This window comes from Corynebacterium lujinxingii, assembly GCF_014490555.1.
Taxonomy (GTDB): Bacteria; Actinomycetota; Actinomycetes; order Mycobacteriales; family Mycobacteriaceae; genus Corynebacterium; species Corynebacterium lujinxingii.
In genome coordinates this window covers 2,213,877-2,269,211 of sequence record NZ_CP061032.1, presented here as the reverse complement: position 1 = coordinate 2,269,211, position 55,335 = coordinate 2,213,877, and the positions used below count along the sequence as shown (strand labels likewise).

Annotated in this window: 57 protein-coding genes and 3 rRNA genes (2 of these 60 running past the window's edge); 39 read left to right on the top strand and 21 right to left on the bottom strand. The window is 63.9% G+C overall.

Going from position 1 to position 55,335, the window contains the following annotated elements:
• Together IAU68_RS11100 and IAU68_RS11095 are read right to left on the bottom strand one after the other, a co-directional pair.
• A protein-coding gene (locus IAU68_RS11100) for a response regulator (RefSeq protein WP_171194596.1) crosses the window boundary here: on the bottom strand, window positions 1-247 show its 5' portion. Its footprint begins 356 nt before the window's first position; 247 of the gene's 603 nt are visible here — the first part of the coding sequence; it begins with the start codon at window positions 245-247; its stop codon lies off the left edge, out of view.
• A complete protein-coding gene (locus tag IAU68_RS11095) occupies window positions 244-1,404 on the bottom strand; it encodes a sensor histidine kinase (RefSeq protein ID WP_171194595.1) in 1,161 nt (386 codons plus the stop codon). The genes IAU68_RS11100 and IAU68_RS11095 overlap by 4 nt, the downstream gene beginning before the upstream one ends.
• A gap of 91 nt (window positions 1,405-1,495) precedes the next feature.
• Between IAU68_RS11095 and IAU68_RS11090 the strand changes: the two genes are divergently transcribed.
• The 3 genes from IAU68_RS11090 to IAU68_RS11080 are packed head-to-tail and all read left to right on the top strand — an operon-like array spanning window position 1,496 to window position 3,631.
• On the top strand, window positions 1,496-2,473 hold the full coding sequence (locus IAU68_RS11090; protein WP_171194594.1) for an ABC transporter permease: 978 nt from the start codon (window positions 1,496-1,498) through the stop codon (window positions 2,471-2,473).
• The gene (locus tag IAU68_RS11085; protein ID WP_171194593.1) at window positions 2,473-3,114 is read left to right on the top strand and encodes an ABC transporter ATP-binding protein; all 642 of its coding nucleotides are present in this window, start codon (window positions 2,473-2,475) and stop codon (window positions 3,112-3,114) included. Before IAU68_RS11090 ends, IAU68_RS11085 begins: the two co-directional genes overlap by 1 nt.
• 10 nt (window positions 3,115-3,124) lie before the next feature.
• A complete protein-coding gene (locus IAU68_RS11080; protein WP_171194592.1) occupies window positions 3,125-3,631 on the top strand; it encodes a hypothetical protein in 507 nt (168 codons plus the stop codon).
• Here the strand turns inward: IAU68_RS11080 and IAU68_RS11075 are convergent.
• The 4 genes from IAU68_RS11075 to IAU68_RS11060 all read right to left on the bottom strand — a co-directional run bounded on the left by IAU68_RS11075 (window position 3,541) and on the right by IAU68_RS11060 (window position 8,553).
• A complete protein-coding gene (locus tag IAU68_RS11075) occupies window positions 3,541-4,704 on the bottom strand; it encodes an MFS transporter (RefSeq protein WP_231699154.1) in 1,164 nt (387 codons plus the stop codon). The genes IAU68_RS11080 and IAU68_RS11075 overlap by 91 nt on opposite strands.
• Window positions 4,705-4,725: 21 nt before the next feature.
• On the bottom strand, window positions 4,726-5,694 hold the full coding sequence (locus IAU68_RS11070) for a hypothetical protein (RefSeq protein WP_171194590.1): 969 nt from the start codon (window positions 5,692-5,694) through the stop codon (window positions 4,726-4,728).
• Window positions 5,695-5,924: 230 nt separating this feature from the next.
• Window positions 5,925-6,875, bottom strand: coding sequence for an NAD(P)-binding domain-containing protein (locus IAU68_RS11065; RefSeq protein ID WP_171194589.1), 951 nt, complete (start codon window positions 6,873-6,875; stop codon window positions 5,925-5,927).
• Window positions 6,868-8,553: an NAD(P)H-hydrate epimerase gene (locus IAU68_RS11060; RefSeq protein WP_328700699.1), complete on the bottom strand. Its 1,686-nt coding sequence runs from the start codon at window positions 8,551-8,553 to the stop codon at window positions 6,868-6,870. Before IAU68_RS11060 ends, IAU68_RS11065 begins: the two co-directional genes overlap by 8 nt.
• Between IAU68_RS11060 and IAU68_RS11055 the strand changes: the two genes are divergently transcribed.
• Genes IAU68_RS11055 through trhO form a run of 3 tightly spaced genes read left to right on the top strand, consistent with a single transcriptional unit; the run spans window position 8,552 to window position 11,367 of the window.
• Window positions 8,552-10,045 (top strand): DUF1846 domain-containing protein, encoded by a 1,494-nt coding sequence (locus IAU68_RS11055; RefSeq protein ID WP_171194588.1) that lies wholly within the window; start codon window positions 8,552-8,554, stop codon window positions 10,043-10,045. The genes IAU68_RS11060 and IAU68_RS11055 overlap by 2 nt on opposite strands.
• A 55-nt stretch (window positions 10,046-10,100) precedes the next feature.
• On the top strand, window positions 10,101-10,436 hold the full coding sequence (locus IAU68_RS11050; RefSeq protein ID WP_171194587.1) for a helix-turn-helix domain-containing protein: 336 nt from the start codon (window positions 10,101-10,103) through the stop codon (window positions 10,434-10,436).
• A gap of 16 nt (window positions 10,437-10,452) precedes the next feature.
• On the top strand, window positions 10,453-11,367 hold the full coding sequence (gene trhO / locus IAU68_RS11045) for an oxygen-dependent tRNA uridine(34) hydroxylase TrhO (protein ID WP_171194586.1): 915 nt from the start codon (window positions 10,453-10,455) through the stop codon (window positions 11,365-11,367).
• Here trhO and IAU68_RS11040 read toward each other — a convergent pair.
• Together IAU68_RS11040 and IAU68_RS11035 are read right to left on the bottom strand one after the other, a co-directional pair.
• On the bottom strand, window positions 11,342-11,806 hold the full coding sequence (locus IAU68_RS11040) for a hypothetical protein (RefSeq protein WP_171194585.1): 465 nt from the start codon (window positions 11,804-11,806) through the stop codon (window positions 11,342-11,344). The genes trhO and IAU68_RS11040 overlap by 26 nt on opposite strands.
• A gap of 10 nt (window positions 11,807-11,816) precedes the next feature.
• Window positions 11,817-12,779: a universal stress protein gene (locus tag IAU68_RS11035; protein ID WP_231699035.1), complete on the bottom strand. Its 963-nt coding sequence runs from the start codon at window positions 12,777-12,779 to the stop codon at window positions 11,817-11,819.
• Window positions 12,780-12,868: 89 nt separating this feature from the next.
• Between IAU68_RS11035 and IAU68_RS11030 the strand changes: the two genes are divergently transcribed.
• From IAU68_RS11030 to IAU68_RS10970, 13 genes are all read left to right on the top strand, one after another.
• On the top strand, window positions 12,869-13,231 hold the full coding sequence (locus tag IAU68_RS11030) for a DUF5318 family protein (RefSeq protein WP_171194584.1): 363 nt from the start codon (window positions 12,869-12,871) through the stop codon (window positions 13,229-13,231).
• Between the two features lie 102 nt (window positions 13,232-13,333).
• The gene (locus IAU68_RS11025; protein WP_407928713.1) at window positions 13,334-15,634 is read left to right on the top strand and encodes a transglycosylase domain-containing protein; all 2,301 of its coding nucleotides are present in this window, start codon (window positions 13,334-13,336) and stop codon (window positions 15,632-15,634) included.
• A 3-nt stretch (window positions 15,635-15,637) separates the two neighbouring features.
• Window positions 15,638-17,179 (top strand): glycosyltransferase family 87 protein, encoded by a 1,542-nt coding sequence (locus IAU68_RS11020; protein WP_171194583.1) that lies wholly within the window; start codon window positions 15,638-15,640, stop codon window positions 17,177-17,179.
• A 2-nt stretch (window positions 17,180-17,181) separates the two neighbouring features.
• On the top strand, window positions 17,182-17,370 hold the full coding sequence (locus IAU68_RS11015; protein WP_171194582.1) for a hypothetical protein: 189 nt from the start codon (window positions 17,182-17,184) through the stop codon (window positions 17,368-17,370).
• A gap of 22 nt (window positions 17,371-17,392) precedes the next feature.
• Window positions 17,393-17,836: a hypothetical protein gene (locus tag IAU68_RS11010; RefSeq protein ID WP_171194581.1), complete on the top strand. Its 444-nt coding sequence runs from the start codon at window positions 17,393-17,395 to the stop codon at window positions 17,834-17,836.
• 110 nt (window positions 17,837-17,946) lie between these two features.
• Entirely contained in the window at window positions 17,947-18,243 is a 297-nt protein-coding gene (gene rpsF, locus IAU68_RS11005; protein WP_063937112.1) for a 30S ribosomal protein S6, read from the top strand.
• Between the two features lie 52 nt (window positions 18,244-18,295).
• Complete coding sequence (locus tag IAU68_RS11000; protein ID WP_171194580.1) at window positions 18,296-18,925, top strand: single-stranded DNA-binding protein; 630 nt, start codon at window positions 18,296-18,298, stop codon at window positions 18,923-18,925.
• Window positions 18,926-18,973: 48 nt separating this feature from the next.
• Entirely contained in the window at window positions 18,974-19,426 is a 453-nt protein-coding gene (rplI, locus tag IAU68_RS10995) for a 50S ribosomal protein L9 (RefSeq protein WP_171194579.1), read from the top strand.
• Between the two features lie 136 nt (window positions 19,427-19,562).
• Complete coding sequence (locus IAU68_RS10990) at window positions 19,563-20,327, top strand: chymotrypsin family serine protease (RefSeq protein ID WP_171194578.1); 765 nt, start codon at window positions 19,563-19,565, stop codon at window positions 20,325-20,327.
• A 65-nt stretch (window positions 20,328-20,392) separates the two neighbouring features.
• A complete protein-coding gene (locus IAU68_RS11635) occupies window positions 20,393-20,680 on the top strand; it encodes an antitoxin (RefSeq protein WP_171194577.1) in 288 nt (95 codons plus the stop codon).
• Window positions 20,681-20,694: 14 nt separating this feature from the next.
• Window positions 20,695-21,093 (top strand): type II toxin-antitoxin system VapC family toxin, encoded by a 399-nt coding sequence (locus IAU68_RS10980; RefSeq protein ID WP_171194576.1) that lies wholly within the window; start codon window positions 20,695-20,697, stop codon window positions 21,091-21,093.
• Between the two features lie 5 nt (window positions 21,094-21,098).
• Complete coding sequence (locus IAU68_RS10975) at window positions 21,099-21,785, top strand: AAA family ATPase (protein WP_171194575.1); 687 nt, start codon at window positions 21,099-21,101, stop codon at window positions 21,783-21,785.
• A complete protein-coding gene (locus tag IAU68_RS10970; protein ID WP_171194574.1) occupies window positions 21,782-22,459 on the top strand; it encodes an AAA family ATPase in 678 nt (225 codons plus the stop codon). Before IAU68_RS10975 ends, IAU68_RS10970 begins: the two co-directional genes overlap by 4 nt.
• On the opposite strand, the gene IAU68_RS11525 is transcribed toward IAU68_RS10970, so the two are convergent.
• Window positions 22,456-22,833, bottom strand: coding sequence for a type II toxin-antitoxin system death-on-curing family toxin (locus IAU68_RS11525; RefSeq protein WP_171194573.1), 378 nt, complete (start codon window positions 22,831-22,833; stop codon window positions 22,456-22,458). The two genes, IAU68_RS10970 and IAU68_RS11525, sit on opposite strands and share 4 nt — an antisense overlap.
• Before the next feature lie 319 nt (window positions 22,834-23,152).
• Here IAU68_RS11525 and IAU68_RS10960 point away from each other — a divergent pair, with 319 nt between their 5' ends.
• The 3 genes from IAU68_RS10960 (at window position 23,153) to dnaB (ending at window position 27,876) form a co-directional block, all read left to right on the top strand.
• Window positions 23,153-23,893: a chymotrypsin family serine protease gene (locus IAU68_RS10960; RefSeq protein WP_187767826.1), complete on the top strand. Its 741-nt coding sequence runs from the start codon at window positions 23,153-23,155 to the stop codon at window positions 23,891-23,893.
• A gap of 50 nt (window positions 23,894-23,943) precedes the next feature.
• Window positions 23,944-26,004, top strand: a complete 2,061-nt coding sequence (locus tag IAU68_RS10955) for a RecQ family ATP-dependent DNA helicase (protein ID WP_171194571.1) — start codon at window positions 23,944-23,946, stop codon at window positions 26,002-26,004.
• Between the two features lie 366 nt (window positions 26,005-26,370).
• Window positions 26,371-27,876 (top strand): replicative DNA helicase, encoded by a 1,506-nt coding sequence (gene dnaB / locus IAU68_RS10950; protein WP_171194570.1) that lies wholly within the window; start codon window positions 26,371-26,373, stop codon window positions 27,874-27,876.
• 11 nt (window positions 27,877-27,887) lie between these two features.
• Here dnaB and IAU68_RS10945 read toward each other — a convergent pair whose 3' ends face one another.
• The 5 genes from IAU68_RS10945 to IAU68_RS10925 form a co-directional block, all read right to left on the bottom strand.
• The gene (locus IAU68_RS10945) at window positions 27,888-28,457 is read right to left on the bottom strand and encodes a hypothetical protein (RefSeq protein WP_171194569.1); all 570 of its coding nucleotides are present in this window, start codon (window positions 28,455-28,457) and stop codon (window positions 27,888-27,890) included.
• 54 nt (window positions 28,458-28,511) lie between these two features.
• Complete coding sequence (locus IAU68_RS10940) at window positions 28,512-29,825, bottom strand: MFS transporter (RefSeq protein ID WP_171194568.1); 1,314 nt, start codon at window positions 29,823-29,825, stop codon at window positions 28,512-28,514.
• Window positions 29,826-30,032: 207 nt separating this feature from the next.
• Window positions 30,033-32,228, bottom strand: coding sequence for a heavy metal translocating P-type ATPase (locus IAU68_RS10935; protein WP_171194567.1), 2,196 nt, complete (start codon window positions 32,226-32,228; stop codon window positions 30,033-30,035).
• A gap of 30 nt (window positions 32,229-32,258) precedes the next feature.
• Entirely contained in the window at window positions 32,259-32,462 is a 204-nt protein-coding gene (locus tag IAU68_RS10930; RefSeq protein WP_171194566.1) for a heavy-metal-associated domain-containing protein, read from the bottom strand.
• A 17-nt stretch (window positions 32,463-32,479) separates the two neighbouring features.
• Window positions 32,480-32,680: a transporter gene (locus IAU68_RS10925; protein ID WP_171194565.1), complete on the bottom strand. Its 201-nt coding sequence runs from the start codon at window positions 32,678-32,680 to the stop codon at window positions 32,480-32,482.
• A gap of 118 nt (window positions 32,681-32,798) precedes the next feature.
• On the opposite strand from IAU68_RS10925, the gene trxA reads away from it, so the two are divergent.
• On the top strand, window positions 32,799-33,170 hold the full coding sequence (gene trxA / locus IAU68_RS10920) for a thioredoxin (protein WP_171194564.1): 372 nt from the start codon (window positions 32,799-32,801) through the stop codon (window positions 33,168-33,170).
• A gap of 89 nt (window positions 33,171-33,259) precedes the next feature.
• On the top strand, window positions 33,260-34,108 hold the full coding sequence (locus IAU68_RS10915) for a PspA/IM30 family protein (protein WP_171194563.1): 849 nt from the start codon (window positions 33,260-33,262) through the stop codon (window positions 34,106-34,108).
• 168 nt (window positions 34,109-34,276) lie between these two features.
• Here the strand turns inward: IAU68_RS10915 and IAU68_RS10910 are convergent, their stop codons facing one another.
• Entirely contained in the window at window positions 34,277-35,590 is a 1,314-nt protein-coding gene (locus IAU68_RS10910; RefSeq protein WP_186337549.1) for an NYN domain-containing protein, read from the bottom strand.
• Between the two features lie 160 nt (window positions 35,591-35,750).
• On the opposite strand from IAU68_RS10910, the gene IAU68_RS10905 reads away from it, so the two are divergent.
• The 6 genes from IAU68_RS10905 to rrf all read left to right on the top strand — a co-directional run bounded on the left by IAU68_RS10905 (window position 35,751) and on the right by rrf (window position 43,756).
• Complete coding sequence (locus IAU68_RS10905) at window positions 35,751-36,125, top strand: GntR family transcriptional regulator (protein ID WP_171194561.1); 375 nt, start codon at window positions 35,751-35,753, stop codon at window positions 36,123-36,125.
• Window positions 36,122-36,880 (top strand): ATP-binding cassette domain-containing protein, encoded by a 759-nt coding sequence (locus IAU68_RS10900; protein ID WP_171194560.1) that lies wholly within the window; start codon window positions 36,122-36,124, stop codon window positions 36,878-36,880. The genes IAU68_RS10905 and IAU68_RS10900 overlap by 4 nt, the downstream gene beginning before the upstream one ends.
• Window positions 36,881-37,879, top strand: a complete 999-nt coding sequence (locus IAU68_RS10895) for a hypothetical protein (protein ID WP_171194558.1) — start codon at window positions 36,881-36,883, stop codon at window positions 37,877-37,879. It abuts the gene before it with no gap.
• A 567-nt stretch (window positions 37,880-38,446) separates the two neighbouring features.
• Window positions 38,447-39,962 (top strand): 16S ribosomal RNA (locus IAU68_RS10890).
• 436 nt (window positions 39,963-40,398) lie between these two features.
• Window positions 40,399-43,482, top strand: a 23S ribosomal RNA gene (locus IAU68_RS10885).
• A 156-nt stretch (window positions 43,483-43,638) separates the two neighbouring features.
• Window positions 43,639-43,756, top strand: a 5S ribosomal RNA gene (gene rrf, locus IAU68_RS10880).
• Together the 16S, 23S and 5S rRNA genes form the textbook arrangement of a ribosomal RNA operon.
• A gap of 441 nt (window positions 43,757-44,197) precedes the next feature.
• Here the strand turns inward: rrf and IAU68_RS10875 are convergent.
• Window positions 44,198-45,244 (bottom strand): pseudouridine synthase, encoded by a 1,047-nt coding sequence (locus tag IAU68_RS10875; RefSeq protein ID WP_231699151.1) that lies wholly within the window; start codon window positions 45,242-45,244, stop codon window positions 44,198-44,200.
• Here IAU68_RS10875 and IAU68_RS10870 point away from each other — a divergent pair.
• From IAU68_RS10870 to IAU68_RS10845, 6 genes are all read left to right on the top strand, one after another.
• On the top strand, window positions 45,180-45,326 hold the full coding sequence (locus tag IAU68_RS10870) for a hypothetical protein (RefSeq protein ID WP_171193898.1): 147 nt from the start codon (window positions 45,180-45,182) through the stop codon (window positions 45,324-45,326). The two genes, IAU68_RS10875 and IAU68_RS10870, sit on opposite strands and share 65 nt — an antisense overlap.
• A gap of 62 nt (window positions 45,327-45,388) precedes the next feature.
• Window positions 45,389-46,291, top strand: a complete 903-nt coding sequence (locus IAU68_RS10865; RefSeq protein WP_171193897.1) for a universal stress protein — start codon at window positions 45,389-45,391, stop codon at window positions 46,289-46,291.
• 105 nt (window positions 46,292-46,396) lie between these two features.
• Window positions 46,397-46,666, top strand: coding sequence for a GlsB/YeaQ/YmgE family stress response membrane protein (locus IAU68_RS10860; protein WP_171193896.1), 270 nt, complete (start codon window positions 46,397-46,399; stop codon window positions 46,664-46,666).
• A 116-nt stretch (window positions 46,667-46,782) separates the two neighbouring features.
• The gene (locus IAU68_RS10855; RefSeq protein WP_171193895.1) at window positions 46,783-47,412 is read left to right on the top strand and encodes a TetR/AcrR family transcriptional regulator; all 630 of its coding nucleotides are present in this window, start codon (window positions 46,783-46,785) and stop codon (window positions 47,410-47,412) included.
• 2 nt (window positions 47,413-47,414) lie between these two features.
• Entirely contained in the window at window positions 47,415-48,191 is a 777-nt protein-coding gene (locus IAU68_RS10850; protein WP_171193894.1) for a class E sortase, read from the top strand.
• Between the two features lie 3 nt (window positions 48,192-48,194).
• Window positions 48,195-48,347, top strand: a complete 153-nt coding sequence (locus tag IAU68_RS10845) for a hypothetical protein (RefSeq protein WP_171193893.1) — start codon at window positions 48,195-48,197, stop codon at window positions 48,345-48,347.
• Here the strand turns inward: IAU68_RS10845 and IAU68_RS10840 are convergent, their stop codons facing one another.
• Together IAU68_RS10840 and IAU68_RS10835 are read right to left on the bottom strand one after the other, a co-directional pair.
• Entirely contained in the window at window positions 48,348-49,295 is a 948-nt protein-coding gene (locus IAU68_RS10840; RefSeq protein ID WP_171193892.1) for a TIGR00730 family Rossman fold protein, read from the bottom strand. It lies immediately after the preceding gene.
• Complete coding sequence (locus tag IAU68_RS10835; RefSeq protein ID WP_171193891.1) at window positions 49,295-49,846, bottom strand: DUF2020 domain-containing protein; 552 nt, start codon at window positions 49,844-49,846, stop codon at window positions 49,295-49,297. The genes IAU68_RS10840 and IAU68_RS10835 overlap by 1 nt, the downstream gene beginning before the upstream one ends.
• On the opposite strand from IAU68_RS10835, the gene IAU68_RS10830 reads away from it, so the two are divergent.
• Window positions 49,845-51,092: a sensor histidine kinase gene (locus IAU68_RS10830; RefSeq protein ID WP_171193890.1), complete on the top strand. Its 1,248-nt coding sequence runs from the start codon at window positions 49,845-49,847 to the stop codon at window positions 51,090-51,092. The genes IAU68_RS10835 and IAU68_RS10830 overlap by 2 nt on opposite strands.
• Window positions 51,085-51,723 carry a LuxR C-terminal-related transcriptional regulator gene (locus IAU68_RS10825; protein WP_171193889.1) on the top strand — a complete coding sequence of 213 codons (639 nt, stop codon included), beginning with the start codon at window positions 51,085-51,087 and terminating at the stop codon, window positions 51,721-51,723. The genes IAU68_RS10830 and IAU68_RS10825 overlap by 8 nt, the downstream gene beginning before the upstream one ends.
• Here the strand turns inward: IAU68_RS10825 and IAU68_RS10820 are convergent, their stop codons facing one another.
• Window positions 51,724-52,362, bottom strand: a complete 639-nt coding sequence (locus IAU68_RS10820; protein ID WP_171193888.1) for a DUF6474 family protein — start codon at window positions 52,360-52,362, stop codon at window positions 51,724-51,726.
• 92 nt (window positions 52,363-52,454) lie between these two features.
• On the opposite strand from IAU68_RS10820, the gene IAU68_RS10815 reads away from it, so the two are divergent.
• A complete protein-coding gene (locus IAU68_RS10815; protein WP_171193887.1) occupies window positions 52,455-53,954 on the top strand; it encodes a TM0106 family RecB-like putative nuclease in 1,500 nt (499 codons plus the stop codon).
• Between the two features lie 132 nt (window positions 53,955-54,086).
• On the opposite strand, the gene IAU68_RS10810 is transcribed toward IAU68_RS10815, so the two are convergent.
• Window positions 54,087-55,262, bottom strand: coding sequence for an MFS transporter (locus IAU68_RS10810; RefSeq protein WP_231699150.1), 1,176 nt, complete (start codon window positions 55,260-55,262; stop codon window positions 54,087-54,089).
• 71 nt (window positions 55,263-55,333) lie between these two features.
• On the bottom strand, window positions 55,334-55,335 hold a 2-nt sliver of the coding sequence (locus IAU68_RS10805) for a superoxide dismutase (RefSeq protein ID WP_171193886.1). Its footprint extends 601 nt past the window's final position; only 2 of the gene's 603 nt are visible here; its start codon lies beyond the right edge, outside the window — the gene reads right to left on this strand; the stop codon is cut by the window's right edge — 2 of its three bases fall inside, at window positions 55,334-55,335.

Sequence of the window (55,335 nt, the reverse complement as noted above, 5' to 3'; positions counted from 1 at the left end):
GGGTGTCGTAGGTGGTCAGAATCAGCACCGGCGGGCCGCCCGCGGCGACCAGGCGGCGGGTGAGGTCGATGCCGGACGCGCCGGGCATCTGGATGTCTGAGACCACCACATCTACCCCGTCCGGCACTTCAGCGTTGCCGTCGGCGGCCTCGGCGACGACCTCCATGTCGTCAAAGGAGTTCAGCACGGCGCGAAGGCCGGCGCGGACGACGGGGTGGTCGTCGATAAGCATTACGCGCAGGGTCATTGGTCCTCCACAGGCAGGGTTGCGGCGAGGACATTGCCCTCCACCGAAAGTTCGCCGCCGATCTCCTCGACGCGGGCGCGCAGGCCCTTGATGCCGTAGCCCTCCTTGCCGGTGATGCCGCGACCGTTGTCGAAGACGTCGACGGTTCCAGTGGCACCCACCCTATCTACTGTGATCACCGCCTTCGACGCGCCTGCGTGGCGAACGATGTTGCTCAGCCCCTCGCGCACGATGCGCTCCACCACCGACGCGGCCGGTTCCGGCAGGTCCACGGCGTCGATACGGACCTTAAGCACGTCGCCGAGCGCGCGCTGGCGGTCTTCCGCCGCCGTGGCGAGGCGTTCCAGACGCTCCGGCAGCGGGCGGCGCGTCGGGCTTGTCGAGGCTGCGGCCTCGTTCTCGGCCGTGTTCGCGGAGTTCTCGGCGACGAAGCGGCGCGCCTCGTCCAGATTGTCGGAGGCGGTGGTGCGGATAACGTCCAAGGTCTCGCGCGCCGGGTCGCCTGCCGCGAGCTGTTTGTCCATCGCGCGGCCGAGCAGCACGATCGAGCTCAACCCCTGCGCCATGGTGTCGTGCACCTCACGAGCCAGGCGTGCGCGCTCGTCGGCAACACCTGCGGCATGCTCCGCCTTCGCCGCCTCACGCTGCGCGGCGCCTAAGTCCTCGGCCATCTGCTTGTAGTGGTCGGCCTCCGCGCGCAGAGCCCGGTACGCGTGCACGATGAACACGGCCAGCACCGTGCCGATAGTCGGCCCGATGATCGCCACCGCGCCCGACGCCGGATCCGCCGCCGAGAGCGTCACGCTCAACAGCGCGACCGTGGCGACGAGCTCCCACCACCCCGGCAACACCACACAAGCCAACATGACCAGCGGGAACTCGAGCCACATGAAGTCGGAGGAGACCACCACAAGGCACACCCACAGCACACAGACCACGCCCAGCCAGGCCACCTCCGCCCACTGCGGGTGCGGCTTGCCCTCGTTGTGCCACACGGTGCCCACCAGGTAGACGGCGGCGAAGCAGGCGGTGAGGACGAGGCCGGTTACGGGGTCGTCGTCACGCAACTGCCCCGCGACGCCGACAGTGAGCAACACCGCGACAAGCACGTGCAGGCTCACGCGTAAAAAGGCGAGGATCCGAGAGGTGGACAGCATGGCTCAAAGCGTAGATCAACCGATCGGTTGACCGGGATTTCAACCGCCCGCCCGATGTGGAACACCCCAGGTCAACGTCATGATTGGAACCATGTTCGTAGGACTGAGAGAAATTACGTCAGCCAAGGGGCGTTTCGGGCTGATCGCAGGCACCGTGGCGTTGATTACGCTGCTGGTTGTCGTGCTGACGGGCCTGACCGCCGGCTTGGGTAAGCAAAACACCGCCGCGCTCGAGGCGCTCGACCCGGAATCTGTGGTGTTCCAGGATCCGGGCGATCCGTCGTTCACCACCTCGCGTATCGACGCCCGCGACGGCATGACCCCGCTGGGCACCAGCCAGATGCTGTTGACCAAGGCGGACGGCACCGACGCCGCCGTGTCCGTCCTCTCCCTGCCGGAAGGCACCGAGCTGCCCGGCGGTGAGACCCTGGGCACCGAGGCCGTCGCAGCGCCGGGCCTTGAGATTCAGGCGGGCGACGAGGTCACCGTCGGCGGCAACCCGATCACCGTCGGTGCGATCGGCGAGGACCTCGCGTTCTCCCACTCCCCTGTCCTGTGGGTGCCCACCGATTTCTGGAAGGAAGTCATGCACACCGACGCCGACGGCACAGTGCTGCTTGCCGACGACAAGGTGGACGGTGGCGTCTCCCTCAAGGACTCGTTTGCCGGCCTGCCGGCCTACTCCTCGGAGCAGGGCTCGCTGAAGCTTATCCAGGGCTTCCTCTACGCCATCGCCGCGCTGGTGATCATTGCCTTCCTCACTGTGTGGACGATGCAGCGCACCCGCGACCTGGCCATCCTCAAGGCCATCGGCGCATCGAACACATACCTGCTCAAAGATGCGCTCGGCCAGTCTGCGGTGCTGCTCGCGGCGGGCGCGCTCATCGGCGGCGTGATCGCCTTCGGCCTCGGCCTGTGGATGCAGGGCGGCGCGCCGTTCGCCCTGACCGCGGCGACCGCCATCGCTCCCCCGGTCGCCATCTGGGCGCTCGGCATGGTCGGCGCTTTGATCGCTACCCGCTCCATCGTGAAAGTTAACCCCCAGGCGGCTCTCGGAGGTGTCGCATAATGCTCGAACTCAACGACGTCACCGTCTCCTTCAAAGACGGCCAAGAAATGCGCACGGTGCTCGACCACCTCGAGTTCACCGCCAAACCGGGCGAGATGACCTTCATCATCGGCGAGTCCGGCTCCGGCAAGTCCACCCTGCTGTCCGTGGCAGCGGGTCTGATCAAACCCGTTTCCGGCACCGCGAAGCTCAACGGCGTGGAGGTGGACAACGAGGTGCGCCGCGACAAGATCGGCATGATCTTCCAGCAGGCCAACCTCATCGCCGCGCTGAATGTGCGCGACCAATTGCTGGTCACCGACCACATTCGAGGTGTGAAGCCGCGCCGCGACCGCGCCGAGGAGCTCCTCGCCACCGTCGGCCTCGAGGGCCTGGGTGACCGCCGCATCGGCGAGATGTCCGGCGGCCAGCGCCAGCGCGTCGGCATCGCGCGCGCACTCATGGGTGAGCCGGAGCTGTTGCTTGCCGACGAACCCACCGCCTCCCTCGACGCCGACCGCTCCCAGGAGATCGTGGCGCTCCTGCGCGACCTCGCCACCGAGCGCGACATCGCTTGCGGGTTTGTCACCCACGACCGCTCGCTGATCGAAAGCAGCGACGAGGTCTTCGAGATGGGAGTTTCCGCCCCCGCCTACGCTTAAACTTGCCGGCATGTTCTACATCGCCGCCGGCCCCGCCCCGCTCGACCCCGGGCTGCTGTCCCGAGAGATCGCGCGCCGCGCGGGGCTTTCATCGTGCGGCCCGCAGGTAACAAGCCTTCCGCATGTGCTTGACGACGACATTTGCACCGGCGACGGCTACCTCCTGGCGGGACGCGGGTTCGTCGACAAGCTACGCGCCGTGGACACCAATGTAGTGGCGTACGAGGTCGACGGCACCTACATCGTCACATCGGTGCAGGAGATGGGCTCGAGCATGCTGCGCGGGCGCGACCTGGTGCGCGTGCCCCACGGGATCTTCCGCGTGCCCGAGTGGGGCCAGCGCACCTACGTCGCCGGTGCGACAGCGGAGTTCCTCGCCGGCTACGTCGATCTGGTCCCGGCGGGGCAGTTTGTGGAGCCGCGCCGCTACCGCAGAAGGGTGCGCGACCAAAGTGCCAGCACCGCAAACGCCAGCGCGCCGAGCACACCGGTCAACGCAAGCGTGCCGGAGAGGTAGCCAGCATCCACCGCGGCCGCGCCGAGGGCCGAACCGGAGGCGATGCCGACCTGGAACGTGACCACGTAGACCGAACTCGCTAGGTCCTGGTTGCGCTGGCCGGCGTGCAGGAAGATCGTGGTCGCCACCGTGGGCAACGCACCCGCGGCCATGCCGAAAATCGCGATGACGACAAACATGCCGACGCCTGCGCCGGAACTCAACGCCGCCAAACCCGCAATGGCGGAGACGACCAGCGTGGCCGCCGCGACCGCGTTGAGACGGATCATGCGCCGGTCCACGCGGCGGCCGACAAACGTGATGCCCACAAGACCCGCGAAGCCGTACAGAGAGACGCCGTAGGGCACGAAGCGGTGGCCTGCCGTGGCCTCCACCAGCAGGGCGAGGTACGTGAAGGTGGCGAAAATCGAGGTGACAGCGAGCAGGACGTACACCACCAGCGATGGGATCGCCGACTTCGTGTTCTTGGCCTTCGCGGCGCTTGCCGTTCGGGTGGCGGGCATGGACGGCAGGGAGGTAAACAGCATGGCCAGGGATGCGATCGTCGCTACGCCAAGCACCCACGTGGACGCGCGCCACCCGATCGCCGCGCCGAGAGCGGTGGTCAGCGGCGAGCCGAGTACCAGTGACAGCGTAGAACCGATCGACACCGCGGCGACCGCTTTCCCGGTCTGGCCCGGCGGGGCGAGGCGCGACGCCATCGGGTTGACCAACGACCAGAACACGCCGTGGGTGAAGGCCGCGGTCACGCGCCCGGCGACGAGCATCCAGTAGTTCGCCGCGGTGGCCTGCAGAACGATGCCGGCGAGCAGGAACACCAGCGTCGCAATGAGCAACGGGCGCCTGTTGACGTTTCTGGTGACGTGGATCAGCGGGATAGTCACCACCGCGACCAAGCCCGCATAGACGCTCATAAGCAGGCCGATCTGACCTTCGGACACACCGAGGTCGCGCGCCATCGGCGAGATGAGCCCGACGGCGAACATCTCGAAGGTGACGTACACAAAGGCGGCAAAACTCATCGCCGCCAACGGCACGACAGGAAACTGGTTGTGAGCAGTACGGGTGTTCAGCACCCGGCCAAAATACGGCTGCTACCCGCCCATCGCAAATGCGGCAGCTGCGCCGCCACCGAGGATGACCAGCAGCGCAACCACAATGCCGATGACCGCACCGGTGCTGGAGCCAGACTGAGCCTGCGTGTTCTTCGACGCCGAGTCAGCCTTGTTCACGGTCGTGGAGACCGAGATGCTGACTTCCTTGTGCGTATTCTTCGGGCCGCCGTTCTGGGTCGGGGCCGTGGATGTCGGGGTGATGGTTGCGACCTTGTCTGCGTCCGGGTTCGCACCGTCCGTCGGCAGCAGGACAGCGCCACCACCGTTTGCGCAGGTGTCACGCGCATCGATGAATCCGTCGCGGAACTTGGCCACGCGGTCGGCGTCGATGACCCCCTGGGACGCCTTGTAGGCGGCAACCCACTTGTCCTTCTGCGCCTTCGACATCGCGGACTGCGCGTCAGTGACCTTCTTGTTCGTCGTCAGCTCGAACTTTTGGTAAGGCTCCTGGCCGGTCAGGCCAGCGATCTCGCCGCTGGTCATCGCCTTATCCACGTCTGCCCAAAAGGCGGTCATGTCCATGCCAGTGTGGTCGGACAACGCCTTCGAGTTCCACAGTTGCACGAAGTACCAGCGGGCGGCCGGCTCGTCGATGCCCGCGGCGACGTAGCGCTGGGTCCAACGGTCGATGTTGTTTTCCAGGTCGTTGTTGAAGACCTCGACGTAGCTGCCCTGGAACAGATCCAGGAACTCCTGGCTGATCGGCTGGGTCTGCGGGAAGGCGGTCTCAAATGCATCAAGCCAGTGCTGCACGTCCTGGACTGGGCCGGGGCTCAACGTTCGCGGCAGGGAAGAGACAAAGTCCTTCTCCGCAGCGTTCATCGTGAACGTGCACACGCCGTCTTTAGGTTCGCCGACGGTCGTCGCACCTGCGGAGGGCACGCTGAGGGCGGCCGCAGCAGTAGCGGCCGTAAGGGCAAGCGCGGTAATTCTCCGATTGTTCAACACATGGTTCAGCGTAGCGCAGTCGTTCAAAAATATTGCACTCCGTGCTGCGGTGACGTGAGTCTCATAACCGGCCGTTTCCGTACTAAAAGACTATACCTGCAGGTTACGCCCAGCTTAATTTATGCTTCTCAGCTAAATAAAAGACAAAGAATAGGTAGTACGAGGGGGTAATTTGCCTATTTGCGCCCGTAAAGGGGGAAATTACATGCCTGTGATTCGCTTAAAGAGGCTTACCTTTTCGCAATTTCGCGCGCGATCTCCCGCGCAAACGGGCTCACTCCCCCGATCGTCCCGGCGCCCGGGCCGTTCAACCCGTCGAAGCCGAGGACATATAGTCCCGGGGTCTCACGTTCGAGGCCGCGAATCGGACCCAGCGCCGGGCGGAAGCCGGTGGCCCAGATGATCACGTCCGCGGCAACATCATCCAGTGACGTAAACATCGGCTGGGCGCTGAGCAATCCGGCATCTCGTGCGCGTCGCACGTCTGGCACGACCACGATATCGCCGCCGAAGTCCGCCCCGCCCGGATCCGGCTTTCCCTTGGCGATGGCGTTAAAGCGTTCCCGGTTGCGCCGGAACAACTGCTCGCCGTCTACGTCGTCCGGCATGAACGCGGGATCGCGGCGGGTAAACCACTGGGTGTCCACCCCGGCGAGCGCTAAATCAGCGACGATCTGCGCTGCTGAGTTGCCTCCGCCGACGACGGCCACACGCTGGCCGGCGAAGTCGGCCGGTGCGGTGTACGTGGCGGAATGCATCTGCGTGCCCGCGAAACTTCCACGCACATGCGGAACGAACGGAGCCGACCAGATGCCAGTGGCTACCACCACGTTGCGGGTGGAGAGCTGTTGCGGGTGGATGTCGAAGTGGTGGTCGTCGTAAAGCACACGCTCCACGCGCTCGCCACGGCGGATCGGCAGGTCGTAGCGCTTCTCGTAGCGGGTGAAGTAGTCGATCACGTGGTCGCGCGGCGGGTAGCCGTCGAATGGGGGCATCGGCCAGCCGGGGAGGTTGGAAACCTCCGCGCGGGAAAACAGCGTCAGCGCGTCCCAGTAGTGCGGCCAAGCGCCGCCGGGGGCCTCGGCCGCGTCCAAAACGACAAAGTCTGCGCGGTATTTGCGCAGGTAGTATGAGACGGCGAGCCCGGACTGGCCGCCGCCGATCACAACAGCATCAAACATGGTAAGCCTCCGCAGTAGCTGGACGGATGTGCTCGGCGATGCGGCTCGCCGGAGCGGTGGCGTCGCCGAACGCAGTGGCGGCCGCTAGTTGCGCAGCGATCGCGTGCACCGTAACTGCGCCGGAAAGCGCGGCCTCCTCCCCTAGCGACCTCGCGTGCATCAGCGCCAAGTGCGCACCCATGACGCCGGAGAGTACGTCGCCGGAGCCGGGGGTGGCCGCCCAGGAGTTGCCGGCGTCCACGGCGTAGACCGAGTGCGGGTCGTCCTCGTGCGCGATGACGGTCGCGCGTCCCTTGCGCACCACCGTGGCCTGCAGCGCCTGAGCCAGCGCGATCGTCTCTGTCATCCGGTCGCTCTCCCCCACCCCGGCGACCTCGCGCAGCCGGGCGAACTCACCGTCGTGCGGGGTGAGCACGGTCGGCTGTTCGCGGTTCGCGACCAGGGCACGCAGGTCGGGGTGTTCGGTGAGCAGGGTGAGCCCGTCGGCGTCGACAAGAACGGGCACGTCTTGCTCCAGGACCCACTGCAACTCCCGTGCGGCGTCGTCGCCTGTGCCCGCGCCCGGGCCGAACACCCACGCCTGCACCCGGCCGGCGTCCTCGAGCGTGTGCGTGACCACGACCTCCGGATGCGCCCGCACCACCTCCGCCGCCTGGGGGCCTGCGTAGCGCACCATTGCCGGCGTGGCGTTGACGGCGCCGGCGACGCTGAGCACCGCTGCGCCCGGGTAGCCGTCGCTGCCGGCGCGGATGCCGACCACCCCGCCGGAGTACTTGTCATCGGCTGCGCCCGGCGCGATATCCAGCACCGGGGCCTGCCGCAGGGGGTACAGGTCCTCCGGCCAGAAGCGCTCGGGTATCACCGCGCGGTTGGCCAGCAGCAGCGGCGGGCCGTCGCCGGCCCACTCGGGGATCTGGTCGCCGAGCGTTTCGTACAGGCGTTTTCCGGGCAGGCCGATGTCGGCGAGCAATTGGACACCGCAGGCCGGGGCGAGCACGTGGGCGCGGCGCCAACCGCCGAAGGTGACCGTGACATCCGCCTTGATGTGGCTCTTCGCTGCCGTGCCGGTGTCGGCCTCCACGCCGGTGGGTACGTCCACTGCCAGGACCTTGGCGCTCGACCTGTTGGTGAACTCGATGGCCGGCCGCAGACTGTCGCGCGGCTCGCCGGTCGCGCCGATACCCGTCATTGCGTCGATGACCAGGCCGTACTCTTTTTCGGGCAGTTCGTCGAGGACGTTTCCGCCGGCGGCGGTGAACGCCTTTAACGCCCGCTCGTGGGCTTTGCCGGCCGGCAGGTGGGCTTCCACCCGGTGGCCTGCCAGCAGCAGTTCGGCGCCGGCATAGAGGCCATCTCCCCCGTTGCCGCCCGGACCGGCCAGCACTAGCACGCGTCCGTTGTCCAGCATGGTTGCGGCTATCTCCGCCACCGCGTGGGCCGCGGACTGCATCAGCTGGTCGTCGAACTCTTGCGCCGCAAGCAGCGGGGCTTCGGCGGCGCGGATCTGGTCTGCGGTGAACGTGGACGCAAACATGCCAGCCACGGTAGTCGATAGCTGGAAGCGGCCCTCCCGAAAAGAGACGACCTGGGGTTTCTTGACCGTCCGCGAGTTAGATCCAGCTATTGGGTGCGAGGCGGGGTGCGGGGTGCCGTCGATAAGCAATAGAATTGCGCGCATGCCGTACACGACCGGGTTCGACCGCGAGAAATACATCCAGATGCAGTCCGAGCACATCCAGGCACGGCGTGCCGAGGTGGGCGGCAAGTTGTACCTCGAGATGGGCGGCAAGCTTTTCGACGACAACCACGCCTCCCGCGTCCTGCCCGGTTTCACCCCCGACAACAAGATCGCCATGCTCGACCACATCAAGGACGAGGTGGAGATCGTCATCTGCTTCAACGCGGGCGACGTCGTGCGCCAGAAAGTGCGCGCCGACCTGGGCATCACGTACGAGGACGACGTGCTGCGCCTGGTGGACGTGTTCCGTGACCGCGGCTTCCTGGTCGAAAACGTGGTGTGCACGCAACTCGAGGGCAATAACCAGAACGTCGAGGCGTTTTTGGAGCGGCTCGAGCGCGTGGGGCTGAAGGTCTCGCGCCACTACATGATCGCGGGCTACCCGCACGACACCGCGAAGGTGGTCAGCGCCGAGGGCTTTGGCAAAAACGACTACGTGGAAACCTCCCGCGACGTGATTGTGATGACCGCGCCGGGCCCGGGTTCCGGCAAGTTGGCCACCTGCCTCAGCCAGGTATACCACGAGCACCAACGGGGCATTGCCGCAGGTTATGCCAAGTTTGAGACATTCCCGATCTGGAATCTGCTGCTCGCCCACCCGGTGAATCTGGCCTATGAGGCGGCGACTGCGGATCTGGACGACGTCAACGTCATCGACCCGTACCACCTGGAGGCCTACGGCGAGAAGGTCACCTCGTACAACCGCGACATCGAGGTCTTCCCGCTGCTGAAGACGCTGCTGCGCGAGGTCACCGGCGCCGAGCCGTACCAGTCCCCGACCGACATGGGCGTCAACATGGCGGGCCACTGCATTTCCGACGACGCCGCCTGCCGCCACGCCGCAGAGCAGGAGATCATTCGCCGCTACTACGCGGCGCTTGTCGACGAACGCCGCGCCGACGCCGACTCCGCCATCTCCGATCGCATCATGAACGTCATGCGCAAAGCGGACCTTTCCTCCACCGACCGCGCCGTGGTCGCCCCAGCGCTCGAGGTGGCGGAGCGCACCGGCAAGCCGGGGGCGGCACTCGAGCTGCCGGACGGGCGCATCGTCACCGGCAAGACCTCGGACCTGCTCGGGCCGTCGGCCGCGGTGCTGCTCAACGCGTTGAAGCTGCTGGCCGGCATCGACGACGAGGTGCACCTGCTCTCCCCCGACTCCATCGAGCCGATCCAGACGCTGAAGACCCGCCACTTGGGTTCGGTCAACCCGCGTCTGCACACCGATGAGGTGCTCATCGCGCTATCCGTGTCGGCGTCCGCGAACCCGGACGCGGCGCTCGCGATCGACCATCTGCGCAGCCTGCGGGGTTGCGACGCGCACATCACGGCGATCTTAGGCTCGGTGGACGAGGGCATCTTCCGCAACCTGGGCGTGCTGGCCACGTCCGAACCGCAGTATTGGCGTAAGGGTTTGTATCACAAACGTTAAGGTTTCTTTGAAGAAACTATTGCGCTGGTTTCGGATGTGGTTTATGGTCAGATGTATGCCACATCAATTGTCCCCGGTAGAGGCAGCGCTGGCCGAACTTAACGGCAACCTCGCGGTTGCCCGCGCGCAGTCCGAAGACCATGTCTACCTGCCCAAACAGACCGCTGTTTGGGTGCGTGACCTGCTGGAAGACTACGCGGAGGGCCGCTTGGTCCATCCGCCGGAACCGGACGACGAAATGACCACCCAGCAGGTGGCCAACCTGCTCGGCGTCTCGCGCCCGTTCGTGGTCAAACTCATCGACGAAGGCAAACTCGAAGGGCACAAGGTGGGCACCCACCGCCGCGTGTACACGCGCGACGCCCACGCTTATAAGCAGAAGATGGGGTAGCCGTAGACTGCCAAGCATGACCAGCAAGATCCTGCTCTACTACAAGTTCCAACCCATCGCTGACCCGGACGCGGTGCGCCTGTGGCAGCGCGACCTGTGCGAAGGACTCGGGCTGACCGGCAGGATCATCGTTTCCAAAGACGGCATCAACGGCACCGTCGGCGGCGACATCCGCGCTTGCAAGACCTACGCCAAAAAGACTAAGGAATACTTCAAGGGCATCGAGTTCAAATGGTCCGAAGGCGGGGCGGAAGACTTCCCGAAACTGAGCGTCAAGGCGCGCGAGGAGATCGTCTCTTTCGGCGCGCCGGGCGAGCTCAAAGTTGATGAAAACGGTGTCGTCGGCGGAGGCACGCACCTGACACCGCAGCAGGTCAACGAGTTCGTCGAGGCGAATCCGGACGTGGTCTTCTTCGATGGCCGAAACGCCCGCGAGGCGGAAATCGGCCGGTTCAAAAACGCGGTGGTGCCGGATGTGGAGACCACCCACGACTTCATCAAAGAGCTCGACTCCGGCAAGTACGACTGGATGAAAGACAAGCCAGTCATCTCGTACTGCACAGGCGGCATCCGCTGCGAAGTGCTGTCCAGCATGATGAAAAACCGCGGGTTCGAGGAGGTCTACCAGATCGACGGCGGCATCGTCCGCTACGGCGAGGCCTACGGCAACTCCGGGCTGTGGGAAGGCTCCCTTTACGTGTTCGACGACCGCATGCACACCGAGTTCGGCGCGCCCGACGACCCGGACTACGTGCAACTGGGCCACTGCGTGCACTGCAGCGAGCCCACGAACCAGTTCTACAACTGCGCCAACGAACCTGAATGCCGCCAGCAGTACTTAAGTTGCGAGGCGTGCCGGGAGAAAAACCCGTACTGCGCGACGTGCACCGCGGAACACAAGGCGGCTACAGCGTCGCCAACATCCCGATAGTCAGAATCAGCCAGCCCATGGTGAACGGCACGAGCGGGATCCAAAACACGCCCATCCACGGGATCCACCGCTCGTAGTTGTTCAGTTTGCGCACCATGATCACCGCGCAGCTGAGCAGGCCAGCGACCGGCGGCAGGGAAGTGGCAAGCGCCCACCACTTGCGCCAGCCGGTGGTGCACAGCCAGGTCGCGCCGGAGTCGTCGCAAAGCGGACCGCCCTGCAGGCGCGCCACCGTGCCCAGCACAAGGGCTGTGAGCAGGGTGATGGCGACGGTGCCCGCCGCCCACACAATTGCGTCGCGGGTCGAGCGCCTGTTGCGGCGGTCCACCTCGAGCGGGTCCGGCTGATCCGCTAGGTCGTCGAACGTCTCGGGCTCGGGACGGTAGCGGGAAAACCGGTCGTTGGCCGAGTGCAGGTCGTTTTCCGGGTGGTCGCGCATGGGCCCCAACCTACTTATCCGCTTCCGGGCAGATGATCACAGGCACGGTGGCGTAGCGGATGAACTCGCCTTCGCGCGTGCCCACGAACACACTGCGCAACTGCGGCGCCGGCTGCGAACCCAAACACATCAGGTCGCCCTTCTTCCACTTCACCGAGTCGATCGAGCGCTTCCAGCTCTTGCCGGTGGAAATCGAGCTGGTCACGTCGAAGTGCTCGATGCGTTCCGGTGAGATCTCGGTGGCGTACGCCCAGGCCCGGTCGCGGGCGTGGTCGAGCATGCCGAGGGTTTCTTCGTACCAGTGCGGCTCGTGGTCGTCGTAACGCGTCGGCGAAAACGCGATGATGCGCAGCGGCAGCTCCAGGGTGCAGGCGAGCGCGGTGGCGTAGTCCAGGCCGGAGAAGTTCGGCTCCGCCGGGTCGTCGGTTTGCACGATGGCGTAGGTGATCCGGGTCAAGCCCTTCTTGGACAGCTTCACCCCGCGCGGCGCGAGACCGAGCGGAACGGGGGAGGAGTACAGCATCTCGTCGGCGATGGAGGAGGGGCGGAAGCGGCCCTTCGGCGTCTTCGCGCGCGAGCCCATGACAATAAGGTCCGCGCCGAAGTCGGAGGCGGTGCCGTAGAGCGCCTGCAGGGTGTCCTTGCTGTCCACCAGTTCCGTGACCGCGGCCGCCCATTGACCGCGCGGCAGTTGCCCATCGAGTTCTTTGGTCACGCGTTTGCGAAACGCCGTGTCCATCTCTTTGAGCCGCTTCTTGCGGTTTTTCGCCGAGCTGGTCAGCGCCTGGATGCGGGGCAAGCGTGCCGACGACACCACCTTCACGCACACCGGCAGCGACCGGCCAAGCCACGCCGCGAAATCGACAGCCTCGGAGCCGGCCATGTCCCAGCCGACGACGACACGCAAGGGGGAGTCCGCGTCCGCGGTGCTCGGCAGCCTGGCGGACTCGGGCGAAATGGCGGGATCGCCCACGTCGCTCCTCCTCGGCTCGGTATTTATTCGGTTGTCCACATCATAAATGCCCTACCAGCCACATAAAAACAGGCGTTACCATCTATCCCGTGTTCGTGTATCAGGGTGAGGTTTCGCATGAGTGGCGTCGTCGTCACGCAATCCGCGAGCTCAAGGCGGGGCGTTTGCTTTACGACGACGTCTGCGACGCCGACTTCATCCTCCGCACCGCAGCCGAACACCACGGCATTGACGCGGAGCGGGACTGCCCGGTGTGCGGGGAGGCGTTGCGCGAGGTCAAGTGGGTCTACAGCGAAAAACTCGGCCGCCGCACCGGCACGGCGCGCAGCGCCGACGAGATCGACCGGATGGTCCAAGAGGTCGGGCCGGTGACGGTGCACTTCGTCGAGGTCTGTCACAGTTGCAAATGGAACCATCTGTTGAAAGAAGTCACTGCTGTACCAGTAGTGTGATTTCGCCTTGGCCGGGTAGGGTGTCCGGTAGGAATCGAGTAGGTAGCTCGTGGTGTTGCCCTTCCCGCGGGCGCCGCGGGTCGAATTGTGCAGGGAAAACGAGTGACAGAAAACGCGAAGCGCCGCGACTCGGTGGCGGATAAGGAACGCGAAACCGCGTCGGATAAAGCCGGCACGTCGAAGAAAAGTGGCGGCTCCACGAAGGTGAAAAAGAAGAAGAAATCGCGCGTGTGGCAATGGATCGTCGCGGTCCTTCTCTTCCTCCTCATGCTCGCCGCCATCCCGGCGAGCTGGTTCTTCTTCAACTACGCCAAGGCAGTTGTGCCCGAGCCGGGGGAGATCGAGACCGCCCAGATCTCCAACATCTTCTACAGCGACAACCAAAAAGAGCTCGCGCGCATCGTCCCGCCGGAGGGCAACCGTAAGCAGATCCCGCTGGACCAGGTGCCCGAGGACGTGCAAAACGCCGTGCTAGCCGCCGAGGACCGCGACTTCTGGACCAACTCCGGCTTCTCCCCGTCCGGCTTCGCCCGCGCGGCGATCGGCCAGTTGACCGGCAACGCCTCCGCCGGCGGCGGCTCGACGATCACCCAGCAGTACGTGAAAAACGCGCTGGTGGGCAACGAGCACTCCTACGAGCGCAAGGCCAAGGAGCTCGTCTACTCGGTCAAGATGACCAACCAGTGGGAAAAGGCGGACATCCTGCGCGCCTACCTCAACACCGTCTACTTCGGACGCAACGCATACGGGGTGGAAGCCGCCGCACACGCCTACTTCGATAAACCTGCCTCCCAGCTCACCCTGGAGGAAGGCGCGGTGCTCGCCGCGTCCATCCAGCTACCCAGCCAGCTCGATCCGTGGACCAACCGCGAGGCCGCCGAAGCGCGCTGGAACTACGTCATGGACGGCATGGTGGAAACCGGCTCCATCACCCCGGAGCAGCGCGCCAACGCCCGCTACCCGGAAACCCGCGACCCGGCGACCTACTCCGCCTACACCGAGGCCACCGGCGCGAACGGCCTGATCAAAAACCAGGTCGTCGCGGAGCTGGCCACCATCGGCATCACTGAGGACGACCTGACCAACCGCGGCCTGCAGATCACCACCACGATCAATGCGGCAACCCAGGACAACGTGGAAAACATCACCCGCGAGCGCCTGTCCGCCCTGCAGGACGACGCCCGTTCCGCAGTCGTCGCCATCGACCCGCGCAGCGGCGCCGTGCGCGCCTACTACGGCGGCGAGGAAGCCAGCGGCTGGGACTACGCCAACGCTGGCCTGCAGACCGGCTCCACGTTCAAGATCTTCGCGCTCGCGGCCGCCCTGCAGCAGGGCATCCCGCTGACGTCCATGTTCGATTCTTCCCCGGTGACCCTGCCGGGCAACCACGTCGTGACCAACTGGGACGGTGGTGGCGGCGGCATGCTGTCGATGAAGGAAGCTACCCGGACATCGTCGAACACTGCCTACATGCGCATCCAGGACGAGCTGGACAACGGCACCCAGGACACCGCAGATATGGCGCACGCGCTCGGCGTGGCCCGCTCGATTCCGGGCATCCCGGTCACGCTGCGTGAAAACGGCGGCCAGCCGTATGAAGGCATCGTGCTGGGCCAGTACCAATCCCGCGTGCTGGATATGGCTACTGCCGTGTCCACGCTGACCAACCGCGGCGCGATGCACCCGACCCACTTTGTGGAAAAGGTCGTCGACGCCAACGGCGAGGTCCTCTACGAAAACGACAACGAGTACACCGAGCGCCGCGTCTCCGAGCAGGTGGCGGACAACGTCCTCGACGCGATGCAGACCGTGCCGGGCTACTCCAACGCCGTGTTGGCCGGTGGCCGCCCGGCGGCAGCGAAGACCGGCACCGCCCAAATGGGCGACACCGGCAACAACAAGGACGCTTGGATGGTCGGCTCCACCCCGCAGCTCGCAGTGGCCGTGTGGGTGGGCACCGCCGACAACACCTCCCCGATCTTCAACGAGTGGGGCGGCATCATGTACGGCTCCAACACCCCGTCCCAGATCTGGAAGCAGTTCCTGGACACCGAGTTGGAGGGCCAGGAGTTTGAGTACTTTGAACCGGCTAACCCGGTGTACTGGGGTGTCAACGCCTACAACGGCGGCACCGGACTCGGTGGCTACTACTCGGCGCCGACCAACCAGTGGGGCGGCGGCACCGGGTACTACCAGCCAGCGCCGGCCGCCCCCGCGGCGGAGACGCTGGGCGAGCCGTCCGGGGAACAGCCGCCGGCCCCCGCACCGGCACCCGCCCCGGCCCCCGCCCCCGCACCGGCGCCAGCCCCGGCACCGGCACCGGCACCGGCACCGGCCCCCGCGCCGGATCTGCGCGACACAGTCAACGACGTCATCGGACAAGTCCAGGAAGCATTCCAGTAGAGCATGGCTAACACCGAGCAACCAACGATTACGTGGCCGGATCCGGCCGACCGCGTCCAGCCGGGTCTGACCGAGCCGGCCGCCCGCGGCTGGGTGAACTACCTCGGCGGGCCGATGGGGCGCTTCGCCCAAATCGGCCGTGCCCGGTTCTGGACCCCGCTGCGCACCATCATCGCGGTGGCCTACATCTTTTTGTCCTTCGGCGTGCTGCAGAAGTCGCACTGCGCCGGCGGCAAAGCCGACGACAACGGCATCATCCAGCTCAACTGGGACGGCAACCGCCAGTACACCGCGGCCTGTTACAACGACATCATCCCGCTCTACGGCGCCCGCGGGCTCGACCAGCCCGGTTTCGTCTACGACTACTCGTGGGTGGAGGACGGCCTGACCCGCTACATGGAATACCCGGTGCTTGCCGGTCTGTTCCAGCAGCTCTCGGCGTGGATCTCGCGCGGCACGTACGGGCTCGTCGATAGCTTCCTGCCCGATTCGGGCTGGTACTTCTACATCACCGCGCTGCTGATGTCGATCATCTGGGTCATCACCATCCGCATGGTGGCGGAACTGGCGGGCAACCGTATCTGGGACACCTTGCTGGTGGCGGGCTCGCCGCTACTGATCGTCCACGCGTTCACCAACTGGGACATCCCCTCGATCTTCTTCGCCGTCGCCGCGATGCTCGCCGCCCGCAACCGTAAGTGGTGGCTCGCCGGCGCTCTGATCGGCTTGGGCACCGCGTTCAAGCTCTGGCCGCTGTTCCTGCTCGGCGCCTACCTCACCGTGGCCATCCGCAAGCGCGACCTCGTGCCGTTTTTCAAGATGCTCGTCGCCACCGCCGTCGCGTGGGTCGCGGTCAACGCGCCGGTGTACTTGCGCAACCCGGACGCGTGGGGCGAGTTCAACCGCCTCAACACGGACCGCAGCTGGGAGTGGACCACCATCTACGCGGTGATCTCCCGCGAGTTCGGCTGGACCGGCTTCGATTCCGGCGAGGGCGCCCCGGTGATCCTCAACGCCGTCACCCTCATCCTGTTTTTGCTCGGCTGCCTGTGCATCCTCATCCTCGGCCTGCGTGCGCCGCAGACCCCGCGCATCGCGGAGCTGGTCGTGCTCATCGTCGGCTGCTTCCTGCTGTTTAACAAGGTGTGGAGCCCGCAGTACTCGATCTGGTTCATCGTCCCGGCAGTGCTGGCGCTGCCGCACTGGCGTCTCCTGCTGTCCTGGATGGTCGTCGACATGGCGGTCTGGCCAGTGCTGATGTGGCACATGATGGGTGAGGACAACCTCGGCGTGCCGGGCTGGTTCCTCGACATTGTCATCATCTCGCGCGACGCGTTCATCGTGGCGATCATGGTGCTCGTCGTCAAGCAGATCCTCGGCAAACGCCCGGACAAGGTCCGCGAAGCGCACAACGGCCACGATCCGCTCATGTCGCTGCCGTACGAGTGGAAGGAGCCGTTGCTTGACGACGACACCACCACCCGCGAAGTTGAGCACGCTTCGACCGAGACCGCTGGCGCCGGGTCGACAGTAGTGACCAGTTAGTCATGAACGCCACCGTGATGTTAGGCATCGCCTCCATCTTGGTGGCGTTTTGCCTGTTTGCCACGTCGTTTTACATGACCACGAAGGGGCGCAAGAAACCCGCGATCATTTTCGGCGTCGTGGCGTTTTTATTCATGACGATTATCCCGGTCTCGCTGGCGCTGTTCGGGGCTGTGCCCAACCCGACCTAAGAACTTTCGTTACGGTGGCCACATGTCTACGAAACGTGTGTTTGCCCTGACCGTCGCCGCAACGGCCGGCCTCGCGCTTTCCGCGTGCGCCGAATCCGACGACTCCGCCACGTCAGCGGAGCCCGTGACCGAAACCGTCGCCTCCGTGGAGACGGTCAGCGAGGGGCGTGACGACGACGCCGACCGGGACGACCGGGACGATGACGCCGACGACCGTGCTGGCGCACCCGCGCAGCCGGCCGCGAACGGCGAGCTGCCCGAAGCCGTGACCGGTTATACCGACGAGGCCCGTGCGGAGATGCGCGACGAGAACGTCTCCGAGGCCGACGTCGAAGCGGCGCTCGCGGCCGCGCACGAGGGCAACGCGAGCGTGGAGTGGGAAGACGACGGCTACTTCGAGATCGAGCACGGCGAGGTTGAAATCGATATCGACCCGGCCGGTCTGGTCCGCGACGCCGGTCGCTAGATTTCGCGCAACCGCCCAGGTGGGGTAGTCTGGGCAGGTTGCTTGACGCAACGACCCTCCTGCCATGACCACAAGGGTGATGGCCGATAGAACCAAGACCATAGGAGGTGATGAGGTCCGTGCGTCACTACGAAGTAATGATCATCCTCGATCCGCAGCAGGATGAGCGCACCGTTGCCCCGTCCCTGGATAAGTTCCTCGAGACCGTCCGCAAGGACAACGGCAAGGTGGAAAACGTTGATGTGTGGGGCAAGAAGCGTCTTGCTTACCCGATCAACAAGAAGGAAGAGGGCATCTACGCCGTTATCAACCTCGACTGCGAGGCTGACACGGTCAAGGAGCTCGACCGCGTGCTGAACCTGAACGAGAACGTTCTGCGTACCAAGGTTCTGCGTACCGACAAGTAAGAACCGGTAGGCTCAGAATCCACACGATCAGCAGGTAGGAAGGTTCAAACAGATGGCTCAAGGCGATACCCCGATCACCGTTGTCGGCAACCTGGTTGCGGACCCGGAACTTCGTTTCATCCCGAGTGGCGCCGCGGTCGCGAACTTCCGCATCGCGTCGACCCCTCGCGTGTACAACCGTGAGACGAACCAGTTCGAGGACGGCGAAGCACTGTTTTTGACCTGCAACTGTTGGCGCCAGATGGCCGAGAACGTCGCAGAATCCCTGACGAAGGGCATGCGCGTCGTGGTCAACGGTCGGCTCAAGCAGCGTTCCTACCAGACCAAAGAAGGCGAAAACCGCACGGTGTTCGAGGTCGAGGTCGACGAGGTCGGCCCGTCGTTGAAGTACGCCAGCGCCTCCGTGAACCGCAACCCGCGTGAGGGCGGGCAGGGCGGCTACGGCGGTGGCCAGGGCAACCAGGGTGGCGGCTTCGGCGGTCAGAACCAGAACCAGGGCGGGTTCGGCGGCAACCAGGCTGGCGGCTTCGGCGGCCAGAACCAGGGCCAGGGCAGCCAGGGGGGCTTCAACAGCAACCAGGGCGGCCAGCAGAACCAGTCCCAGCAGCCTCCGCATGATCCGTGGGGTTCCGCTCCCGAGGCCGGCGGCTTCGGCGGCGCGGGCGATGAGCCACCGTTCTAAACGACAACCACACATCAAGCATTTTTCACCATAAGGAAGGTTAGGATTATGAAGCTGATCCTCACCGCTGCCGTCGAGAAGCTTGGCGAACCTGGCGAGGTCGTCGAGGTCAAGGACGGTTACGGACGCAACTTCCTGCTCCCGCGCGGCCTGGCTATCCCGGCTACCCGCGGCGCAGAGAAGCAGATCGAAGACATTAAGCGTGCTCAGGCTGAGCGCCAGGTCCGCGACCTGGACCACGCCAAGGAGCTGCGCGACCAGCTCGACCAGCTCAAGGGCGTCAAGGTCGCTGTTCGCACCGCGAACAACGGCAAGCTCTTCGGCTCCGTCAAGGCAGCCGACATCGCCGAGGCAGTCAAGGCTGCCGGCGGCCCGAACCTGGACAAGCGCCGCATCAACGTGCCCAAGGGGCTCGTGACCAAGACCGGTGGCTACCAGGTCAAGGTGAACCTCCACGACGACGTGGAGGGCAAGGTGAACTTCGAGGTCGTAAGCGCGTAAGTACTCGCTTGACGACGACTGCCTGCCGGTAAGCAAGCAGTCCAACGACAACAGCATTTAAGCGTGGACCCCACTTGTGAGGAGTGGGGTCCACGCTTTTTCTGTATCCGTGCGAGGCCGGTTTAGGATGCTTGTCATGACTTCTTCCCGGGCGCGCGGGGTGCGCAATGCGATTGTGTCAGTCGTCGTCACGCTAGCTGGCGTGCTCGGGATGGCGGCCACGCCGGCGAACGCCCTGCCGATGTACGCGGGCGACAGCATCCGCATCGAGTACAGCGACGGGGTGAAATATGGCTGCACGCTAAATTCCATCGCATACCGGGGTGGTGCGATGTACGGGGTGACCGCCGGGCACTGTCTTGCACCGATTGGGGGTGCGCGGCCGGTTCGCGTGCTCGCAGCCGACGCCCGCACGCCGATTTCTGGGGACCTGCGCGACTCCGGATTCCTGTTGGAGGGCGATAACACGCTCGGCGGTGCGTTGAAGGACGTCGCGTGGTTCCCGATGGCCGGTCATGTGACCGACCCGCGTGCGATGCGTGGCGGGTTTATCGATCTACCGTTTATCGGCGCGATCCAGGGTTTGAGCGGGTTCGCGCAGTTCATCAACCCGAACCGCCGGATCGCGGGCCGCCAGCCGGTGACCGCCGTGCGCACGGGGCAGATCGTGTGCAAGGACGGGGCGCGCACGTCGCGCACCTGCGGCCCGGTGCTCAATGTGAACCCGCGCACAGGCGAAATCGCGGTACTGATCCTGTCTCTTCAGGGTGACTCCGGGTCACCGGTCTACACCGTGAACCCGGACGGCAGCGCGAACATCGTCGGCATCGTCTCGGGCGCTGCGTACGGCATGTTCGTTGCGGTGGACGCGGCGACACCACTGCCCGCCGGGCTGCGGTAGGGCTTGTTGGGCGTGCCATAGATGTATATTGTTGCGGATATACATTCATTGAAAGGCGGTGCACGATGACACGGTCGGTACGAAAAGGGCCCATCCGGACGACGGTTTTTAAGTCGGGCAATAGTCAAGCCGTCCGAATTCCGGCAGCTCTGCGCTTAGCAACGTCGTCGGTATCGATCGAAGAAGTGCCAGAAGGCCTCTTGCTCAGGCCAGAGGAGGAGGATTTCGGGAATGTCATCGCGAGGCTCCGGGAATACCAAAAAAGACACGGTCTCGAACCTGGTCTGATCGAAGAAACTGAAGATCTACCAATCGAAGACGTTCCAGATCTCGAGCGCCCATCCCGATCCTAGAGGTACGAACGAGCATGGCCTTTCTTCTGGACACGAACGTATGGATCGATCTTGAGCGTGGCGACGAGCCAAATGTCATCGAGCGTGCCCAACAATGTCAGAGCAGCGGCCTCTACCTGTCAACCATTGTGTTGGGAGAGATCGAGGCCGGTATCCAGCGGTCGAGCAGAGCGCAATACGCGCGTGAGACGTACAACATTCTCCTTCGCTCTCGCCCGGTAGTTGGGGTGGATAGCGGTTGCGCGACCATTTACGGGCGGCTGCGGGCACACTTGCTTGATCGCGGACAAATTATTGGCGCGAATGATCTGTGGATAGCAGCGCAGTCCATTTGCCACGATCTCACCTTGGTTACAGCTAATGTGAAGGAGTTTTCCCGAGTTCCTGACCTCGAGATTGAGGATTGGCGGTAACGACCATGTACCTCACCCGCGTCAGGATCACCCAGCCTGTGTTGGGCTATGCGCGCGATCTGCCGGTGGTGCGCCGCCTGACACAGGCACCGCTCGAGCTCGCGCCGGTGACGATCCTGACGGGCGATAACGGCTCCGGGAAATCCACACTTATCGAGGCCATCGCGGCCGCCATGGGAGCGAACCCCGCCGGCGGCTCCCGCTACGCACAATTCACCGCCGCCGATCACTCCGACCTGCACCGCTCGCTCACGCTAACCCGCCGCGAAAACCCGCGCGACGTGTACTTCCTGCGCGGGGAGACGTACCTCGACCTCGCCGAATACCACGAAAGCCTCGGCCCAGAGGACCCGCTGGTGGGGCTCACCCGCCGCAGCCACGGCCAAGGCATCATGCAGATGGCACGCGAGCGCTTCGGGCCCGAGTCGTTGATCATCCTCGACGAGCCCGAAGACGGCCTGTCGGTGTTTTCCCAACTCGAACTGCTGGGCGTACTCACGGTGCTGGTGCGTCGCGGGGCACAGGTGGTCGTCGCTACGCACTCGCCCGTCCTCCTCGCCATCCCAGAGGCCCGCATCCTGCGCGTTCCCGAGCTCGAGCCTGTGCTTTACGACGACTGCGAAGCCGTCACCGCCACCCAAGAATTCATCAACGACCCAGCCGCGACCGCGCGCTATCTGGTGGAGCCATGATGTTCATCGAGCGCGTCGACGTCGACGCTTCCGCTGCACCGGACTGGGCGGTGGAGACCCCCGCCATCAGCCACGTTGCCGAGTTCGGGTTTGCCCTGACGCACCCGATCACGTTGATCACTGGCGACAACGGTGTGGGCAAATCGACGCTGCTCGAGGGCATGGCGCGGGCCTGGGGCTTTACCACCGAAGGCGGCACGTGGGGAGTCGACAAAGCTGGCGCGCATGACCCGCTGTACGGTGCGCTGTCGCTGGTCACGGGTCCGCGGGCGAAAGCTGGGTACTTCCTGCGCGGGGAGACGCACACCCGGGTGACCGAGTTCGGCGGGCGCTCCCACGGCGAGTCGGTGCTGGAATTGACGTCGCGGCTCATCCCGAATGCGCTTTATCTTCTCGACGAGCCCGAGTCCGGGCTGTCCGCCGTCGCTCAAATGGCGCTGCTGGCGCAGTTGCATGCGTTGGGGGAGCAGGGGGCACAGGTGGTCGTCGTCACGCACTCGCCCATCCTGCTGGGGATTCCGGGTGCGGAAATCGTGGAAGTTGCCGCTGACGGTGTGGAGCGTGGTCTCGCGGTGGAGGACACCCTGGCGTACCGGGCGATGCGCGACTTTCTTTCTGACCCGCACGGCATCGCGGAGTTCATGGCCGAGTGGGCGGAGGGGGAGTTGGGTTAGTGCTCGGTTATGCGTTGTAAGCGAGAGGCGATTTCGGAAACTTCCAAGTGCTTTGACGCTACGTCGCAGACAAGCTCAAACAAGTCATCGTCGTCGATCGCCGTGTCAGGCACGCCGTATGATCGGAGAAAAAGCAGAGTCAGCAGAACACCGACACGTTTGTTTCCGTCGTGAAGAGGATGGCTTGACTCGATACTGTCCAGAAGGGCAGCCGCCTTCCTCCACATGTCTGGATATAGGTCGCGGCCGTTGAATTGAAGCCAAGGCCGTTCGATCGCGGACGCAAGGAGACCCATGTCTTTCACATGGAACCCCTGATGTGTTAACCACTCGGCAAGGATCTCGAGTCGGAAGACTGACCGGGGATCCGTCATGCGTCTTTAAGCCGGTTCATGAGTGCTGTCCGTTCCGAATAAATCCGGTCAAGCTCAGTGTGGGCAAAACGCCGAGCAGCTTCTCGATCCCACTCTTGGTGGATAAGCCGAAGGAGAGTTTGTTGCTTCGACGTACCACTTTCCTCGGCAAGGTCAGATAGCATCCGGTCGTCTTCGGGAGTGAGCCGTAAGTTGAGAGCCATAAACGAATAGTACCGGTTTGGTACCAACCGTAAAGGGGAGTTGGGTTAGTGCTCGCGCCAGCAGCGCCGTGTATTAGGCTGAGCAGGTCTTTTGTAGTTTCACCTGAAGGATTGCCATGTTCCGTCGGGCAAGGCGCCGCTTGAGCGCTGCCGTCGCCGCTACCGTTTTATCTCTAACCGCATCGTTTGCGGCTGCGGCCCCTGCTGCTGCGTACGACGTATACGGCGGCGACCTCATCTACATCAAGCGCCACAACGGCACGCTGGGTCAGTGCACGTTGAACTCTGTCGCGCGCCGCGGTGGCGCCCTGTACGGCATTACCTCAGGTCACTGCATGCCGGGCGCGGCAAAGGTGCTCGCGTCGGACCGGAAGACTCCGATCGCGTCGAACCTGGCGGATTCCGGCTACATCAATGTGGGCAGCGGTTTGAACGAGCGTAACGACGACATCGGGTGGTTCCGGCTCGACCCGCACGTCAAAGATGCGCACGCCATGCGTGGTGGAAGCCTCACCGCCGGTGTCCTCGGGGTGGACACGAAACTGGTGGAGCTGTGGCGCTCGTTTTTCCCCGTCCGGGGTGTTGCGGGGCGCGCTCCCGTGACTGCGGTGCGTCCGGGCACGATTGTGTGCAAGGACGGCGGCCGGACGGGACGTACATGCGGCCCGGTCCTGTCGGTGCGTGCGGGCAGCGGTGAGATCATTGCGGTGCTGCCGTCCGCAACCGGCGATTCCGGCGCGCCGGTGTATATGACGGGCCCTGGTGGCAAGGCGGTCATCGTCGGAGTACTCAGCGGCGCGGGGTGGGGTCGCACACTCGCCGACGCCGTGCAGCCGCTTCCCGCAGGATTGCACTAGCATTTGCGCAGGTCACGGTCGTGTCGTAGCCGTGTTATAGGGTGTGCGCCATGACAGCGACGCGACCTCAAGCCGACGAACTTCTCACAGGCATCGCAGGGCCGGATGCAGCCCTTCGCGACGACCAGTGGACCGCCATCGATTCCCTGGTCAACCAGCGAAAACGCATGCTTGTCGTGCAACGCACCGGGTGGGGGAAGTCGGCGGTGTACTTCATCGCCGCGAAACTGCTGCGCGAGGCGGGCGCGGGGCCGTCGATTATCGTTTCTCCCTTGCTCGCGCTGATGCGTAGCCAGGTCGAAGCAGCCGCCCGCGCCGGGATTCGCGCAGCGACGATCAACTCATCGAACATGACCCAGTGGGACGAGATCCAGGCGAGCCTGAACGACTACGACCTGCTGCTGATCAGCCCGGAGCGACTCAATGCGCCCGATTTCCGCGAGCAGGTCCTGCCGCAGCTGGCCCGCTCGGTGGGCATGCTTGTTGTCGACGAGGCGCACTGCATTTCCGACTGGGGCCACGACTTCCGCCCGGACTACCGCCGGATTGCGTTGCTTATCGACGATCTGCCGCCCGAAACCCCTGTACTTGCCACCACCGCCACCGCGAACGACCGCGTGGTGGCCGACGTCGTTGCCCAACTCGGCGTGGACACCGGTGTGCTGCGCGGCGGGTTGGACCGCGAGTCGCTCGCGCTCAACGTCGTGCAACTGCCGGATCCGACCCAGCGCGCGGCGTGGATCGCGCAGTACCTCGCGCAGGTGGAAGGCTCCGGCATCATTTACTGCCTCACCGTCGCGGCCGCCCACGACCTCGCCGAGGCGCTGGAGACCGCCGGGTGGAACGTCGCCGCGTACACCGGACGCACCGAGGCGGAGGAGCGCGAACGACTTGAGCGCGCCTTGATCGACAACGAACTCAAGGCACTCGTTGCCACGTCCGCGCTCGGCATGGGCTTCGACAAACCCGACCTCGGTTTCGTGGTCCACCTCGGCGCGCCGTCATCGCCGGTGAGCTACTACCAGCAGATCGGCCGCGCCGGGCGTGCCACTGACCACGCCGAGGTCGTACTCCTGCCCGGCCCGGAGGACCAGCGTGTGTGGGATTACTTCGCCTCCGTGTCCATGCCGGAGGAGCCGGTGGTGCAGCGACTGCTCGCAGCGCTTGGCGACGAACCTGTCTCCACCCCGAAACTCGAAAACGCCGTCGACCTTTCACGCAGCCGCATCGACCAGGCGCTGAAGGTCCTCGACGTCGACGGTGCCGTGCGTCGCGTCAAGGGCGGCTGGGTGTCCACGGGTGCGGCGTGGTCCTACGACCACGACCGCTACGGCGGCCTGGCGCAGGCGCGCGAGCGCGAGCAGGACTTGATGCTCGCCTTTGAGTCCACCGACGGGTGTCGGATGGCGTTTCTGCGCCGCGAACTCGACGACCCTACCCTCGGACCCGAGGAGCGCTGCGGGCGGTGCGACAACTGCACCGGTGAGCACCTGTCGGTCGAAGTGGATCCCGCGCTGGCAGAGCGTATCGACGCCCGCCTCAAGGCCCCTGGCGTGCAACTTTCCCAGCGCAAAATGTGGCCGACCGGATCTGCGCGCCGCGGCAAGATAAAGGGTGTGCAGCCAGGCAAGGCGCTCGGCCGCTTGAACGACGTCGCCCGCGGGCCGGCGTTGGCGGCCCTGCTGCGCGACAACGCGTACCGCCCGGCGGAAAACTGGCGCGACGACCAGTGGCTGGGTCGCTTCGTCGCCGTCCTGGCGGACTGGGATTGGGCTGAGCGCCCCGCCACCGTTGTCGCGCTCGGCGATGCCGACCCTGCCCGCCACGAGATGGTCGCCGCCACCGCCGAGGCGTTGGCGCGGGTGGGGCAGATGGCCTTTGGCGGTGTCGTCGGCACGCAAGAGCACGCGGTGGAGGCCCGCAACTCGGCGTTCCGCGTTAACGCGCTCGACCGGTACTACGACTGGGCGGGGCTCGACATCGCCGCCGGACCGGTGCTGCTGCTCGCCGGGGAGGTGGATTCCGGGTGGTCCGTCACTGTCGCCGCGGCCGATGTTAGCGAGCGGTTCGGCGTGGAGGTGCTGCCGCTCGCGTTTGCTTCGCGGGCCTAGTGCACCCGGGTGTGTAGACCTGTGACGCAATGTGGATAAGTGTGGATTGATATGGCCAGCACAGGGGGTACAACGAGCGGAAAACGCGGCAAAGAGGGCGAAAAATGGGTTTGTCAAACCGCGTGGTCGTGGAGTTATCCCCCGATATCGTCACACCGGACAGGATGGAAGTATATCGGTTGACCTGCACTGTTGGGATAGTTTCCTGCGGGTTCGGCGCCGTTGTGCACACGTTATCCACACCATCCTCCGCTGGGCTGTGGATAACTATCCGCACAACGGGAGAAGTTTTCACAGGGGCTGTGGATAACTCGGGGAAATGTCTGATAACGGGGTAATGTCTAAGCGACAGCGAAAGGGGTTCACATGGGTGCGAACGACAGTTTCGACGACTACGTGCCGCCGCCGGAACCGGTGACGGACTACGGCGATTTCGGGGACTTCGCCGACTTTGAAAACAACACCGGCGGGTCAAACCGTTTCAACGGTGGTGGCGGCAAGGACGGGAAGCGCTACAACAAGTACGGCGACAACCGCGACGTGATGCAGGAGTACCGCACCCCGCCGCACGACGAGCGCGCGGAGCGCTCCGTCCTCGGCGCGATGCTGCTCAACCCGGACGTGATCCTGGACGTCGCCGAAGGGCTGCGGCCGGACGACTTCTACCACCCGGCGCACCAGCTCATCTACCAGGCGATTTTGGACCTGTTCGCGCAGGGCAGTTCCGTCGACGTGCTCATCGTCGCGGCCCGCCTCGACCGCCAGGGCGCGCTCGAGCGTGTCGGCGGCGCGCCGTACCTGCACACGTTGATCTCCGAGGTCCCCACCGCGGCGAACGCCCGCTACTACGCGGACATCGTCGAGGAGAAGTCGATCCTGCGCCAACTGGTCAACGCCGGCACCCAGGTGGTCCAGCTGGGCTACGAGGGCGAAGACGGCATGGAGATCGAGGCGCTCGTCGACCACGCGCAGCAGAAGGTCTTCTCCATCTCCCGCAACCAGACGGGTGAGGATTACCGTCCGCTGTCCGACCTGCTCAAGCCGACGATCGATGAGTTGACCATGATCGCCTCCGGGGGCGCACTCGAGGCAGGTGTGCCCACGGGCTTTTTGGACCTGGACAAGCTCACCAATGGTCTGCACGCCGGGCAGATGATCATTATCGCGGCACGTCCTGGTGTGGGTAAGTCGACGCTCGCGCTCGACTTTATGCGTTCCTGCTCGATCCACCAGGGCAAGACGTCGGTGATCTTCTCGCTAGAGATGAGCGCCTCCGAAATCATCATGCGCATGCTCTCGGCGGAAACGGAGATCAAACTCTCCTCCATGCGCTCCGGCCAGATGGAGGAGCGCGACTGGGAGAAACTCACCACCCGCCTCACGGAGATCCAGGACGCTCCGCTGTTTATCGACGACTCCCCGAACCTCACCATGATGGAAATCCGCTCCAAGGCACGCCGCCTGAAGCAGCAGCACGGCCTAGACCTTGTGGTGGTGGACTACCTGCAGCTGATGAGCTCCGGCAAGCGCGTCGAGTCCCGCCAGCAGGAGGTCTCGGAGTTCTCTCGCCACCTGAAACTGCTGGCCAAGGAACTGGAAGTCCCGGTCATTGCGATCTCGCAGCTCAACCGCGGCCCCGAGGCCCGCACCGACAAGCGCCCGCAGTTGGCTGACCTGCGCGAGTCCGGCTCGCTCGAGCAGGACGCCGACATGGTGTTCCTGCTCTACCGCCCCGACTCACAGGATCGTGACGACGAGCGCGCCGGCGAAGCCGACATCATCGTGGCCAAGCACCGCGGCGGCCCGATCGACACCATCCCGGTGGCGCACCAGCTGCACTACTCGCGCTTCGTCAACATGGCGCATGGCTAATTGCGAGGGTATTACCCGACGATGTTGATAAGCGAATGCCAGGTAGAACCGGAGAGGGTATAGCTCATGAGCGGATCGTTGTTCGGGCCGGAACAGCTCAAAGATGTCCCGTCGGAGCCGACCGTGCAACGCAGATCGTAACTGCCACCAGTCACGGGACTGTACACGCCGGAGATATTTGTAAATGGCACAGACGTGACGTTTGGGGTGTTGGTCCAGGTGTACGTGGCATGACGAGCAATCGGGTAAGCTGCGGCAGCTAAGTCACAAGACGTCGTGTCGTTGACCGAAATCTTCGCGCCTTCAGGTGTTATCCCACACGTGCCACCAACCTGCCCCTTGTGCACCGGGTCGAGCGCCAGCGCACCGGCCTGCGGGGCAGCAGGTGCCTCCGGCTCCTCCGGCTCTGAGGCGGGCTCAGGTTCCGGCTCTGGTGGTGTGTGTTCATTCGAGTCATCCACCGGTGCGTCGACAACGGAGGTGACAGTGACCTCGACGGTTTCCGGTTCACCGAAACCACCCGCGCAACCGGCAAGCAAGAGCGAAGTAAATAGAGACAAGGGGACGAGCGCGCGTCGCATATTAATCCTTAAGCCGTCAACAGGGGGTAGGCGTGATGGTACGTGGTGTCGTCGTTAAGCGAGCGCTACGCCCTTTTGCTCAGGAAGGGTGAACGCGGCCGCGCACGCCAGGGCGAACGCAGCGGCGAACAGGCCGAACACCGCCGTGGAACCGCCGAACGCGAGCACTGGCGGGACGATGAGCGGTGCGAGGATCGAACCGACGCGGCCGAACGCGGCGCCCGCGCCGGTGCCGGTCGCGCGGATGGCGGTGGGGTAGAGCTCCGGGCCGATGGCGTAGAGAGCGCCCCACGCGCCGAGGTTGAAAAACGACAACAGGCAGCCGGCGAGGATGATCTGCCACTCGGCGCCCGCGAAACCGTAGCCGAACGCCGCGACGGCTGAGCCCGCGAGGAACACGGACAAGGTGGTGCGGCGGCCCCAGACCTCAATGAGCCAGGCGGCGGCCGCGTAGCCGGGTAGTTGCGCGAGGGTGATGATCAGGGTGAACGTGAACGATCGCACTAGCGAGAAACCTTGCTCGACCAGTAGCGATGGGATCCAGATGAACGCCCCGTAGTACGACAGGGACACGCAGAACCAGACAGTCCAGAAGGCGGCGGTGCGTCGTCGTAACGCGGGGCCCCAGATGCCGCCTTGGATGGGTTCCTCGTGGGGCGGGGTTGCGGTGTCGTAATCGGCGGGGTCGGCCTCGGCTTCGAAGGAGCGGACGATGCGCTCCGCCTCGTCGTGCCGGCCCTCGGATTCTAAGAAGCGCACGGATTCCGGCAGGCCCATACGCACGAAAATCGCGTAAAGCGCCGGCAGCGCGCCAACGGCGAATCCCCAGCGCCACCCTGTTTCGCCGTTTGCGACGACAAAGGTGCCGATCACCGCCGCCAAAATCCACCCGACCGCCCAAAATGCCTCGAGCAACACGACCATGCGGCCGCGAACCTTCCGTGGGGAGAACTCGCTGACCAGTGTCGATGCCACCGGAAGTTCGGCGCCGAGGCCGAGGCCGACGAGGAAGCGGAACACCATCAGTGACGCCACCGACCAGGCCAGGGCAGAGGCGCCGGTAGCCAGGCCGTAGAGCAGCAGTGTGGCGGCGAAGACTTGGCGGCGCCCGATCTTGTCTGCGAGCAGCCCGCCGAGGGAGGCGCCGACCGCCATGCCGATAAAGCCCACCGATGCGATCCAGCTGGTTGTGGATTTCTCCAGGTCCCAGTGCACGGCGAGCGCGGCGATGATGAAGGACACCAGCCCGATGTCCATCGCGTCGAGCGCCCAGCCGATGCCGGAGCCCAGAAGCAGGCGCTTGTGTTTCGGGGTAACGGGCAGGCGGTCGAGGCGCTCGGTGCGTGTGAGCTGCTGGTCAGCGTTCATGGAATGAACTTTAGGCGCTGGCCTGCGCGAATGTGCGGCTTATTATTCAGCGTTCTTCGTTTGGGCTTCCAGCCCGTCGAGCAACGTGTCGATGAGGTTGTGCGCAAGCCTGTCCCGGTCCGGAACACCGGCCGGCTGCGCAGGGAGCGGATGGGACAGGATTCCTGGAAAACGGGACACAGTGTTCCATTTACAGTATCCCTGCTGCTAGGAGCCGCGCGTAACTGTGTTGAACGCCCGCAGGCGCAGTGAGTTCGACACGACGAACACCGACGAGAACGCCATCGCGATGCCGGCGAGCATCGGGTCCAGAAGACCGATCGCGGCGACCGGGATAAGCACCACGTTGTAGGCGAACGCCCAGAACAGGTTGCCCTTGATCGTCTTCAGCGTCTTGCGGGACAGCCGGATCGCGTCCACGGCGGACATCAGCGACGAGTGCATCAGCGTGATGTCGGACGCCTCGATGGCCACGTCGGTGCCGGCCCCCATCGCCATGCCCAGATCGGCCTGGGCCAGCGCAGCCGCATCGTTCACGCCGTCGCCGACCATCGCCACCTGGTGGCCCGCCTCCTGCAGTTGCTTGACCACGTCAACCTTCTGTTCCGGCAGCACACCTGCGGTGACGTTGGCAGGGTCGATGCCCACCTCGGCCGCAATGGCTTCTGCGACGCCTTGGTTGTCGCCGGTGAGCAGGTGCGGGGTCAGGCCGAGCTCCCGCAGGCGGGCCACAGCATCGGCGGAGTCCTCCTTCACCGTGTCGCGCACCGCGATCACACCGGCGACGGCACCGTGGACCTCCACGGCGACGGCTGTCGCGCCACCCTGCTCGGCCGAGTCAAATTCGCCCGCCAGGGCGCCGAGGCCGCCGGTGGGGCGGCCGACGTGGACGGGGGTGTCGTCGATACGCGCGGTCGCCCCGCGACCCGGCAGGTTTTCAAAGCCGGTGGATGCGGGCACCGAGTCGGCTGCGGCAACGATGGCGCGAGCGATCGGGTGCTCCGAGCCTGCCTCCACGCCGGCGGCGAGGCGCAGCACCTCGTCCTCGGTAAACCCGGAACCCGCGGCCACGGAGGCTACACCCATCTGGCCGGTGGTCACGGTGCCGGTCTTATCCATCACCACGGTGTCCACCTGGCGCGTCGATTCGAGCACGTCCGCGCCCTTAATTAGTAGGCCCAACTGCGCGCCGCGGCCGGTGCCCACCAGGATCGCGGTCGGGGTCGCAAGACCAAGCGCGCACGGGCAAGCGATGATGAGTACGGCCACGGCGGCGGTGAAGGCGTCGTCGACCGCGTTGCCCAGCAGCAAGTGCACCACCAGTGTGACCAGCGCGGCCACGATCACCGTCGGCACGAATACGCGCGAGATCCGGTCGACCAGCCGCTCCACCGGGGCCTTGCCGGCTTGGGCGTCCTTGACCAGCTTGCCCATCTGCGCCAACGTGGTCTCGGAGCCGACGCGGGTGGCCTCCACAACCAGGCGCCCGGAGGTGTTCAGGGTCGCGCCGGTAACAGCGTCGCCCTCGGCCACCTCGACGGGGACGGATTCGCCGGTGAGCATGGATTCGTCGATAGCCGAGTGCCCGGAGACCACACGCCCGTCCGTGGCGATTTTCTCGCCCGGGCGTACGACAAATTGATCGCCGACCGTCACATGGGCAATGGGCACGCGGACTTCCTTGCCGTCGCGGATCACGGCGGCGTCCTTGGCACCCATGCTCAGCAGTTCACGCAGCGCCTCAGAGGACTGGCCCTTCGCGCGGGTCTCAAACCACCTGCCGAGCAGCAGGAACGTGATCACCACACACGCGGTTTCCAGATAGATCGGCTCGCCCGGCGGTCCGATAAACAGCGCCCAGATGGACCAGAGGTACGCAGCGGTGGTTCCGAGCGTGATCAGCGTGTCCATCGTCGCCGCGCCGTGCTTCAGATTCACCCACGTTGCGCGGTGGAACACGGCACCGCCCGCGAAGTACACGAGCGTTGTCGCTGCGAGCGCCGCGAATTCCCAGTTTTCAAACTGCAGCGCCGGGATCATGCTCACCAGCATCACCGGCAGCGACACCAGCGCCGACCAGATCGTGGTGCGCTTGAGTTTTTCGGCCTCTTCGTCGCGGGCCTCGTCCAAAGCATCGCTTGACGACGACACCTCGTCTCCCGCAGCCTCATCCCGCATCTCGAAGGCGTCGTAGCCGGCGTTGCGGACTTCGTCGATAAGCGATTGCGGGGTCGCGGACGCAGGGTCGTAGGAGACGGCGGCGGTTTCCGTGGAGTAGTTCACGGTGGCATCAACACCGTCGAGTTTGTTCAATTTGCGCTGGATGCGCGACGAACACGACGAGCAGGTCATCCCTGTCACGCCGAGTTCGATGTGTTCAAGCGCCGTGGGAGTTTGGGTCATGGTCTCACAATATACCCGCGGTCAAGACCCCTACTGGGCCAGCTTGTAGCCCGCTTCCTCAACGGCAGCGGCGATGTCGGTGTCGGCGTAGCCTTCGCCGTCCACGACAACGTTGCCGGAGGTGTGATCGGCCTTCACGCCGGTCACACCTGCAATCTCGGAAATCTCCTCCTGCACGCTCAATTCGCAGTGCCCGCAGGTCATACCCTCAACCTGGAATGTGCGCTGTGCCATGACTGCCTCCTTGGGGCTCAGTAGTGTAGTTCGTATCCCGCGTTTACCGCGGCGAGGCGGACATCTTCGTCGGTGAAGATGAATCCAACAACAGTAAGGATGCCCTGCTCGATGTCGATGTCAACCTCGTGTGCGCCCTCGACCATCGACAGTTCGTCGGCAAGCGATGCGACAGCCACTTCATCGTCCGGCCCCGAAATGCGGTAGGTCTTCGTCATGGCTGTTGAGCGCCTCCTTAAAGCAGCCCGTGCGCGGGGGTGGAATACAGCGAAATTGTTAATGTTGTATTTGAAACAATCTCCCAAACAATAACCCAATGCCATAAGGAGCGAAACCTTGAGCACTATCGATGTAACCGAAGACACCTTCCAGGAAACCATCACCAAGGACGGCATCGTGTTTGTCGACGCCTGGGCTGACTGGTGCGGCCCGTGCAAGCAGTTCGCCCCGACGTACGAGAAGGCGTCTGAGAAGCACACCGACGTCACCTTTGCCAAGCTCGACACCGAGGCGAACCAGCAGCTTGCTGCCGCACTCGAGATTCAGGCGATCCCGACGCTGATGGCCTTCCGGGACGGCATCATGCTCTTCCAGCAGGCGGGCGCTATGCCACCGGCAGCGTTCGACGACGTCATTCAGCAGGTGAAGGACCTCGACATGGACGACGTCCGCCGCCAGATCGCCGAGCAGAACGCCGGCCAGGAGTAGTCCTTCACGGTGTCAAGCGCCCGCCAGCCGGGCGCTTTTTTCATGCGTACACTTGCTTAGCGACGAAACCCCCGACGGAAGGACACCCCATGGCGAACCCGTTTACCAAGGGTTGGAAGTACCTGATGCAATCCTTCGACTCCAAGATCGACCAGAACGCGGATCCGAAGGTGCAGATCCAGCAGGCGGTCGACGCGGCGAAGAAGCAGCACCAAGAAGTTTCGCAGCACGCCGCGAACATCATCGGCAACCGCAACCAGCTGCAGATGAAGCTCGAGCGCCTGATCAAGTCCCAGGAGGACCTGCAGAACAAGGCACGCACCGCCCTTTCCGCCGCGGATAAGGCCACCGCCGCCGGCGATGCGGACAAGGCGCAGCAGTTCAACTCCACCGCCGAGGTCATCGCAACGCAGCTGGTTTCCGTCGAGCAGGAGCTCGAACAGACGAAGCAGGCCTACGCGTCCGCCGAGCAGGCCGCCAACGAGGCCCAGGCGAAGCAGAAGGAGTCCGAGGCGCGCCTGAAGGAACAGATGGCGCAGGTCTCCCAGCTGGAATCCCAGTTGAACCAGGCCAAGATGCAAGAGCAGACGGCCGCGACTATGGATTCCATGAACCAGTTCAACTCCGACGACGTGCCCACCCTCGACGGCGTGCGCGACAAGATCGAGCGCCGCTACGCCAACGCGCTGGGCCAGCAGGAGCTGATGAAGGACTCCATGACCGACCGCATGGCCGAGATCGAGTCCGGCACCTCCGACGTCGCCGCCGCGAGCCGCCTCGACGAAATCCGCGCGTCCATGGGTGGCGAACTCGAGTCCGGCACCTCCGGTGCCGCTGCTTCTGCCGACCGCCAGATCGAGGCGGGTTCGGACGACGCTCTCGCTGATGCCGAGGCGTACATCAACGAGGATGAGGCAGCCGACGGCAACGACCGCTAGTTTTTCCCGCTAGTTCCTCCCGCTAGCTAAAAAAGTTCCACGACTCCAACCAGAGCGTGGAACTTTTTTGGTTTCGGGTGCGGCGTTTGCTGGGGAAATCGAGCTGGCTTGCCCCGGCAGCGGAAGAAAGTTCCCCACCTGGGAACTTTTTCCGAGGGGCTGAACAGTCTAGTCCCGCTGGATGTTAATCAGCACGCCGCGAATGCCGGAGTGGAACCCGTCGCGAAGGTTCACGCGCTGGGTCTCTGTCAGCGTGTATTCGTGCAGCGTTTCGCAGGCGAACTGCAGTAGCGGCCGGTCGATCTCCGGGGGTAGCCCGCCGCCGGACAGCAGGTGGGCGCTATCGCGCTGCTCCATTGTCGCGGCGTTTTCGAACCACCAGGAGGCGTATTGCTGTCCCACGTCGTAGGGGGTTTGGAAGCCGGCGGAAGTCCAGACTTCCTCCGGCAGAGGCACGTACCGGCTGCGGAGTTTGCGGCGCGGCGCCATCATCGACGGTTTCGGTGCGGGCTTCGGGCCTGGCTTGGGTGCCTCCTCGGAATCGGCACCCGGTTTCGGCGCAGCCGCCTCAGGCTTCTTTTCGCTAGAGACCTGCTGGTTGCCCGGCTTGTTGGACTCGTTATTCGCCTCGACCTGTGCCTCGGAAGGCTCGTCGAGTTCGGGTTCCTCCGGGGCCTGGGTGCGCTGCTGCGCCACCGGCGCGCCGACAATGTCGGACGGCTTCGGGGTGGGCTTTTCCTCCGAGGTCCCGGAGGAGGTGCCCGCAGAGGCCTGCTCGGCAGGGGCGTCCGGGGCGGACTCCGGCGCGGACGCTTCCGCGCTTTCCTGGCTCAGTGGCTCTGGACCGAGGCCGGGCACGGTGGTGGGGCCGTCGGCTTCGTCGAGTGGTTTGGCGTCGTTAAGCGGGCGCTCCCTGATGGACGGCGGCAGCGGGCCCTCGAGCACTTGCAGCCGCATGGCGTCGGCGAAGTCTTCGCGCGGGTCGAGGATGGTGGTGCTGTCGCACGCGTGGCGAAGGGCGGAGGACATGGAGTCCCAGCCGAAGCCGTAGAGGTGCATGCGGGTGCCGTGGCGGGTGACTTCTTCGACGCCGGGGATCATATCGGCGTCGCCGGAGACGAGGACGAAGTCGGTGAATTTCTCGCTCAGGCCGTTGACTACAAGGTCTGCGACGAGGCGGGTGTCCACGCCCTTTTGGGTGCGGCGCTCGCCCCATTCGATCAGTTGGCTGGTGCGCAGTTGTACGCCGTCGCAGGTGCGCAGCGCGCGCTGGTAGCGGTGCGGGCCCGAATCGGGGATGCCGTCGTACCAGAACTGGCGGTGGATTGGTTGATGGAGTTGGTTCGTGATCATGTCGCCGAGGGTTGTGACAACCTCCGGCAGATCGATTTCTAGTTGAGCTCGTGCGCCGATTTCCCACGAGTTGTAAAAGCTCGCGAGCAGGTAAGACGTGTCGACGAACACCAGTGTGCGTTCAAGCATGGCTCCTAAATTCCGATTCTTTTCGTTACTAAGTTGATTTTCACGCCCTATCTTGCCTGATTTTGCGCGCTGGTTCCATGTCCTCCCTTGCAGCTGTGCGCGAGCCGTGATAGTTAGTTGGTTACTCGAGTAACTAACCAACTAACAGGGGTGAGGGCTTTTGAATTCCGACGCCGAGCCGTTGTTCGTGCAGGTCGCGAACTTCGTCGCGGACCTCATCGTCGACGGCTCCCTGAAGCCCGGCGACCAGGCCCCCTCCACCAACCAGCTCGCGCAGTTCCACGAAATTAACCCGGCCACCGCGCGCAAGGGGCTGACATTGCTTGCCGACGACCACGTGCTGGAAAAGCGTCGCGGCCTCGGCATGTTCGTCACCGACGGCGCCCGCGAGCGCATCCTGGCCACGCGCCGCGACGCGTTCGCCGGCCACTACATCGCCCCGCTTATCGACGAAGCCGTGCACCTCGGCTACTCCCGCACCGACCTCCACGACCTCATCGACCGCGTCGCAGAAAGCAGAGGAATGTACCAATGACAATCCACACGTCCGGCCTGACCCGCCACTTCGGCGCCACCGAAGTCCTCAACGGCGTCGATCTCGACCTCGGCCCCGGCATCCACGGGCTGCTCGGCCGCAACGGCGTGGGCAAATCCACGCTGCTGCGCATCGTTGCCGGCCAGCTCAAACCCACCTCCGGCACGGTCGAGGTGTTCGGCCAGCGCCCCTTCGACAACGCTCGCGTCATGGACAACACGTGTCTGACCGGCGTCGACACCGCGTACCCGGGGTGGTGGTCCGCCGCCGACGTCATCAAAGGCGCGCGCCTGCGCTACCGCACGTGGGACCAGGCGATCGCCGACAACCTCATCGCCGACTTCGCCCTGGATGCTGCCCTGAGTACCCGCTACGAGAAACTCTCCCGCGGCCAGCGCGCAATGGTGTCCATCGTCATCGGGCTGGCGTCCGGAACCGAGCTATTGCTTCTCGACGAACCCTACGTCGGCCTCGACACCCACAACACCTCAGTGTTCTACCGCCACCTGCTCCCGCAGGCCGATAGCGGGCGCACGATCGTCATGGCTACGCACCACATCGACGACGCCGCGAAAGTGCTGGACAGCGCGGTGATCTTGGGGCGTGATGGTGTCGTCGTCAAGCAATGTGTTCCTGAGGACGCCGACCGGTACGCAGTGGCCGGCCCCGAGCTTGTGCCTATCGACGACGCGCCGCGCCACGCACGAGCCGCCAAGTTCGACGACCTCATCGAGCACGTCCTGGAGGTGTCGTAAGTGAACACCAGCTTGTTCGCGTACTTCCAGCATCAGTTTGTGGCATCGCCGCTGCGACGCTTTCTGTGGATCGTGCCGCTGATCGCAGTTTTGTCGCTCGGCGCGTTCTTCGTCGATGGCGCTTTGGCTAGCGCATTGCATCCAGCTCTGTTGACCGTGCTGGTGCTCGTTGCGTTGCAGGAGGAAGAGACGGTGTACTCCGCCTATGGCGTGCCGCGCTCGCGGGCAGTGAAACTAACAGCGTTCGCCGTTGTTCCTTCGGTGGTCTTCGGTGCTGCCGTATCGCTTGCCGCCCGACCCGATTGGGTTGGGGTTGCTGGTGCGGTGGGAGCGCTCGTCGCGGGGCTGGTGACCGGCTCCCGCTACATCGATGGAGAGGTTCCCGACCCGATTCGTGTCCGGCGCTCGCAATTCGGTGAGCGGGGATACACCTTTGAACTGATATTCAAACCCCAGTTGCTCTGGGCGTTCGGGGTAGCCCTCGCACACAGCGGGATGCTGCATTTGGCCTCCCATATTGGCGGAGAAACGCTTCGGGACTACCTCGGTGCCCTGCCATTGCTCGCCTGGTATGCCGTGTACTGCATGGCGGACTCGCCCATCGTGGGTCCGGGCGTCGGCGCAGCTTACGGGGTCCCGCGCAGGCGATGGATGTTGCAGTACCTCGCCGGTGCCGCGGCATCTGTGGGGCTCTACGCCGCCGTGGTCGCGGCGCTTTCGCCCGCTACCAGTGCGGGTGTCGCTGTCGCAGCAGTAGGCGGACTGGCCTGCGCGGCGGTGGGCCCTTTGCTCAAGGTGCGCAACAGTGAACTGGGGCTTTTTCCCTCGATGTTGATGTTCTTTCCGGTGATGAATGCGACGCATGCTCCCGGCCTACTGAGCCCGGAGGTGGCGGTTGCCGTGGCTGCGTCAGGGATTCTGATTCTTGTTGGTGTTGTGTTCATTGCTGCGTATCTCGGCGGGATTATGAACCCAAAACGCATACTTAAAGACGCTTAAAAACTAACCGTGCGCTGCGGGTTTGTGTTTGTGTTTGGGTGTGTGTAACTTAGTTCCAGTCAGCGAGACCGACAACGCCCCGCTGGAGAGCAGATCGGTTCTCTGGTTTGTGTGGCGGGCAGGAAAACAATCGCGGACGAAAATACTTTAGTCACTTTGGACTTGCCTACGTGTTTGTGGGTTGGTTTGGGTGTGCTGGTGTTGTTTGAGAACTCGATAGTGTGCCAATGCATTTGATTTTTTGTTGTTGTGTGCTTGGTGTTGTGTGCTGCGTGGGTGCGCATGCTTTTGGTGTGTGCCGGTGGTGGTTGGGTGAACCAATGATTGCCTGATCGCTTGTTTTGCGTGGTGTGCTTCATTTTGTTTGCACATGATATTTTTTGCCGGTCCTGTTGTTTTGCCCCGTCGGGTATGGGGCCGGTTGGGAGTCGTTGTGGCTTCCGGTAATGTTTGGATTTTTGCCAGTCCAGCACTGTGTGGCGTTTTGTCGTGTGGTGTTGGTTGGTTTGTTTTGGTTGGGTTTTGGGCTTTTCACGGCCTGTTTCACGTTTGTTTTTGTTGAAACTTTTTGTGGAGAGTTTGATCCTGGCTCAGGATGAACGCTGGCGGCGTGCTTAACACATGCAAGTCGAACGGAAAGGCCCAAGCTTGCTTGGGTACTCGAGTGGCGAACGGGTGAGTAACACGTGGGTGATCTGCCCTGCACTTCGGGATAAGCCTGGGAAACTGGGTCTAATACCGGATAGGACCACTTCTTGGATGTTGTGGTGGAAAGTTTTTTCGGTGTGGGATGAGCTCGCGGCCTATCAGCTTGTTGGTGGGGTAATGGCCTACCAAGGCGTCGACGGGTAGCCGGCCTGAGAGGGTGTACGGCCACATTGGGACTGAGATACGGCCCAGACTCCTACGGGAGGCAGCAGTGGGGAATATTGCACAATGGGCGCAAGCCTGATGCAGCGACGCCGCGTGGGGGATGACGGCCTTCGGGTTGTAAACTCCTTTCGCTAGGGACGAAGCGCAAGTGACGGTACCTGGAGAAGAAGCACCGGCTAACTACGTGCCAGCAGCCGCGGTAATACGTAGGGTGCGAGCGTTGTCCGGAATTACTGGGCGTAAAGAGCTCGTAGGTGGTTTGTCGCGTCGTTTGTGTAAGCCCGCAGCTTAACTGCGGGACTGCAGGCGATACGGGCATAACTTGAGTGCTGTAGGGGAGACTGGAATTCCTGGTGTAGCGGTGGAATGCGCAGATATCAGGAGGAACACCGATGGCGAAGGCAGGTCTCTGGGCAGTAACTGACGCTGAGGAGCGAAAGCATGGGGAGCGAACAGGATTAGATACCCTGGTAGTCCATGCCGTAAACGGTGGGCGCTAGGTGTGAGTCCCTTCCACGGGGTTCGTGCCGTAGCTAACGCATTAAGCGCCCCGCCTGGGGAGTACGGCCGCAAGGCTAAAACTCAAAGGAATTGACGGGGGCCCGCACAAGCGGCGGAGCATGTGGATTAATTCGATGCAACGCGAAGAACCTTACCTGGGCTTGACATACACCAGATCGGGCCAGAGATGGTCTTTCCCTTTGTGGTTGGTGTACAGGTGGTGCATGGTTGTCGTCAGCTCGTGTCGTGAGATGTTGGGTTAAGTCCCGCAACGAGCGCAACCCTTGTCTTATGTTGCCAGCAATTCGGTTGGGGACTCATGAGAGACTGCCGGGGTTAACTCGGAGGAAGGTGGGGATGACGTCAAATCATCATGCCCCTTATGTCCAGGGCTTCACACATGCTACAATGGTCGGTACAACGCGTCTTGCGAGCCTGTGAGGGTGTGCTAATCGCTGAAAGCCGGCCTTAGTTCGGATTGGGGTCTGCAACTCGACCCCATGAAGTCGGAGTCGCTAGTAATCGCAGATCAGCAACGCTGCGGTGAATACGTTCCCGGGCCTTGTACACACCGCCCGTCACGTCATGAAAGTTGGTAACACCCGAAGCCAGTGGCCTGTAATGGGAGCTGTCGAAGGTGGGATCGGCGATTGGGACGAAGTCGTAACAAGGTAGCCGTACCGGAAGGTGCGGCTGGATCACCTCCTTTCTAAGGAGTTTATGTTTTGTGCCCGCAGTTGCGGGTGTTGTGTGGTTGATGTCGCCGAGTGTGCGACTGCCGCATTGTTGTTTTTCAAATTCCGGGTGGACATGCACCCCGGGTCGTGTTGGTGGATGCCATCAGGGTGTCTGCGTGTGGCCTGGTGTGGGTGTGTGTGCTCGTGTGGTGTGACACTGAGGTGTCGCGGCAACGAAAAAATCAGTTTGTGTGTGTTGGCATGCTGTTGGGTGTCTGGGGCAACATTGTGTGTTCCTGTTGTTGTGGCATCCCGCTGACTTATGGCCGCGTGTTGGTGGTTGTTGGTGTGGGGTGTGTTGTTGAGAACTGTATAGTGGACGCGAGCATCTTGTTTTTCTGTAATTTGTGTTGTTTGTTGAGTGTCTACAGTTTGTAGTCGTTCGTGTGTGTGAAGCAGCAGTGTGTGTTGTTTTGTGTTACGGGCGTATGGTGGATGCCTTGGCATGCTGGGCCGATGAAGGACGTGTGAGGCTGCGTTAAGCCTCGGGGAGTTGCCAACTAAGCGTTGATCCGAGGATGTCCGAATGGGGAAACCCAACATCAGTTGTGTGGTGTTACCTGCAGGTGAATGCATAGCCTGTGTGGGGGTTGACGTGGGGAAGTGAAACATCTCAGTACCCGCAGGAGAAGAAAACAATTGTGATTCCGTGTGTAGTGGCGAGCGATAGCGGATGATGGCTAAACCGTGTGCGTGTGATACCTGGGTAGGGGTTGCGTGTGCGGTGTTGTGGGGTGTGGTTGTTGCGGGCTACCTGACCGCAGGTGTGTGTTTGTGCGTTAGCGGAAGCGTCTGGGATGGCGCGCCGGAGCGGGTGATAAGCCCCGTACGCGAAGGCGTTTACAGGCATGTGCTGATCATTGCCCCGAGTAGCAGCGGGCTCGTGGAATCTGCTGTGAATCTGCCGGGACCACCCGGTAAGCCTGAATACTCAGTGTGACCGATAGTGAATAGTACCGTGAGGGAATGGTGAAAAGTACCCCGGGAGGGGAGTGAAAGAGTTCCTGAAACCATGCGCTTACAATCCGTCAGAGCACCTGTTTGTGTGTGATGGCGTGCCTTTTGAAGAATGAGCCTGCGAGTCAGCGGCATGTCGCGAGGTTAACCCGTGTTTAGGGGTAGTCGTAGCGAAAGCGAATCCGAATAGGGTGGTTTTAGTGGCATGTCCTGGACCCGAAGCGGGGTGATCTACCCATGGCCAGTGTGAAGCAGCTGTAAGAGGTTGTGGAGGCGCGAACCCACTTAGGTTGAAAACTGAGGGGATGAGCTGTGGGTAGGGGTGAAAGGCCAATCAAACTCCGTGATAGCTGGTTCTCCCCGAAATGCATTTAGGTGCAGCGTGATGTGTGCTTACCGGAGGTAGAGCTACTGGATGGCCGAGCGGGACTATCATCTTAGTGACGTCAGCCAAACTCCGAATGCCGGTGAAGTCAAGCATTGCAGTGAGACTGTGGGGGATAAGCTTCATAGTCGAGAGGGAAACAGCCCAGATCGCCGGTTAAGGCCCCTAAGGGTGTGCTAAGTGGAAAAGGATGTGGGATCGCGAAGACAGCCAGGAGGTTGGCTTAGAAGCAGCCATCCTTGAAAGAGTGCGTAATAGCTCACTGGTCGAGTGGTTCTGCGCCGACAATTCAGTGGGGCTCAAGCACACCGCCGAAGCCGCGGCAAACATTTTGTTTGGGTAGGGGAGCGTCGTGTGTGGGGTGAAGCCGTACTGTAAGGAGCGGTGGACTGCATGCGAGTGAGAATGCAGGCATGAGTAACGAATGATACGTGAGAATCGTATCCGCCGAATGACTAAGGGTTCCTGGGTCAAGTTCGTCTTCCCAGGGTGAGTCGGGTCCTAAGGCGAGGCCGACAGGCGTAGTCGATGGTTAACGGGTTGATATTCCCGTACCCGTACACGCGCGCCCAGTATTGAAGCGGTGATACTAACCACCCTGATCCACCTGCTGTTGCCGACCCTTGTGGTTGGTTGGTTGGTGGTGATGCGTGGGGCCTGATCCGTGGTAGATCAGTGATGGGGTGACGCAGTGAGGTAGCCAAGCCACTTATTGGATTGTGGTGCAAGCGTGTGGCACGACAGCATGTGAAATGCGGCTGTCATGTGTGTGAGGCGTGATGCGTAGCCCAGTGTTGGGTGATGTTGGTGATCCTGTACTGCCGAGAAAAGCCTCTAGCGATGTGTGTGTACGGCCCGTACCCGAAACCGACACAGGTAGTCAAGTAGAGAATACTCAGGCGGTCGGGTGAACTGTGGTTAAGGAACTCGGCAAATTACCCCCGTAACTTCGGGAGAAGGGGGACCTGGACTGGTGCCTGGTCATACGACTGTGGTTGCTGGTTCAGGTCGCAGAGAATAGAGGGGAGCGACTGTTTATCAAAAACACAGGTCCGTGCGAAGACGGTTAAGTTGATGTATACGGACTGACGCCTGCCCGGTGCTGGAAGGTTAAGAGGACCTGTTAGACCTTTTTGGTCGAAGCGGAGAATTTAAGCCCCAGTAAACGGCGGTGGTAACTATAACCATCCTAAGGTAGCGAAATTCCTTGTCGGGTAAGTTCCGACCTGCACGAATGGCGTAACGACTCCCCTGCTGTCTCAACCACAGACCCGGTGAAATTGCAGTACGAGTAAAGATGCTCGTTTCGCGCGGCAGGACGAAAAGACCCCGGGACCTTCACTATAGCTTGGTATTGGCATTCGGTGCGGTTTGTGTAGGATAGGTGGGAGATGTTGAAGCCGTCACGCTAGTGGTGGTGGAGTCGTTGTTGAAATACCACTCTGACCGTAGTGGATATCTAACCTTGGCCCATGATCTGGGTTGGGGACAGTGCCTGGTGGGTAGTTTAACTGGGGCGGTTGCCTCCCAAAATGTAACGGAGGCGCCCAAAGGTTCCCTCAGCCTGGTTGGCAATCAGGTGTTTAGAGTGTAAGTGCACAAGGGAGCTTGACTGCGAGACCTACAAGTCGAGCAGGGACGAAAGTCGGGACTAGTGATCCGGCACCTACTTGTGGATGTGGTGTCGCTCAACGGATAAAAGGTACCCCGGGGATAACAGGCTGATCTTCCCCAAGAGTCCATATCGACGGGATGGTTTGGCACCTCGATGTCGGCTCGTCGCATCCTGGGGCTGGAGTAGGTCCCAAGGGTTGGGCTGTTCGCCCATTAAAGCGGCACGCGAGCTGGGTTCAGAACGTCGTGAGACAGTTCGGTCTCTATCCGCCGCGCGCGTTGAAACTTGAAGAAGGCTGTCCCTAGTACGAGAGGACCGGGACGGACGTACCTCTGGTGTGCCAGTTGTTCCGCCAGGAGCATTGCTGGTTGGCTACGTACGGGAGGGATAACCGCTGAAAGCATCTAAGCGGGAAGCCTGTTTTAAGATGAGGTTTCATTTGAGGTTCCCAGAAGACGACTGGGTTGATAGGCCGGAACTGGAAGCACAGCAATGTGTGGAGGCGACCGGTACTAATACACCGAACAAACCAACCACCTGTTTGCGCACACAACAAGCAAACAACAACAACAACGAAACAACACACTGTTCGCGTCCACTATGCAGTCCTGACACAACACACCATGTCACGGACACCACAACATGAATACTGATCACCAACGCTTGATGATCTGACACACCCCAAAGATGTGTCGGTGGTTGATAGCGGCGGGGAAACGCCCGGTCCCATTCCGAACCCGGAAGCTAAGCCCGCCCGCGCCGATGGTACTGCCCCCGGGAGGGAGTGGGAGAGTAGGTTACCGCCGACCCAACAACTTCAAAACACACAAAACACACCCGGTACAAGACCCAACCGTCTTGCACCGGGTGTGTCTTCATTGTGCACCCACTACAGTGTGGGCACCGCAGGATTACTCGTCGCCGACTACCTGGTTGGTGGATCCCCACCTGCCCGCAATGCGGTGTGACTAATGGGTGTCGAGATCGTTGGTGTTCACCCACTTGTCCGCAACGGCAGACTCTGGTCATCAACCCGGTTAGCGGAATCGTTGGTCCACACCCAGTTGTCCGCAATGCGGAGCGGGATCCGAGGCCAGCGCGGTAGGTAGCGGCGGAATCGTTGGTGGACACCCACTAGTCCGCAATGCGGTGGAGGGGCGAAACAAGGTGCTTGCGAAGCCAGCACGGTGTTAAACCGCTGCGAACAACGCACGCGCGGGTTAGCACGGTAAACCCGCTACGAAAGACGGCTAGTCCAATTGGAATGAGCGGGGCTGGCCTGAGAGCGGGTCGATAAAAGCTAGGCCGGTGCAGCGCAGACGCATTGGGAGAGAGAAGTCCTCGGCTTCGGCGGGGAGCAGGTTGGGGTAGATGGTGTCGCCGAGGATGGGGGCTGCCTCGGCCATCATCTGCAGGCGGAGTTGGTGGGTGCGGCCGGTAACGGGGTGGAGGACGTAACGGCCAAGCGGGCCGTCAACGTCGTAGAGCGACACCAAGGAGGCCTCTTCCTCGGAAGAGAGACGAGTCGCGGAGGAAACGACGGTCCGAGAATTCGGTTCGAGATCCGGGACGACGGCGCCGGCGGGGTCTCCGTGCTCTTTCACCAAGTGATGTTCCCAGATGGCAGGCACACGGAGCGACCTAAGCGGCGCAATCGCTTCGTAGACCTTGTCCACTTCGCGACGGGCGAAAAGATCCTGGTAGGCGCCGCGGACGTCACGGCGCTTCGTGAGCAACAACAGGCCGGACGTGCCGCGGTCGAGGCGGTGGGCGGGGGTGAGTTCTTCGTTGAGGGTGGAGCGGCGCAGTCGAACGGTGGCGGTTTCGGTGATGTGGGAGGCGCGGGGCATCGTCGCTAAGAATGGCGGTTTGTCCACAACCAGGATGTCGCCGTCTTCGTACACCGTCGTAATGGAGTATGGGACCGGCTTCTCGGGCGCTGGTCGGCGGTAGAAGAAGATGTCGGTGCCGGGGGCGAGCCAGTCGTCGGCAAGCACGGGGGTGGTGTCGCGGAGGACGACGAGGGAGTCGTCGAAACGCTGCTGCACCGCGGAAAGGTCATCGTCGGGGTGGCGGTGGCGCTGGGTGGACACGACGTGCCAGAGGAAGTCCAGGGCGCGGATGCCGGGGCCCTCAGGGACGCGTACGCGGCTCGCGCCGAGACCGTCGCGCGGGGGCAGCGGCAACGTCGGTCGGCCCTTCTTCCTCGCCATGTGTAGTAGATTAACCCGCATGGATCTTGGAGCAATTGTTGAGCCGTTGATCGCCTTTTTCTCGGATGGCATTGGCAAGGTGATCGCCGATGCGCTTCGTCTGATTTACAACGTGTTGTACCCGGCGAACGCGCCTGCAGCGACGCCGATCGAGATTCCGCGCTAAGTATCTCGGGCGGGTCTAGAATGTGGGTATAACCAGCTGTCCGATAGAGAAAGGCTGACCACATGACCCAGGAAGAAACCCGCGAGGACATCATTGTCGTTGCCGTCGACGGCAGCCCGGCGTCCGATAACGCAATTCGGTGGGCTGCGAACACGGCGATGAAGCGTGGCATCCCGCTGCGCCTTGCCGCGAGCTACACCATGCCGCAGTTCCTGTACGCCGAAGGCATGGTTCCGCCGCAGGAGATTTTCGACGAACTGCAGCGCGACACCATGCAGACCGTGGATCGCGCGCGCGATATCGCGTTGGAGGTTGCGCCGGATTTGCGGATCGGGCATGCGGTTGCGGAAGGTTCCCCGATCGACATGCTGCTTCGTATGTCCAACGAGTGCACGATGATTGTGCTCGGCTCGCGCGGTCTCGGCGGGTTGTCGGGCATGGTCCTCGGATCGGTTTCCGGCGCTGTGGTGTCCCACGCGAACTGCCCGGTCGTGGTGGTGCGCGAGGACAACGCGGTAACCGAGGCGAACAAGTACGGCCCGGTTGTCGTCGGTGTGGACGGCTCCGAGGTGTCGCAGAAGGCAACGGAGGTGGCGTTCGAGGAGGCGTCGGCACGCGGTGCGGAATTGCTCGCGGTGCACACGTGGGTCGACACTAATATTCAAGGCCCGGGCGCCGGCTACGCGGTTTCCGAGGACCACTGGAATGCGGTGCAGCAGGAGAAGCAGGAGCTTCTCGACGAACTGCTGGCCGGTCTGGTCGAGCAGTACCCGAACGTGGAAGTGAAGAAGCACATTGCCCGCGACCGTCCGGTGCGCGCGCTGACGAGTGCGGCCGAGAACGCGCAACTTCTGGTGACCGGCTCACACGGTCGCGGCGGCTTCAAGGGCATGCTGCTCGGGTCCACGTCGCGTGCGCTGCTGCAGTCCGCGCCGTGCCCGATGATGGTTGTGCGGCCGGAGTAATTGATTCGTTACCAAATTGCATTGCCCGCGTTGCACACATTCCTGCGCAACGCGGGATAATGGTTGAGGTAATTAACAAAGACAACACGAAGGAACGGTTACAAAATGACTCTATCGATGAGCATTATTGGTTGGATTATCCTCGGCGGACTCGCTGGCTGGATCGCGTCCAAGATCAAGGGTCGCGATGCGCAGATGGGCATCGGCCTGAACATCCTCGTCGGTGTGATCGGTGGTCTGCTCGGTGGTTGGCTGCTCTCCCTGTTCGGCGTTGACGTCGAGGGCGGCGGTTGGATCTTTAGCTTCCTCACCTGCCTGCTCGGTGCGGTGATTCTGCTGTGGATTATCAATGCGGTGACGGGTCGACGTCGCTAAGCAAGTAGCGCTTGAAGCCCCCGGAGTGAATGCTCCGGGGGCTTTTTGGTGGAATAGACGAACCGTTTTGTCTATATTGAAGAAGTCCCATTCTGGAGCGCGAAAGGAGCCCCCTCTTGGCCGCCGCCACGAGTAAGAAGAAGCAGCCCTCGCGCCGTCGCGACCGACCGAGTCCGCGGCAGCGGCTTCTAGACGCAGCAACGAAGCTCTTCACCGAAGAAGGCATCCGCGTCATCGGCATCGACCGAATTCTGCGCGAGGCGGATGTGGCGAAGGCGTCGCTGTACTCGCTGCTCGGCTCGAAGGACAACCTGGTGGTGGCGTACCTCGAGGAGCTCGACGCGCAGTACCGGTCCCGCTGGGGCGAGCGCGCGGCGAAGGCGCCGGACGCGGATTCGAAGATCCTCGCGTTTTTCGACATGGCGATCGAGGAAGAGCCGGAGAAGGAGTTCCGCGGCTCGCCGTTTCTCAACGCTGCCGCCGAGTACCCGCGCCCCGAGGCGGAGTCGGAGGAGCGCATCGTGGAAACCTGCGCGAACCACCGCCACTGGATGCACACGACGATCACTGAGCTGCTGAACGACAAAAACGGCTACGACTCGTCTGAGTTGACCGACGAGTTGCTCATTTTCCTGGAAGGCGGGCTCGCCGGTGCGCGCATTTTGCGTGACGACGACCCACTGCGCACCGCCCGCTCCCTCGCCGAATCGAAGCTGGGCGCCCCGCCACCGGACTACTCCATCTAGGTATGGCTGACAAGAAGATCAACGTCTCGCAGGTCATCGGCGAGGTGCTGCTGACCGTCGGCGCGCTGTTGCTGCTGTTTGCGTTCTACGAGTCGTACTGGACCAATTTGGCGTCGGCGAGGATGCAGGACGAGGTGCAGACCCGGCTGGAGGAGCAGTGGGTCAACCCCCGCAAGGCCGCGGGAGTCGAGTTGGGCGACGCGTTTGCCAAGATGTACATCCCGGTCTTCGGGCAGGACTACCAGTTCGCCATCGTGGAGGGCGTGCGCGAGCCGGAGCTGCTTACCGGCCCGGGCCACTACCCGGACACGCAGTATCCCGGCCAGGACGGCAACTTCGCCATCGCCGGGCACCGCGTGGGCAAGGGCGCGCCGTTTAACGACTTGGGTGCGCTGAAGGCGTGCGACGCGATCGTCGTGGAAACGCAAGAAGAGTGGGTGACCTACCGCGTCTTACCGATGTCCCCGGACCCGGCAGCGCGACGCGCGGAGGGCGCGGACTGTCTGCCGGAGCAGCTCAACGAGCGGATCGCGGCCGGCGATTACAGCCAGGTGCTGGGCCGGGAGATCACGCTGCCGGGCAACATCGAGGTGGTTAACCCGATGCCGGGGTCGCGTTCCACGAAGGTGGAACCCGGTATGGAAGGTCTGATCACGTTGACCACGTGCCACCCGCAGTTCTCCAACGCAGAGCGCATGATTATCCACGCGGTGCGTACCGAGGTGGCGCCGAAGGACCAGGCGGGCGCACTCCCGCCGGCGATGACGGAGGTGGACTAGACTATGTACGCAGCGCTGTGGCGCAAACTCCCCGGCCCGCCGGTGGTGAAGTGGCTGCTCACCGTAATCATTTTGGTGGCGGTGTTCTTCCTGCTCATGGAGGTCGTGTTCCCGTGGGTCTCCGCGCAGATGCCGTATAACGACGTCGCGGTGTAACTACATCCAGCGCGGCACCGGCGGGTGCCAAGCGCGCAGCGCGGCGATGAGTTCGTCCGGGTCGTCGGCGACGATGAGGTGTGAACGGTCGGTGGGCCGCATGAAGCCTTGCGCGACCATGTGATCCACCATGGCGACCAGTGGCGCCCAGAACTCGCGGCCTAAAAGTCCGATGGGTTTGCGGTGGAGGCCGAGTTGCTGGTTGGTCCATTCGTCAAAAAGTTCGTCGAGGGTGCCGGCGCCGCCGGGCAGGGCCACGATGGCGTCGGAAAGCTCGCTCATGCGCGCCTTGCGCTCGGCGAGCGTGTCCACCACCTCGAGGCGGTCGAGTCCGTCGTACTGGATCTCGTATTGCGCGAGGTGGTGCGTGAGTACGCCGATGCTTTTCGACGACCCCCTGGCCACCTCGCCCATCAACCCGACCTTGGACCCGCCGTAGACCAGCGTGATGCCGTGGCGGGCAAGCGCCTCGCCAAAGCCACGGGCGAGTGCCGCGTTGGCCGGGTTGGTGCCGTCGCGGGCGCCGGCGAACACGGCGATGGCGTCGATACGTGCTGGGGTGAGCGCCGGGAAGATCTCGTCTTGAAGCAGGGGCGCGAGTTCGACGCCGGTGTGGTCGGCGGGGTCGATCCAGGCGGCCTCGGCGATCTCGGCGTCAGGTGCGGGATCGGTGGGAACGCCGGCATGGAGGAACACCGTGGAGGTCACCGTGTGGCCCGGTTCGTTGGAGGCCTTTGCGGTAAACGTGCCCAGGTAGCTCAACTGTTCGGGGTCGACGTCGATGCCGATCTCCTCGCGAGTTTCCCGGATGGCGGTGTGCACCTTCGTCTCGTCGCCCTCCGGTTTGCCGCCGGGGAGTTGAAAGCGCGGGCTGGTGTGTTTGCGCACGCAGAGCACGCGGCCGGTGTCGTCGGTGAATACGATTGCTGCGACGTCGATGTTGCTCATCACAGGCCTAGGTTAGCGATCGCTTCCGTGGCTACCGTTTCGGCTTTCACGGACTCGTCCTGGTTGGTGAACACGGTGACGGCGACGTCGCCTTTGGCCACCGAATACGCCGCGCCGATGCGCCCCGGCACCGCGCCGCCGCCGTGACGGCCGCCGTCCCACCCCTCCGGCTGGTCGGCCGGTTGGGTGAGATCCACCGGGGTTGCCCAGTCCACGACCGCCATGGCCTGCTCCGGCGAGGGCATGTGGCGCACGATCACGGTAAGTTGCGGCTCCTCCGGGTACGACCAGAACTGGCAGGCCGGGGTGTCGAAGCGGGTGTCGGTGCCCACGCCGGTGACGCGCTGGCCGTTGGTGCGCGCGACCCAGTCGGTGTCTAAGTAGGGGCACTCGTCCCAACCGTCGCGGGCCGTTTCCGGCAGCGCCTCTACCGCCAGGCCCGAATCGGGTGCGGGTGGGGCGTCGGGGGACGTGGTGTCGTCGTCAAGCGATTGCTCCCCGCAACCGGCGAGGGCGAGCACGAGTAGCACGGTGGGTAGTCTCAGACGCATGAGCTCCAGATTAGTGCTGCTGGAGCAGCACCCCGGAAAGGCGACGGACAACAGCGCGCTCGATTCCGGCATCACCATCCTCGCGGTGTGCCTCATGATTGTCTCGCTCGGCGCCCTGGCGCGGATGCCCCTCAACGCGGCGCTGCTGCACATCTTGCTCGTGGCTGGGTTCGCGTTTCTGCTGTTCTACGGCATGGTGGAGATGTACCGCTGGGGCACGTGGGGGCGCGTGATCTGGGCGTTCGGCCTCACCGCACTGTGGGTGGCGGACACGACCGTCTCGCCGGTAGCGGTGTACTGGGTCTTCGTGCTGTTTTTCGTCTACCTGCGCGCGATGCGTGGCTGGCTCGGCTACACGTGGGTGGCGGCGGCACTGGCGATCAGCGTCGCGATCCAGATCCCGGTCGGGCTCACGCTCGGCGGGGTGATGGGCCCGGCGCTGTCCGCGGTGGTGGTGCTGGCGATTGACTGGGCGTTTTTCACCATCAACAAGGTCAGCCAGGAGCGGCAGCAGCTTATCGACGAACTCCTGGCCACCCGCGACCGTCTCGCCGAGACCGAGCGTGCCGCCGGCGTGGCGCAGGAGCGTGAACGTCTGGCGCACGAGATCCACGACACCGTGGCACAGAACTTGTCGTCAATCCAGATGCTGCTACATGCGGCGGAGCGCGACGTTCGGGCGCTCGGCGGGGATGTGGAGCAGCCGCTGCGCAAGATGGAAACGGCGCGGCGGGCGGCGTCGAACAACCTGGCCGAAACCCGGGCGATGATCGCGGCGCTCGCGCCAGCGCCGCTGACGGAGGCGTCGCTGCGCGAGGCGCTCGAGCGTGTGGCAGGCGACTTCGCGGCGGCCGGAGAGCTGGATGTGGACGTCGACGTCGACGGTGAGGCCGCGCCGCTGCCGATGCGGGTCGAGGCCGGCCTGCTGCGCATCGCCCAGGGCGCGGTGTCGAATGTGGTCAACCACGCCGAGGCGACCCGGGCTCGGATCACGCTGACCTACGGCGCAGACGAGGTGCGCCTGGACGTGGTCGACAACGGCCGCGGCTTCGACGTCGCGGCGCAAGGGCTCAAACCCAGCGGGCTGGGGCACCTGGGTCTCGACGCCATGCGCTCGCGGGCTGAGGAGCTGGGCGGAACGTTAGAAATCGAGTCCGCGCCGGGCGGGCCGACCGCGTTGTCGGTGGCCGTGCCGGTTACTATCAACCGAAAGACGGACACTAGCGAGGAGGTCACCGGTGATTAGAGTCCTGCTGGCGGACGACCACGAGATCGTGCGCCTCGGCCTGCGCGCCGTGCTGGAGGAGGCCGACGACATCGAGGTCGTGGCCGAGGTCGCCACCGCGGAGGGCGCGATCGCCACGGCTCAAGCCGGCGGTATCGACGTGGTGCTCATGGACCTGCGCTTCGGTGCCGGTGCGGAAGGCCAGCGTGTGACCACCGGTGCGCAGGCGACGGCGGAGATCAGCTCGAGCATGCAGACCCCGCCAAAGGTGCTGGTGGTGACCAACTACGACACCGACGCGGACATCCTCGGGGCGATCGAGGCTGGCGCGGTGGGCTACCTGCTCAAAGACGCCCCGCCGGAGGAACTCGTCGCTGCGGTGCGCTCCACAGCGCGTGGCGACGCCACCATGTCGCCCGTCGTGCGCGACCGGTTGGAAACGCGCGAAAAGACCCCGCGCTCCGCACTAACGCCGCGTGAGCTGGAGGTGCTCCAACTCGTGGCCGCGGGCTCGTCGAACCGCGAGATCGGCCGCGACCTCATGCTGTCGGAGGCCACGGTGAAGTCCCACCTCGTCCACATCTACGACAAGTTGGGGGTGCGCTCGCGCACCTCGGCTGTGGCGTCGGCGCGCGAGCAGGGAGTGCTCTAACTAGCGCTGCGAGAGCTTCTCGTGCACCTCGCCCGAGAGCTTGTTCAGGTCCCCGTCGATGGAGTTGTAGGCCAGGCGGCGCTGCTCTGGGTTGGCGTGCTCGGCGTTGCGCACGGCCTGCTCCAGTTCGTCGAGACGCACGTTCGCGTCGCGCTTGAACCCGTCGCCGATGTTGTCGGCGTGGGCCACGGTGTCGCGTGCGGCGTCGATACGCGCCTTGAGCTCGGCGCCGCGGCCGGAGTGGCGGGCGATGTCCTGCGGGGTCAGGCCAAGGCTGGAGGCGCGCTTGTTCACCTGGTTCTGCTGCGCGGACGTCAGCGCCTTGTACGCCAGCGGCAGCAGCACCGGCACGAGCATGCGGGCGGCACCCGTCCACTGCTTCGCCTTCTTCTTGGTGAGGCCGGACTCCTCAATGCGCTTCAGGTAGGTCTTCGCCAGATCCTTCTCGTGCTTGCGCTTGCGCTTCAAGCCCTTCTTCTCTTCCTTGAGCAGGCGCTTTTCCGCCTTGTCCAGCAGCTTGGCGGTGCGCTGATCCGCCTTCGCCTCCTGCTTGGCCAACTGGCGGGCGTGCACCTCGGCAGCCTTGATCTCGGCCTTCGCGTTGCGGCGCACTTTGCGGATGATGCCCAGGACACCCATGGTCGGTACTCCTTGCAGTTTTCGTTTGCGTTAACGTCCACCAACTGTACCTGCCGGTCCGACATGCCCGCCCAGGTATCGTTGCAGACATTGTGAACACTCCCCCTCAGCCAGCGCAGCCAGTTCGGGCGTCCGATCTGGTCGGTTGCCGCTACCGGTTGCGCCAGCGCCGCGAGCACCCGGACGTGCCCGAGCTGCCCGACGCGCTGCTGCGCCAGCCGCAGATGGACGCCGTGCGGGCCACCGTGTTTGAGATGCTGCCCGTAAAGCGCGCGCTTGGCGACGGCCGCCGCAAAGCCTTCACCCGCATCGACATCGATCCCGGTGCCGGGGTGGACGCGCGTGTCGTCGAGACGCGACTCGCCCTGAAACGCCGCGCGCACCTGATCACCAATGCCGCGCTCGAGGGAACGATCGACGGGGTGCCGACGCTTGCGGAGGCGGACGTGCTGGTGCGCACCGATCAGGGGTATGCCCCGGTGATCATCTCCAACCACCGGGTCGCGCGCGAGCACCCGCACGAGGAGATCCAAATGGTGCCCACGGGCCGCATCGGGTTGGGCGCGCCGATCACGGTGCGGGCGAAGGGGCGTCACCACACCGTCGACGGCTACCGGCTGGCCATGGCGTATCTGCTGCTCGGCGACCTCGCGGACGGCCGCGGTGGCGTAATCGGCCAGGACCGCACCCGCGCCTATATCGTGGACCCGTCCCGCTACACCCAGCCGCTGCGCGACGCGCTCGCCGTCGAGATACCCGACGAGCCGAAACGAATGAAGCAGTGCGCCTCCTGCCGCTTTTGGCCGCTGTGTAAGCCGCGCCTGGAGGAACTCGACGACATCTCGCTTCTGCTGCCAGGTGGGCGCGGCGACGTGTGGCGTGAGCGTGGCCTGCACACGGTGCAGTCGCTTATCGACTCCGGCCCCGCCGAGCCCGCCGCCCTCGCCCGCGCCTGGCGCGCCGGCATCCCGGTGCTGCGCCGCGAGCAGATGGCGGACGTGCCGCGGGCGGACGTGGAGATCGACATCGACATGGAGGCCTACCTCGACCAGGGCGCCTATCTGTGGGGTGCCTTCGACGGCGAGACCTACCACCCGTTTGTGACCTGGGAGGAAGTCGGCGACGCCGCGGAGGAAGCGAACTTCAACGCGTTCTGGTCGTGGCTGATGGCCCGGCGCCGCGCGGCGCACGAGGCGGGACAGACGTTCCGCGCGTACTGCTACGCGGCGGGTGGGGAGAACCACTGGCTGCGGTCGTCGGCACGCAGGTTCGCCTCGGTGGACGCCGACGAGGTTGCGGAGTTCATCGCCTCCGACGAATGGGTCGACGTGTTCGCGCTGGTGCGCCGCTCGCTGGTGGGCACCGACGGGCTCGGCCTGAAGGTGCTCGGGCCGGTGGTCGGTTTCGAGTGGGAGGACGACGACGTCGACGGGGAACGCTCCGTCGCGCTTCGCAGGGCGGGCAGGCTTGGCGACGACGCCGCGCGCGAGATGCTCCTGCGCTACAACGAAGACGACTGCCGCGCCACCCGAGCGGTGCGCGACTTTCTCGACGCCGGCGCGCAGGGTGTGCCGGAGTTTGGGGCAGTGTAGCCGAATCTGCTAGTTCACCATGTGGGGCAACTAGCAGATCAAGTGTCCAACTCTCCGATTTCCCAGGTGATGTTGAAACTGAGTGCCGGTAAGGAGCGCATCTGCTAGTGCTGCTTGTGCGCAACTAGCAGGTCAATGCTGTGCGCTCTTCCACAGCGCCGTGGCTACCACTGTGAGCGCGCCGAGGAGCAACGCGAGCACTCCGATGAAGCCCACCCACGGCAGCGACTCGTACGCGCAGCCGGTTCCCGCGCCCAGGATGGACGAGCCCATGTAGTAGGAGAACACGTACATGCTCGACGCCTCGGCACGGTCGCGCTCGGCGATGAGCCCCACCCAGCCAGACGCCGTGGAGTGCAGCGCGAAGAAACTCGCGGTGAACACGAGCAGCCCGGCGAGCGTGATCCACAACGAACTGCTGGCCACGCCCAGCGCGCCGGCGAGCATGAGTATCGACGACATCAGCACCACCACGCCGTGGCCGTGGTGCTTCAGCAACGCACCGGCGCGGGCACTCGACCAGGTGCCGGACAGGTACACCACGTACACCAGGCCGGACAAGGCGGCCGGCAGTCCAAAGTCGAGTACCGCGCGGAACCCGAAGTAGTTGTACATGGACACGAACACGCCCATGGCCACAAACGCGGTGGCGTACAGAGCGAGCAGCCGCGGGTTATGCAGGTGGCGGCCCATCGCGGCGATCTCGTTGCGCGGTCGGATGGACAGTTTCGGGGTGAAGTTGCGCTGCTCGGGCAATAACCATGCGGCCAGCAGGGCGAGGCCGAACGCGACGATGCCACTGCCGAGCAGCGCCCACCGCCACGTGGTCACCTCCAGCAGGCCCGCGGGGATGAGGCGCCCAGTCAACCCGCCGATGGTGTTGCCGGCGATGTAAAGGCCCATCGCGCCGGGCAGGTCGTACTCGTCGAGCTCTTCGGATAGCCACGTCATCGCCACTGCCGGGGTGCCGGCGATCATTGCGCCCTGCAGCGCGCGCAGCGCGATTAACTGCTCGGCACTCTGGGCCAGCGGCAGCACCAGCCCGATGCCGGTGGCGGCAAGCGCGGAGATGACCAGGACGTGCCCGCGGCCGAACTTCTCCGACAGGATCGACGCCGGCACCACGCACAGCGCCAGCGCACCTGTGGCCGCCGAGACGGTCAGCGCCGCCGTCGAGGGGCTCACGCCCAGTTCGGACGTCAGCGTGGGCAGCAGCGCCTGCGTGGCGTAGAGGGTGTTGAAGATCGCTAGCCCGAACGCGAGCATCGCCCATGTGGCTCTGCGGTATTCGGGGCTGCCTTTGCGCATGCGTGCCATGGCACGAAAACGAAACGCCCGCCACTTCCGGTTTGGAAGGGCGGGCGGTAACGCGGTCGTCGTT

What these genes read in the sequence shown, in the direction of transcription:
- IAU68_RS11095 (WP_171194595.1), bottom strand. Translation starts at nt 1,404, where the DNA reads ATGCTGTCCACCTCTCGGATCCTCGCCTTTTTACGCGTGAGCCTGCAC.
- IAU68_RS11090 (WP_171194594.1), top strand. Translation starts at nt 1,496, where the DNA reads ATGTTCGTAGGACTGAGAGAAATTACGTCAGCCAAGGGGCGTTTCGGG.
- IAU68_RS11085 (WP_171194593.1), top strand. Translation starts at nt 2,473, where the DNA reads ATGCTCGAACTCAACGACGTCACCGTCTCCTTCAAAGACGGCCAAGAA.
- IAU68_RS11080 (WP_171194592.1), top strand. Translation starts at nt 3,125, where the DNA reads ATGTTCTACATCGCCGCCGGCCCCGCCCCGCTCGACCCCGGGCTGCTG.
- IAU68_RS11065 (WP_171194589.1), bottom strand. Translation starts at nt 6,875, where the DNA reads ATGTTTGATGCTGTTGTGATCGGCGGCGGCCAGTCCGGGCTCGCCGTC.
- IAU68_RS11055 (WP_171194588.1), top strand. Translation starts at nt 8,552, where the DNA reads ATGCCGTACACGACCGGGTTCGACCGCGAGAAATACATCCAGATGCAG.
- IAU68_RS11060 (WP_328700699.1), bottom strand. Translation starts at nt 8,553, where the DNA reads ATGCGCGCAATTCTATTGCTTATCGACGGCACCCCGCACCCCGCCTCG.
- IAU68_RS11050 (WP_171194587.1), top strand. Translation starts at nt 10,101, where the DNA reads ATGCCACATCAATTGTCCCCGGTAGAGGCAGCGCTGGCCGAACTTAAC.
- trhO (WP_171194586.1), top strand. Translation starts at nt 10,453, where the DNA reads ATGACCAGCAAGATCCTGCTCTACTACAAGTTCCAACCCATCGCTGAC.
- IAU68_RS11040 (WP_171194585.1), bottom strand. Translation starts at nt 11,806, where the DNA reads ATGCGCGACCACCCGGAAAACGACCTGCACTCGGCCAACGACCGGTTT.
- IAU68_RS11020 (WP_171194583.1), top strand. Translation starts at nt 15,638, where the DNA reads ATGGCTAACACCGAGCAACCAACGATTACGTGGCCGGATCCGGCCGAC.
- IAU68_RS11015 (WP_171194582.1), top strand. Translation starts at nt 17,182, where the DNA reads ATGAACGCCACCGTGATGTTAGGCATCGCCTCCATCTTGGTGGCGTTT.
- IAU68_RS11010 (WP_171194581.1), top strand. Translation starts at nt 17,393, where the DNA reads ATGTCTACGAAACGTGTGTTTGCCCTGACCGTCGCCGCAACGGCCGGC.
- rpsF (WP_063937112.1), top strand. Translation starts at nt 17,947, where the DNA reads ATGAGGTCCGTGCGTCACTACGAAGTAATGATCATCCTCGATCCGCAG.
- IAU68_RS11000 (WP_171194580.1), top strand. Translation starts at nt 18,296, where the DNA reads ATGGCTCAAGGCGATACCCCGATCACCGTTGTCGGCAACCTGGTTGCG.
- rplI (WP_171194579.1), top strand. Translation starts at nt 18,974, where the DNA reads ATGAAGCTGATCCTCACCGCTGCCGTCGAGAAGCTTGGCGAACCTGGC.
- IAU68_RS10990 (WP_171194578.1), top strand. Translation starts at nt 19,563, where the DNA reads ATGACTTCTTCCCGGGCGCGCGGGGTGCGCAATGCGATTGTGTCAGTC.
- IAU68_RS11635 (WP_171194577.1), top strand. Translation starts at nt 20,393, where the DNA reads ATGACACGGTCGGTACGAAAAGGGCCCATCCGGACGACGGTTTTTAAG.
- IAU68_RS10980 (WP_171194576.1), top strand. Translation starts at nt 20,695, where the DNA reads ATGGCCTTTCTTCTGGACACGAACGTATGGATCGATCTTGAGCGTGGC.
- IAU68_RS10975 (WP_171194575.1), top strand. Translation starts at nt 21,099, where the DNA reads ATGTACCTCACCCGCGTCAGGATCACCCAGCCTGTGTTGGGCTATGCG.
- IAU68_RS10970 (WP_171194574.1), top strand. Translation starts at nt 21,782, where the DNA reads ATGATGTTCATCGAGCGCGTCGACGTCGACGCTTCCGCTGCACCGGAC.
- IAU68_RS11525 (WP_171194573.1), bottom strand. Translation starts at nt 22,833, where the DNA reads ATGACGGATCCCCGGTCAGTCTTCCGACTCGAGATCCTTGCCGAGTGG.
- IAU68_RS10960 (WP_187767826.1), top strand. Translation starts at nt 23,153, where the DNA reads ATGTTCCGTCGGGCAAGGCGCCGCTTGAGCGCTGCCGTCGCCGCTACC.
- IAU68_RS10955 (WP_171194571.1), top strand. Translation starts at nt 23,944, where the DNA reads ATGACAGCGACGCGACCTCAAGCCGACGAACTTCTCACAGGCATCGCA.
- dnaB (WP_171194570.1), top strand. Translation starts at nt 26,371, where the DNA reads ATGGGTGCGAACGACAGTTTCGACGACTACGTGCCGCCGCCGGAACCG.
- IAU68_RS10945 (WP_171194569.1), bottom strand. Translation starts at nt 28,457, where the DNA reads ATGCGACGCGCGCTCGTCCCCTTGTCTCTATTTACTTCGCTCTTGCTT.
- IAU68_RS10940 (WP_171194568.1), bottom strand. Translation starts at nt 29,825, where the DNA reads ATGAACGCTGACCAGCAGCTCACACGCACCGAGCGCCTCGACCGCCTG.
- IAU68_RS10935 (WP_171194567.1), bottom strand. Translation starts at nt 32,228, where the DNA reads ATGACCCAAACTCCCACGGCGCTTGAACACATCGAACTCGGCGTGACA.
- IAU68_RS10930 (WP_171194566.1), bottom strand. Translation starts at nt 32,462, where the DNA reads ATGGCACAGCGCACATTCCAGGTTGAGGGTATGACCTGCGGGCACTGC.
- IAU68_RS10925 (WP_171194565.1), bottom strand. Translation starts at nt 32,680, where the DNA reads ATGACGAAGACCTACCGCATTTCGGGGCCGGACGATGAAGTGGCTGTC.
- IAU68_RS10915 (WP_171194563.1), top strand. Translation starts at nt 33,260, where the DNA reads ATGGCGAACCCGTTTACCAAGGGTTGGAAGTACCTGATGCAATCCTTC.
- IAU68_RS10910 (WP_186337549.1), bottom strand. Translation starts at nt 35,590, where the DNA reads ATGCTTGAACGCACACTGGTGTTCGTCGACACGTCTTACCTGCTCGCG.
- IAU68_RS10900 (WP_171194560.1), top strand. Translation starts at nt 36,122, where the DNA reads ATGACAATCCACACGTCCGGCCTGACCCGCCACTTCGGCGCCACCGAA.
- IAU68_RS10870 (WP_171193898.1), top strand. Translation starts at nt 45,180, where the DNA reads ATGGATCTTGGAGCAATTGTTGAGCCGTTGATCGCCTTTTTCTCGGAT.
- IAU68_RS10865 (WP_171193897.1), top strand. Translation starts at nt 45,389, where the DNA reads ATGACCCAGGAAGAAACCCGCGAGGACATCATTGTCGTTGCCGTCGAC.
- IAU68_RS10860 (WP_171193896.1), top strand. Translation starts at nt 46,397, where the DNA reads ATGACTCTATCGATGAGCATTATTGGTTGGATTATCCTCGGCGGACTC.
- IAU68_RS10850 (WP_171193894.1), top strand. Translation starts at nt 47,415, where the DNA reads ATGGCTGACAAGAAGATCAACGTCTCGCAGGTCATCGGCGAGGTGCTG.
- IAU68_RS10845 (WP_171193893.1), top strand. Translation starts at nt 48,195, where the DNA reads ATGTACGCAGCGCTGTGGCGCAAACTCCCCGGCCCGCCGGTGGTGAAG.
- IAU68_RS10840 (WP_171193892.1), bottom strand. Translation starts at nt 49,295, where the DNA reads ATGAGCAACATCGACGTCGCAGCAATCGTATTCACCGACGACACCGGC.
- IAU68_RS10830 (WP_171193890.1), top strand. Translation starts at nt 49,845, where the DNA reads ATGAGCTCCAGATTAGTGCTGCTGGAGCAGCACCCCGGAAAGGCGACG.
- IAU68_RS10835 (WP_171193891.1), bottom strand. Translation starts at nt 49,846, where the DNA reads ATGCGTCTGAGACTACCCACCGTGCTACTCGTGCTCGCCCTCGCCGGT.
- IAU68_RS10820 (WP_171193888.1), bottom strand. Translation starts at nt 52,362, where the DNA reads ATGGGTGTCCTGGGCATCATCCGCAAAGTGCGCCGCAACGCGAAGGCC.
- IAU68_RS10810 (WP_231699150.1), bottom strand. Translation starts at nt 55,262, where the DNA reads ATGCGCAAAGGCAGCCCCGAATACCGCAGAGCCACATGGGCGATGCTC.